Origin of the sequence: Oceanobacillus sp. FSL K6-0127 (assembly GCF_037983385.1) — a bacterium.
In the GTDB taxonomy this organism is placed as follows: domain Bacteria; phylum Bacillota; class Bacilli; order Bacillales; family Amphibacillaceae; genus Oceanobacillus; species Oceanobacillus profundus.
Map to the genome: position 1 here is coordinate 1 of NZ_CP150287.1, position 57,671 is coordinate 57,671.

54 protein-coding genes and 2 riboswitches are annotated in these 57,671 nt (G+C 38.1%); of the genes, 24 read left to right on the forward strand and 30 right to left on the reverse strand.

Annotated features, from left to right (window positions below; genetic code table 11):
- Nucleotides 1-351: 351 nt before the first annotated feature.
- The gene (gene megL, locus MHH64_RS00005) at nucleotides 352-1,542 is read right to left on the reverse strand and encodes a methionine gamma-lyase (protein ID WP_251660209.1); all 1,191 of its coding nucleotides are present in this window, start codon (nucleotides 1,540-1,542) and stop codon (nucleotides 352-354) included.
- Nucleotides 1,543-1,725: 183 nt separating this feature from the next.
- Here megL and rarD point away from each other — a divergent pair, with 183 nt between their 5' ends.
- The 4 genes from rarD (at nucleotide 1,726) to MHH64_RS00025 (ending at nucleotide 7,074) form a co-directional block, all read left to right on the forward strand.
- Entirely contained in the window at nucleotides 1,726-2,631 is a 906-nt protein-coding gene (gene rarD, locus MHH64_RS00010; RefSeq protein WP_303448382.1) for an EamA family transporter RarD, read from the forward strand.
- Nucleotides 2,632-2,762: 131 nt separating this feature from the next.
- A riboswitch (SAM riboswitch) is annotated at nucleotides 2,763-2,875 on the forward strand.
- A gap of 406 nt (nucleotides 2,876-3,281) precedes the next feature.
- Nucleotides 3,282-4,979 carry an O-acetylhomoserine aminocarboxypropyltransferase/cysteine synthase family protein gene (locus MHH64_RS00015; protein ID WP_340002434.1) on the forward strand — a complete coding sequence of 566 codons (1,698 nt, stop codon included), beginning with the start codon at nucleotides 3,282-3,284 and terminating at the stop codon, nucleotides 4,977-4,979.
- Between the two features lie 551 nt (nucleotides 4,980-5,530).
- Entirely contained in the window at nucleotides 5,531-6,427 is an 897-nt protein-coding gene (locus tag MHH64_RS00020) for an SGNH/GDSL hydrolase family protein (RefSeq protein WP_340002436.1), read from the forward strand.
- A gap of 11 nt (nucleotides 6,428-6,438) precedes the next feature.
- Nucleotides 6,439-7,074 (forward strand): YpmS family protein, encoded by a 636-nt coding sequence (locus tag MHH64_RS00025; RefSeq protein ID WP_251660206.1) that lies wholly within the window; start codon nucleotides 6,439-6,441, stop codon nucleotides 7,072-7,074.
- Nucleotides 7,075-7,229: 155 nt separating this feature from the next.
- Here MHH64_RS00025 and MHH64_RS00030 read toward each other — a convergent pair whose 3' ends face one another.
- Nucleotides 7,230-7,850, reverse strand: coding sequence for a hypothetical protein (locus tag MHH64_RS00030; protein ID WP_303448383.1), 621 nt, complete (start codon nucleotides 7,848-7,850; stop codon nucleotides 7,230-7,232).
- A 489-nt stretch (nucleotides 7,851-8,339) separates the two neighbouring features.
- Between MHH64_RS00030 and MHH64_RS00035 the strand changes: the two genes are divergently transcribed.
- A complete protein-coding gene (locus MHH64_RS00035; protein WP_095307721.1) occupies nucleotides 8,340-9,959 on the forward strand; it encodes an ATP-binding cassette domain-containing protein in 1,620 nt (539 codons plus the stop codon).
- Between the two features lie 76 nt (nucleotides 9,960-10,035).
- On the opposite strand, the gene MHH64_RS00040 is transcribed toward MHH64_RS00035, so the two are convergent.
- Both MHH64_RS00040 and MHH64_RS00045 read right to left on the reverse strand, forming a co-directional pair.
- The gene (locus MHH64_RS00040) at nucleotides 10,036-10,983 is read right to left on the reverse strand and encodes an NAD-dependent epimerase/dehydratase family protein (RefSeq protein WP_095307720.1); all 948 of its coding nucleotides are present in this window, start codon (nucleotides 10,981-10,983) and stop codon (nucleotides 10,036-10,038) included.
- A gap of 27 nt (nucleotides 10,984-11,010) precedes the next feature.
- A complete protein-coding gene (locus MHH64_RS00045; protein WP_303448384.1) occupies nucleotides 11,011-12,201 on the reverse strand; it encodes a glycine C-acetyltransferase in 1,191 nt (396 codons plus the stop codon).
- 200 nt (nucleotides 12,202-12,401) lie between these two features.
- Between MHH64_RS00045 and MHH64_RS00050 the strand changes: the two genes are divergently transcribed.
- Entirely contained in the window at nucleotides 12,402-12,533 is a 132-nt protein-coding gene (locus MHH64_RS00050; protein ID WP_262366376.1) for a hypothetical protein, read from the forward strand.
- Nucleotides 12,534-12,672: 139 nt separating this feature from the next.
- Here MHH64_RS00050 and MHH64_RS00055 read toward each other — a convergent pair whose 3' ends face one another.
- Nucleotides 12,673-13,476 carry a 3D domain-containing protein gene (locus MHH64_RS00055; RefSeq protein WP_118888476.1) on the reverse strand — a complete coding sequence of 268 codons (804 nt, stop codon included), beginning with the start codon at nucleotides 13,474-13,476 and terminating at the stop codon, nucleotides 12,673-12,675.
- 252 nt (nucleotides 13,477-13,728) lie between these two features.
- Complete coding sequence (locus tag MHH64_RS00060; RefSeq protein WP_118888475.1) at nucleotides 13,729-14,616, reverse strand: DUF1002 domain-containing protein; 888 nt, start codon at nucleotides 14,614-14,616, stop codon at nucleotides 13,729-13,731.
- A 140-nt stretch (nucleotides 14,617-14,756) separates the two neighbouring features.
- Between MHH64_RS00060 and MHH64_RS00065 the strand changes: the two genes are divergently transcribed.
- The 3 genes from MHH64_RS00065 (at nucleotide 14,757) to MHH64_RS00075 (ending at nucleotide 16,527) form a co-directional block, all read left to right on the forward strand.
- Nucleotides 14,757-14,924, forward strand: a complete 168-nt coding sequence (locus MHH64_RS00065) for a hypothetical protein (protein WP_187393116.1) — start codon at nucleotides 14,757-14,759, stop codon at nucleotides 14,922-14,924.
- Between the two features lie 35 nt (nucleotides 14,925-14,959).
- Entirely contained in the window at nucleotides 14,960-16,159 is a 1,200-nt protein-coding gene (locus MHH64_RS00070) for an MFS transporter (protein ID WP_095307727.1), read from the forward strand.
- A gap of 122 nt (nucleotides 16,160-16,281) precedes the next feature.
- Nucleotides 16,282-16,527, forward strand: a complete 246-nt coding sequence (locus tag MHH64_RS00075; protein ID WP_095307715.1) for a DUF1450 domain-containing protein — start codon at nucleotides 16,282-16,284, stop codon at nucleotides 16,525-16,527.
- A gap of 57 nt (nucleotides 16,528-16,584) precedes the next feature.
- On the opposite strand, the gene MHH64_RS00080 is transcribed toward MHH64_RS00075, so the two are convergent.
- From MHH64_RS00080 to MHH64_RS00120, 9 genes are all read right to left on the reverse strand, one after another.
- Nucleotides 16,585-17,760, reverse strand: coding sequence for an iron-containing alcohol dehydrogenase (locus MHH64_RS00080; RefSeq protein ID WP_095307714.1), 1,176 nt, complete (start codon nucleotides 17,758-17,760; stop codon nucleotides 16,585-16,587).
- A 17-nt stretch (nucleotides 17,761-17,777) separates the two neighbouring features.
- Complete coding sequence (locus MHH64_RS00085; RefSeq protein WP_095307713.1) at nucleotides 17,778-18,155, reverse strand: RidA family protein; 378 nt, start codon at nucleotides 18,153-18,155, stop codon at nucleotides 17,778-17,780.
- A 75-nt stretch (nucleotides 18,156-18,230) separates the two neighbouring features.
- The gene (locus tag MHH64_RS00090; RefSeq protein ID WP_095307711.1) at nucleotides 18,231-18,857 is read right to left on the reverse strand and encodes a lysozyme family protein; all 627 of its coding nucleotides are present in this window, start codon (nucleotides 18,855-18,857) and stop codon (nucleotides 18,231-18,233) included.
- Between the two features lie 3 nt (nucleotides 18,858-18,860).
- Nucleotides 18,861-19,295, reverse strand: coding sequence for a hypothetical protein (locus MHH64_RS00095; protein ID WP_095307710.1), 435 nt, complete (start codon nucleotides 19,293-19,295; stop codon nucleotides 18,861-18,863).
- Between the two features lie 14 nt (nucleotides 19,296-19,309).
- Nucleotides 19,310-20,650, reverse strand: coding sequence for an MATE family efflux transporter (locus MHH64_RS00100; protein ID WP_340002439.1), 1,341 nt, complete (start codon nucleotides 20,648-20,650; stop codon nucleotides 19,310-19,312).
- Between the two features lie 114 nt (nucleotides 20,651-20,764).
- Entirely contained in the window at nucleotides 20,765-22,780 is a 2,016-nt protein-coding gene (locus MHH64_RS00105) for a TRAP transporter permease (RefSeq protein WP_095307708.1), read from the reverse strand.
- A complete protein-coding gene (locus tag MHH64_RS00110) occupies nucleotides 22,773-23,306 on the reverse strand; it encodes a DUF1850 domain-containing protein (protein ID WP_095307707.1) in 534 nt (177 codons plus the stop codon). Before MHH64_RS00110 ends, MHH64_RS00105 begins: the two co-directional genes overlap by 8 nt.
- A 138-nt stretch (nucleotides 23,307-23,444) precedes the next feature.
- The gene (locus MHH64_RS00115; RefSeq protein WP_340002441.1) at nucleotides 23,445-24,392 is read right to left on the reverse strand and encodes a TAXI family TRAP transporter solute-binding subunit; all 948 of its coding nucleotides are present in this window, start codon (nucleotides 24,390-24,392) and stop codon (nucleotides 23,445-23,447) included.
- 218 nt (nucleotides 24,393-24,610) lie between these two features.
- Entirely contained in the window at nucleotides 24,611-25,669 is a 1,059-nt protein-coding gene (locus MHH64_RS00120; RefSeq protein ID WP_095307705.1) for a nitronate monooxygenase family protein, read from the reverse strand.
- Nucleotides 25,670-26,134: 465 nt separating this feature from the next.
- Here MHH64_RS00120 and nikC point away from each other — a divergent pair, with 465 nt between their 5' ends.
- The 4 genes from nikC (at nucleotide 26,135) to MHH64_RS00140 (ending at nucleotide 30,110) form a co-directional block, all read left to right on the forward strand.
- On the forward strand, nucleotides 26,135-27,037 hold the full coding sequence (nikC, locus tag MHH64_RS00125) for a nickel transporter permease (RefSeq protein WP_095307703.1): 903 nt from the start codon (nucleotides 26,135-26,137) through the stop codon (nucleotides 27,035-27,037).
- 16 nt (nucleotides 27,038-27,053) lie between these two features.
- Nucleotides 27,054-28,010 (forward strand): ABC transporter permease, encoded by a 957-nt coding sequence (locus MHH64_RS00130; protein ID WP_095307702.1) that lies wholly within the window; start codon nucleotides 27,054-27,056, stop codon nucleotides 28,008-28,010.
- 62 nt (nucleotides 28,011-28,072) lie between these two features.
- Nucleotides 28,073-29,125, forward strand: a complete 1,053-nt coding sequence (locus MHH64_RS00135) for an ABC transporter ATP-binding protein (RefSeq protein ID WP_095307701.1) — start codon at nucleotides 28,073-28,075, stop codon at nucleotides 29,123-29,125.
- Entirely contained in the window at nucleotides 29,091-30,110 is a 1,020-nt protein-coding gene (locus MHH64_RS00140; RefSeq protein ID WP_095307700.1) for a dipeptide ABC transporter ATP-binding protein, read from the forward strand. Before MHH64_RS00135 ends, MHH64_RS00140 begins: the two co-directional genes overlap by 35 nt.
- Nucleotides 30,111-30,289: 179 nt before the next feature.
- Here the strand turns inward: MHH64_RS00140 and MHH64_RS00145 are convergent, their stop codons facing one another.
- Complete coding sequence (locus tag MHH64_RS00145) at nucleotides 30,290-31,903, reverse strand: glutathione ABC transporter substrate-binding protein (protein ID WP_095307699.1); 1,614 nt, start codon at nucleotides 31,901-31,903, stop codon at nucleotides 30,290-30,292.
- 406 nt (nucleotides 31,904-32,309) lie between these two features.
- On the opposite strand from MHH64_RS00145, the gene MHH64_RS00150 reads away from it, so the two are divergent.
- Nucleotides 32,310-33,119 (forward strand): serine hydrolase, encoded by an 810-nt coding sequence (locus tag MHH64_RS00150; protein ID WP_095307698.1) that lies wholly within the window; start codon nucleotides 32,310-32,312, stop codon nucleotides 33,117-33,119.
- Nucleotides 33,120-33,136: 17 nt separating this feature from the next.
- Complete coding sequence (locus MHH64_RS00155; protein ID WP_095307696.1) at nucleotides 33,137-34,417, forward strand: hypothetical protein; 1,281 nt, start codon at nucleotides 33,137-33,139, stop codon at nucleotides 34,415-34,417.
- Nucleotides 34,418-34,458: 41 nt separating this feature from the next.
- Here the strand turns inward: MHH64_RS00155 and MHH64_RS00160 are convergent, their stop codons facing one another.
- The 7 genes from MHH64_RS00160 to MHH64_RS00190 all read right to left on the reverse strand — a co-directional run bounded on the left by MHH64_RS00160 (nucleotide 34,459) and on the right by MHH64_RS00190 (nucleotide 42,182).
- Nucleotides 34,459-34,773, reverse strand: coding sequence for a hypothetical protein (locus MHH64_RS00160; RefSeq protein ID WP_095307695.1), 315 nt, complete (start codon nucleotides 34,771-34,773; stop codon nucleotides 34,459-34,461).
- 135 nt (nucleotides 34,774-34,908) lie between these two features.
- A complete protein-coding gene (locus tag MHH64_RS00165) occupies nucleotides 34,909-38,088 on the reverse strand; it encodes a DEAD/DEAH box helicase (protein WP_303448389.1) in 3,180 nt (1,059 codons plus the stop codon).
- Nucleotides 38,089-38,279: 191 nt separating this feature from the next.
- Nucleotides 38,280-39,467: an MFS transporter gene (locus MHH64_RS00170; RefSeq protein WP_095307693.1), complete on the reverse strand. Its 1,188-nt coding sequence runs from the start codon at nucleotides 39,465-39,467 to the stop codon at nucleotides 38,280-38,282.
- 316 nt (nucleotides 39,468-39,783) lie between these two features.
- Nucleotides 39,784-40,098 (reverse strand): multidrug efflux SMR transporter, encoded by a 315-nt coding sequence (locus tag MHH64_RS00175; RefSeq protein WP_095307692.1) that lies wholly within the window; start codon nucleotides 40,096-40,098, stop codon nucleotides 39,784-39,786.
- Nucleotides 40,098-40,439: a multidrug efflux SMR transporter gene (locus MHH64_RS00180; protein WP_095307726.1), complete on the reverse strand. Its 342-nt coding sequence runs from the start codon at nucleotides 40,437-40,439 to the stop codon at nucleotides 40,098-40,100. The genes MHH64_RS00175 and MHH64_RS00180 overlap by 1 nt, the downstream gene beginning before the upstream one ends.
- 134 nt (nucleotides 40,440-40,573) lie before the next feature.
- A riboswitch (guanidine-I (ykkC/yxkD leader) is annotated at nucleotides 40,574-40,671 on the reverse strand.
- 54 nt (nucleotides 40,672-40,725) lie between these two features.
- The gene (locus MHH64_RS00185) at nucleotides 40,726-41,340 is read right to left on the reverse strand and encodes a superoxide dismutase family protein (RefSeq protein ID WP_095307691.1); all 615 of its coding nucleotides are present in this window, start codon (nucleotides 41,338-41,340) and stop codon (nucleotides 40,726-40,728) included.
- Between the two features lie 323 nt (nucleotides 41,341-41,663).
- Nucleotides 41,664-42,182, reverse strand: a complete 519-nt coding sequence (locus tag MHH64_RS00190; RefSeq protein ID WP_095307690.1) for a DoxX family protein — start codon at nucleotides 42,180-42,182, stop codon at nucleotides 41,664-41,666.
- Between the two features lie 350 nt (nucleotides 42,183-42,532).
- Here MHH64_RS00190 and MHH64_RS00195 point away from each other — a divergent pair, with 350 nt between their 5' ends.
- From MHH64_RS00195 to MHH64_RS00235, 9 genes are all read left to right on the forward strand, one after another.
- On the forward strand, nucleotides 42,533-43,252 hold the full coding sequence (locus tag MHH64_RS00195; protein ID WP_340002443.1) for a hypothetical protein: 720 nt from the start codon (nucleotides 42,533-42,535) through the stop codon (nucleotides 43,250-43,252).
- Nucleotides 43,253-43,282: 30 nt separating this feature from the next.
- Complete coding sequence (locus MHH64_RS00200; protein WP_095307687.1) at nucleotides 43,283-43,675, forward strand: GntR family transcriptional regulator; 393 nt, start codon at nucleotides 43,283-43,285, stop codon at nucleotides 43,673-43,675.
- Nucleotides 43,676-43,678: 3 nt separating this feature from the next.
- A complete protein-coding gene (locus MHH64_RS00205) occupies nucleotides 43,679-44,536 on the forward strand; it encodes an ABC transporter ATP-binding protein (RefSeq protein ID WP_095307686.1) in 858 nt (285 codons plus the stop codon).
- A gap of 15 nt (nucleotides 44,537-44,551) precedes the next feature.
- The gene (locus MHH64_RS00210; RefSeq protein WP_340002446.1) at nucleotides 44,552-45,394 is read left to right on the forward strand and encodes a M23 family metallopeptidase; all 843 of its coding nucleotides are present in this window, start codon (nucleotides 44,552-44,554) and stop codon (nucleotides 45,392-45,394) included.
- A 76-nt stretch (nucleotides 45,395-45,470) separates the two neighbouring features.
- Nucleotides 45,471-46,403, forward strand: coding sequence for an ATP-binding cassette domain-containing protein (locus MHH64_RS00215; RefSeq protein WP_303448392.1), 933 nt, complete (start codon nucleotides 45,471-45,473; stop codon nucleotides 46,401-46,403).
- Nucleotides 46,396-47,643 carry an ABC transporter permease gene (locus MHH64_RS00220; RefSeq protein ID WP_303448393.1) on the forward strand — a complete coding sequence of 416 codons (1,248 nt, stop codon included), beginning with the start codon at nucleotides 46,396-46,398 and terminating at the stop codon, nucleotides 47,641-47,643. The genes MHH64_RS00215 and MHH64_RS00220 overlap by 8 nt, the downstream gene beginning before the upstream one ends.
- Before the next feature lie 134 nt (nucleotides 47,644-47,777).
- Nucleotides 47,778-48,665 (forward strand): DMT family transporter, encoded by an 888-nt coding sequence (locus MHH64_RS00225; RefSeq protein WP_095307681.1) that lies wholly within the window; start codon nucleotides 47,778-47,780, stop codon nucleotides 48,663-48,665.
- 442 nt (nucleotides 48,666-49,107) lie between these two features.
- On the forward strand, nucleotides 49,108-49,650 hold the full coding sequence (locus MHH64_RS00230) for a flavodoxin family protein (protein ID WP_303448395.1): 543 nt from the start codon (nucleotides 49,108-49,110) through the stop codon (nucleotides 49,648-49,650).
- A gap of 265 nt (nucleotides 49,651-49,915) precedes the next feature.
- A complete protein-coding gene (locus MHH64_RS00235; RefSeq protein ID WP_095307679.1) occupies nucleotides 49,916-51,037 on the forward strand; it encodes an N-acetylmuramoyl-L-alanine amidase in 1,122 nt (373 codons plus the stop codon).
- Nucleotides 51,038-51,145: 108 nt separating this feature from the next.
- Here MHH64_RS00235 and MHH64_RS00240 read toward each other — a convergent pair whose 3' ends face one another.
- The 7 genes from MHH64_RS00240 to MHH64_RS00270 form a co-directional block, all read right to left on the reverse strand.
- Complete coding sequence (locus MHH64_RS00240) at nucleotides 51,146-51,295, reverse strand: hypothetical protein (protein WP_251660192.1); 150 nt, start codon at nucleotides 51,293-51,295, stop codon at nucleotides 51,146-51,148.
- 5 nt (nucleotides 51,296-51,300) lie between these two features.
- Nucleotides 51,301-52,569, reverse strand: coding sequence for a helix-turn-helix transcriptional regulator (locus MHH64_RS00245; protein ID WP_340002448.1), 1,269 nt, complete (start codon nucleotides 52,567-52,569; stop codon nucleotides 51,301-51,303).
- Between the two features lie 261 nt (nucleotides 52,570-52,830).
- Nucleotides 52,831-53,739, reverse strand: a complete 909-nt coding sequence (locus MHH64_RS00250; protein WP_340002449.1) for a PhzF family phenazine biosynthesis isomerase — start codon at nucleotides 53,737-53,739, stop codon at nucleotides 52,831-52,833.
- Between the two features lie 66 nt (nucleotides 53,740-53,805).
- Nucleotides 53,806-55,605, reverse strand: a complete 1,800-nt coding sequence (locus MHH64_RS00255; protein WP_340002450.1) for a M3 family oligoendopeptidase — start codon at nucleotides 55,603-55,605, stop codon at nucleotides 53,806-53,808.
- Between the two features lie 98 nt (nucleotides 55,606-55,703).
- The gene (locus MHH64_RS00260) at nucleotides 55,704-55,958 is read right to left on the reverse strand and encodes a hypothetical protein (RefSeq protein ID WP_340002451.1); all 255 of its coding nucleotides are present in this window, start codon (nucleotides 55,956-55,958) and stop codon (nucleotides 55,704-55,706) included.
- Nucleotides 55,959-56,158: 200 nt separating this feature from the next.
- Entirely contained in the window at nucleotides 56,159-56,707 is a 549-nt protein-coding gene (locus MHH64_RS00265) for a short-chain dehydrogenase (RefSeq protein WP_340002452.1), read from the reverse strand.
- 27 nt (nucleotides 56,708-56,734) lie between these two features.
- Nucleotides 56,735-57,238 carry a GNAT family N-acetyltransferase gene (locus tag MHH64_RS00270; RefSeq protein ID WP_340002453.1) on the reverse strand — a complete coding sequence of 168 codons (504 nt, stop codon included), beginning with the start codon at nucleotides 57,236-57,238 and terminating at the stop codon, nucleotides 56,735-56,737.
- Nucleotides 57,239-57,671: the final 433 nt, after the last annotated feature.

A 57,671-nucleotide genomic window follows, 5' to 3' on the forward strand; every position in this document is an offset into this window, starting at 1 on the left:
ACTCACCTGGACTGGTAGCGCATCGATATCGTTTTTATTAATTCCACAAGTAATAACTGGTGAGCATATACTAATATACTTAGACTCCTGTGGGAAGAAGAGCATCGGTGAGACTACGCAGTGCGACAGCACAAGGAGGCTCAACAGCTCCCCTTTGGATGCGCGAATTATATTTCCGGAGCGGGTAGACGCACAATCCATTTAAATACACTAATCCACATTTTATATAAACTTCAAGTTAAAATATCCCTCCTACCTATCCAATTCTATTATTAAATTACAAATAAAATACACGTCCATGCTAGAAAATAATTAGCATTAGACGTGCATGTAAAATGAGTGCTGCTTTTCTTATAATTGATCTAAAGCCTGCTCTAAATCAGACCAAATATCTTCCCACGCTTCCAGTCCGACTGAAAGTCGAATGAGCTGGTCTGTGATACCCATTTGTTGCCGAACTTCATATGGTATGCTTGCATGTGTCATTGTAGCAGGATGCTCAATTAACGTTTCGGCATCGCCTAAACTTACTGCAATTTTTAAGAAACCCAATTGATTCAACAACTGCTGCGCTTGCTGTTTATTCCCTTTCACATCAAAGGAAATGATTCCCCCTCCACGTTTCATTTGTCCTTCCATTATCGCAAGATCCGGATTGTCGTCATCTTCTGGATAATATACGTTAGCGACTTGCCGGTGCATCTTCAGCTGTGCCACAATTTTTCGGGCATTGTCACAGTGACGGTCCAAACGAACCGCCAATGTTTTTAAACCACGCAGTAAAAGCCATGCATCAAATGGAGATATAACCCCGCCGATATCTTTTTGTGTTGTATTGGAAAGCATATCAATAAAGGATTTTTTGCCAACGACTAAACCTGCAATTACATCTCCATGTCCGCCGATATATTTCGTTGCACTATGAAGGACAATGTCGCACCCTAATTCCAATGGTTGCTGTAAATAAGGAGAAGAAAATGTATTGTCCACTACAACCGGAATACCGTATTCCTTTGCAACCTCTGCCACCTGCTGTAAATCGATTAAGCGCATCGTTGGATTAATCGGTGTCTCTACATAAATGACGGTCGTTTCTGGCCGAATAAGACTGCGAAGCTCTTCCTTTGATTTCATCTCCGAAAAATCAGTAGTTATATTATACTTTTCTCGCATCATCGTTAGAAATCCAAACGTACATCCATATAAACCCGATGAACATATAATGTGATCATTTGCTTTGGTGAGTGCAATGAGAACAGCTGACACTGCCGCCATTCCCGATCCAAATGCAAGACCAGCTTCTCCCTTTTCTAAAGTCGCAATACGCTCTTCAAGCACACGGACGGTTGGGTTCCCCAGGCGAGAATAAATATAGCCCGACTCCTCACCGGCAAAGCGACGTTCCCCCTGCTCCGCAGTTTCAAATGTATAGGTAGATGTTTGAAAAATGGGTGTGGAAAGACTCCCAAGCATTTCTTTAGTATCATAGCCTTCATGGATGACAGCCGTTTCAATACGTTTTTGATTTTGTTTTTGTGTCATCGTCAAACCCCCTCTTAATAGATGTCTCTTACGCTCACATCTATCATATCGAATACAACTCAATTATGAAAGCGTTTTCTAAAACTTAAGCTAAGCTAAGTGATTGCTAAATTGGTAAATTCCATCTACTATTATAGAAATGTTAAAGGTTGTTCAAAAAATCCGCTTAGGAGGGAAAATATAATGGATAATCGGCATACGAAAACCGGCATCATCTATACATTCAGTGCCTACCTCTTATGGGGGATTATTACAATGTACTGGAAACAAATTGATTATGTTCCAGCTGGGGAAATTCTAGCACATCGAATAGCATGGTCAGCAGTATTTATGCTGCTTCTTGTCATTTTTCTTGGTAAATGGAATAACTTCATACAGGAATGCCGACAAATTATGAAAAAGAAAAAGCAATTACTTGGGATCACAGCTGCCGCGATTGTGATTACATTAAACTGGTTTCTATTTATTTGGGCAGTTGTTCAAGGACATATCCTGCAAGCAAGTCTTGGATACTATATCAACCCGCTTATTAGTATTTTACTAGGAATTATCATTTTGAAAGAACCTGTAACGAAAGGTCAATTACTTTCCTTTATTTTAGCAGCAATTGGTGTGCTTTACTTAACATTCAGTTACGGTGTATTTCCATGGATTTCACTGCTGCTAGCAACCACATTTGCATTATACGGGTTACTGAAAAAAACAGTGAATGTCAGCGCAATCTCCGGGCTGACAATTGAAACATTGCTTATTACACCAGTCGCACTTATTTACTTATGGATTATTCCAAGCGGTTCATTTACTTTTACACCATTTATAACAGTTACGAACCTATTTTTAATTGGAGCGGGTATTGCTACCGCTGTTCCACTATTGTTATTTTCCAGTGGTGCAAAGCAGATTCCTCTAGCCATGGTAGGTTTCCTGCAATATATCACACCTACCATGATGCTTGTAATTGGTGTGTTTTTCTATAAAGAGCCCTTCTCACAAGCACATCTAGTTACGTTTGCTTTTATTTGGACTGCTTTATTTATATATATGGCGTCTATTTATAAAAATTCGCAGCGTCGTTTGAGAACACATTAAAATGAATCTCTGGCTTTAGGTAAATCCTGCAACATGCAATTACATTCAACCTAATTTAAACTTTTCAGAAAACATCATTGACAGATAATAGAATTCATTGTATACTCACACTAACTTAAATAATGCAACATCTCTTATCAAGAGCGGCGGAGGGAATAGGCCCTATGAAGCCCGGCAACCTTAAAGCATTAACCTGCTTGTAACGGTGCTAAATCCTACAGGGTAAAAACCTGGAAGATGAGAGGAGGAACGGTTCGTACATACGCCCTCTTCTTAGGAAGAGGGCTTTTTCATTTTCCCTCTTCAAACACAAAAGCGTAAGCGCCCGGTTAGCGACGTACGGACTGAGCCACAGGAGATAAAGGAAACACGCCCCTTTAGGGGTATGCCGATGTTAGGCGTAGCCTGGTTTAGTCGGCCATCCTTTTACCTAGAGTCAATGTTGACTTTCACCACAAGGGTATAAGTGCGACTAGGCCACATGTCTTAGCCAGTCGGCAAGTCTTCTTTATCGTACGGAGGCGAGGGAAGTCTCGCTACAGCTTTAGCGCTGGAGCTGGACGTGGCTGTTTCGGTAGCCAAGTGATCCACGGTATTAAAGTTTATAGTTTTCTAGTGAAAAACATAACATTTCAAGGAGGAATTTTATTATGTCACAATTTCAGCCAGAAACGGTATTACTTCATGGTGGTCAACAGCCGGACCCAACTTCAGGTGCGCGTGCTGTTCCAATCTATCAAACAACTTCTTATGTTTTCCGTGATACAGAACATGCACAAAACTTATTTGGTTTAGCAGAATCAGGTAATATATATTCTCGTATTATGAATCCAACGGTTGATGCATTTGAACAGCGTGTTGCTCAGCTGGAGGATGGGGTTGGTGCTGTTGCAACATCATCCGGAATGGCTGCTATTACGCTAGCAATTTTGAATATCGCGGAAGCTGGGGATGAAATTATTGCGGACAGCAACCTATATGGCGGTACGTACAATCTCTTTGCAGCGACCCTTCCACGCTATGGGATTACAGTAAAATTTGTTGATGGTACAAAACCGGAGGAATTTGAAGCTGCGATTACCGATAAAACAAAAGCTATATTTGGTGAAATCATCACAAATCCAAGTCTTTACGTATTTGATGTAGAAGCTGTTGCTGATATTGCACATGCTCATGATATTCCATTAATTATTGATAATACTTTTGCCCCTTATATCGCAAAACCGCTCACTTGGGGCGCAGATATTGTTATTCATTCCGCAACAAAATGGATCGGCGGTCACGGAACGACAATTGGCGGGGTCGTTGTTGATGGTGGAAGATTTGACTGGAATAACGATCGATTCCCTGGCTTCACCGAGCCTGACGAAACATATCACGGCTTAAAATATAAAGATCTTGGTCCAACAGCATTTATTACAAAACTTCGTGTTCAATTATTACGTGATATCGGGGCATGCTTAAGCCCCCAAAGTGCATTTTTATTTTTACAAGGACTAGAAACGCTACATTTACGAATTGAAAGACACGCACAGAACGCAGAAAAAGTTGCTGCCTATTTACAAAAACATGAAGCAGTAGAATGGGTCAGCTTCCCTGGTTTAAAGGAACATCCATCACATGGGCTTGCTAAGAAATATTTCAAGAGCGGCTATGGATCGATTATTACATTCGGTATCAAAGGGGGACGCGATGCAGGTAGAAAGCTAATCGACAATGTGAAGCTATGGTCACATGTAGCAAATGTTGGAGACGCTAAATCCTTAATCATCCATCCTGCTTCAACGACACATCAGCAGCTAAATGCTGAAGATTTGAAGAAAAGCGGTGTAACTGAAGAGCTTGTCCGCTTGTCGATTGGACTAGAAGCTGTAGAAGATATTCTGGCAGACTTAGAGCAAGCAATTGATCAAGCAACTGGAGTTAATCAAGCTGCACAACAATCGAATGACGCTGTAATTAAAAGCTTGCTTTCCTCTCCATTTAATCGTCAGGAAGGTATTCGCAAAAAAGTTATTGCTAGCATCGGGATTGATCAAAGCGAAACGAAATCCTTAGAAAAACTTGGTTTTGAAATCATTTCTGTAGAAGATGATCCAGCTAATGAATTATCTGTAATTTCATCTCCTGTTGATGCATTATGGGTTAAGGATAAAGAACTTCCAGCTGCAGTTATTGAACAATTGGTAAATAAAGAAATAAAATTTATTTTTGCCGAAGGAGCAGCAAGCACAAATCAAACATTGCAGCATGCAAATGCGACGGGAATTATTGTTACAGAGGTAAATCCAGCTGCATTAGCACTTCAGCTTCGAAGCAATAATACGCAAGCAACTGTTACAGTTTAAACACTATATATAATCAGGTTTACATCTCCATCAAACCGGGAATATCCCCAAAGAGTGGACCTAAAATTTAAATCGCCTTCTTTAACAGAGGGCGATTTTTTAATTAAGCATTATATTTCGTTATGTTCGTATTTAAAGGAAAGTGTGAACTCATGTGTAAATAAGGATTGTGCGTATACTGACTTCCTATTATTAGTAGAATCTGCTGGAACAATTTCGCTCCTGTCCCAGTAGTTCACCGCTATATTTATGATGCAACAAACAATCGATATTTAAGATCAACTTCAAGTTTAACTTTTTATATTATTGATTAAACTTATAATGGATGTTCTGAATAAACGATTAAGATATAGACACTACGGATCTTCCTTGAAATAATGGATAACAAGCAATACATATATAGCCAAACACCATGATTTCTTTAAGCATAATTTTACAGGAGTGCTTGAAAGGGTATATAATTTATAAATCCATTTCGAATAGTTATAAAGCGGACAAATTAACCTTTTTTCCATATTATATTAAGAGATAACTGCATAGGTGTGATTAACTTGAAAAAGTATGTTTATATAACCTTTTCCCTTCTGATTATCGGAGCTTTCATTATTTTTTTTATGCAACCGTCAAATGAAATGAGTAAGGAGCCAGCCACTCAGCCCGAGCAAGATATGCAACAAGAATTTGAAGATCATGAAGTGAATGATGAGTCGGATACAAGTAAAGAAAACCAAAAACAAGAAGAAGATACTGATCAAACGGGATTTCCACCAAATATATCTGGTGCACTACAGAATACAATTAGTTTCTTCAGTAATCAAGAAACCAAGATTGTGGCAATCGGTGATTCACTTACCCAAGGTGTTGGTGATGAAACGGATCAAGGTGGTTATATTGGAATATTAGACCGAACAATCAATGATGGATTGCAATCTGTAGAGATTGTTAACTTTGGGAAGCGCGGGAATCGTACAGATCAATTGCTCAAGCGTCTGGAACAGGAAAAGATCGCCAGAGAAATAGCGGATTCCGATTTAGTACTGATTACAATTGGTGCAAATGATATTATGAAAATCGCCAGGGAAAACATTATGCACCTTGTTATCGATGACTTTGTTGCCGAAATGGATGGCTATGAATCCCGAATTCGGCAAATATTTGAGACCATTATTGCATTAAATCCAGACACTCATATATATCTTGTCGGCTTTTATAACCCTTTCCAACAATATTTCAAGGATATTAAAGAGCTCGATTTAATTGTTGGAGCCTGGAACACTGCAAGCAGCAACATTGCTAGTGAATACGAAAATATTACATTTATACCAACCGAAGATTTATTTACAGTGAAAGCCACGAACTTATTTGCTGAAGATAATTTCCACCCAAATTATGAGGGGTATTATCTAATAGCTGAACGAGTACTTGACTATATTACAAATAGAAGATAAGGATGAACGCTATGTCAGATAGAAAACAGCGTTTGAAACGTAACAAATGGAAAAAAGCTTTCTATAGCTTGCTAATCTTTAATGGCATTGTTTTTGTTGTGCTTCTCGCACTCTTATTTGGACCTGTTCCGGAAAATAAAGCTCCAGTCCGCCATGAACGAGGCGATCAAGAAAGCTCTGAGTTTATTATACGAACATCAAAACAGAATTTGAATAATCTCGTCAATGCATACATTGAACAATTACTTGGAGATTCAGATCATTACTATCGTATATCACTTGATGAAGATGTCCATTTAATTGGAGAGCTGCCTGTGTTCTCAACAACGGTCCCACTTTCTGTTCATTTCGAACCATTAGTGCAGGATAATGGCGACCTTATTTTAAAACAAAAGTCCATATCGGTTGGCTTATTAGAACTCCCAAACAAAAAAATCATGGAATATATGGCTGACTTACTTCCAATGCCAGAATGGGTTACGGTCAATCCGCAAGAACAGGAAATTTATGTGGCAGTTACAGATATGGATATTCGCAGTAATTTTCATGTTGCAGTGGAAACGATAGACCTCGAGGCAAACAATCTAGCCTTTCGGTTAAAGATTCCATATGAAACACTAGGTCTGGAGATGTTAGGCCCATGGTAACCGGCCGGGAACACGGCATTCCTTTTTATCATCGGTTTGAGCTTTAGCGCTGCATGGACGTGGCTGTATTGATAGCTAAGTATCCATAGCATTCCATATTTAAAGCTTCCTGACCATAAAAAAAGAACCATTTACAATGTAGATGGTTCTTTTGCTTATTTTAAACCCAAGCGTTTAAATCGAGAAGATAATAGAAAAATAAATGATTGCTTTGGTATGGCTTGGTCTTGTATTCTTTCTTCAAGTGGTTTCTGCTTCTGATAATCTCCAAGAATTCCCTTATATATCAGCTGCATCCCTGGGTAACTACGAATATCTGCGGGTGTAATAAAGCTAATCGGTTTGCCAAATTGAAACCTCTTCATATCTCGCAGTACTGTTGCAACAAACTCGGAGCAAAATAGGGCATATTTTCGATTAATCTCTATTTCCATCATTACACCGAATAAACCAATAAAATTATATTTATAAAGCTGTTTTTTTGCTTCAATTTCTTTTATATTATGAATGATACCTTCATATTCTTCTTCCGTAACTGTAAAACTGTATAGCTCACAGGTTGAACGCTTTAAAAATTCACTTTGAATATCTTCCCTAATAAATCCACCGATAAATGGATTTCTCGGCTGCTTTCTTCCAAAGCTGTACAGTTCGTTTAATTGCGGATCAAAACCGATAGAGACATGATTTAATGACTTTTTCGTGTAGTAATTTATTGCTTTCGATAAATAACTGCCTGTATCGGTAAAAAGGAAATAAATGATCCTTTCACCCATGCCCTTCCCCCCTTTCCGTTATGGGCAATAAAACAATTGATTCTATAAAGCAGGAAAGCATATAGCTTTCCTAATTGCATAAGTGTATCTAAGACAGGTACCTATAAGCTTGGCATTTCTAATAGCCTTTTGTACTACTATTACAAAAAATAGGCAAATATACAAGTTATTTTTTGTGCTTACACTTTTCACTGATTAAACTGACATATATTTCATGAACAAATAAGAGCTTCCATCGACTAAGATTATTAGAATCAAGACGAGTAGACTATTAAAACGTTTTATAATTATGTCTAGATCTATAAAGTAAATAGCCGATAAATAATAATTACTTCCTATTTAATATAACATATTACAATACAGCGAAATAGGAAACCTATAAAACATTACCAATTTTGTAAAACATGCTATGGGGTTCTTGCAAAGTTGCGTCAAATAACGTAAGCTTACCATGATTACTATTTATTTTATTGGAGGAAAAGACCCAGAATGATAACTGTTACTAATGTTAGTTTACGATATGGTGATAAAAAGCTGTTTGAGGACGTAAATCTTAAGTTTACTCCTGGAAACTGCTATGGCGTTATTGGTGCAAATGGTGCAGGAAAATCAACTTTCCTGAAAGTATTGTCTGGTGAAGTTGAGGCACAGTCGGGAAATGTTTCCATGTCTCCTGGTGAACGACTTGCTGTCTTAAAGCAAGACCACTTCGCTTATGAGGAAAACGAAGTAATTGATACGGTTTTAATGGGACACGAAAAGCTGTATAAAGTAAAGCAAGAAAAAGATGCAATTTATATGAAAGCTGATTTTTCAGAAGAAGATGGTATGCGTGCTGCAGAGCTAGAAGGCGAATTTGCTGAGATGAACGGTTGGGAAGCTGAATCGGATGCAGCTGTATTGCTAAAAGGTCTTGGTATCGAAGAATCGCTTCATACGATGAAGATGGCTGAGCTTACTGCCGATCAAAAAGTAAAAGTTTTGCTTGCTCAAGCCCTTTTCGGCAGCCCAGATATTCTATTACTCGATGAGCCAACTAACGGACTTGATATTCAAGCAATCCAGTGGCTGGAAGAATTCTTAATTAACTTTGAAAACACGGTTATCGTAGTTTCTCACGACAGACACTTCTTAAATAAAGTATGTACACATATTGCAGATGTTGACTACGGGAAAATCCAAATTTATATTGGAAACTATGATTTCTGGTATGAATCCAGTCAGCTCGCTACGCAAATGGCACAGGATGCGAACAAAAAGAAAGAAGAAAAGATTAAAGAGCTACAAGCCTTTATCGCTCGATTTAGTGCAAATGCGTCGAAATCGAAGCAGGCAACATCTCGTAAGAAAATGCTCGATAATATTACATTAGATGATATTAGACCTTCTTCCCGTAAGTATCCATACATTGCTTTTACTCCTGAACGCGAAATCGGAAACGATTTATTACGCGTCGAAGGGCTAAGTAAAACAATCGAAGGCGTAAAAATCTTAGATAATGTTAGCTTTACGATGAATAAGGATGATAAAGTTGCTCTTGTTGGAAAGAACGATATTGCCAAAACGACTTTATTAAAAATCTTAGCAGGTGAAATGGAACCTGATGAAGGAACATATCATTGGGGTGTCACAACATCTCAATCGTACTTCCCTAAAGATAACGCGAAATTCTTTGAAAACGGGAATTTAACACTAGTTGACTGGCTTCGTCAATATTCTCCAGAAGATGAGACAGAAACGTTTTTACGCGGATTTTTAGGAAGAATGCTGTTTTCTGGTGAGGAAGCATTGAAAAAGGCGAATGTGCTATCTGGTGGTGAAAAAGTACGTTGTATGCTGTCAAAAATGATGCTTTCACATGCAAACGTACTAATGCTTGATGAACCGACAAACCATCTAGATTTAGAATCTATTCAATCATTGAACAATGGGTTAATTAAATTTAAAGGATCCATTCTGTTTACATCACATGACCACCAATTCATTAACAGTATCGCAAATCGTTTAATCGAAATTACACCAAAAGGTATTATCGATAAAGAGATGAGCTATGATGAATACGTACAAGATCGCAAGCTGCAAAAACAAATTGCAGAAATGTATGCATAAAAACACGAAGTGAAGGCGCCTTTATTAGGCACCTTCACTTATTTTTTCACGAATGCCGAATGCATCCCCTATTTTATTAAACTGCTACTTTCTTTCTAATTTTATCAAGCATATCAACCGTCATACGATCGAGATCATATTCAGCCTTAAATCCCCATTCCTCCATTGCTGCTTGAGAACTGATTGAATTCGGCCAGCTATCAGCGATTTGTTGTCTAACCGGATCTACTTTATATGAAAGCTTAAAATCCGGCAGCTGTTTTTGAATCGATTTGGCAAAATCTTCTGGTTGTGCAGACATTGCCGAAATATTAAAGGCATTGCGATGAATTAACTTTTCCGGATTTGCTTCCATTAAGTGAACAATCGCATTTAATGCATCTGGCATATACATCATGTCCATATAGGTGTCTGCAGCAATATACGATTCATATGCGTTGTGTTTCACCGCTTCATAATAGATTTCAACTGCATAATCTGTTGTTCCACCACCTGGGGGAGCAACATACGAAATTAAGCCTGGAAAACGAACACCCCTTGTATCCACCCCATAGCGCTGGTAATAATAATCACATAAAAGCTCACCAGCAACCTTATTGATGCCATACATCGTGGTTGGACGTTGTAATGTATTTTGCGGCGTATTATCCCTTGGTGTCGTTGGACCAAATGCACCAATTGAGCTTGGTGTAAAAATTTGCAAATGGAATTCCTTTGCAACCTCTAATGTATTGAGCAAACCACCCATATTTATATCCCAAGCAACCTTCGGAAATGCCTCCGCTTTTGCTGATAAAAGTGCTGCAAGATGCATAACCGTATCTACTTCATGCTTTTTAACAACATGCAAGACTTGTTCTATATCTGTAACATCCATCACTTCAAATGGCCCTTGTTCTTCAATCCCATCAATCTTCCGTATATCGGTCCCAATAACTTGATCGGTTCCATAAATACCCCGCAACTTGCCTGTAAGTTCGGATCCAATTTGTCCGAGAGCACCCGTAACTAGAATTTTTTTCATCTCCAAAACCCCTCTATGCAATCGAAATTAAATTAAGCCCATTTCTTTCCCTACTTTTTCATACACAGCAATCGATTTATCTAGCATTTCCTTTGTATGAGCAGCTGTCGGCATATTACGGACACGCCCCGTTCCACGTGGGACAGTTGGAAACACAATTGATTTCGCATAAATCCCTTCTTCAACCAAACGCTTGCTAAACTGCTGCGCTACCTTCTCATCTCCAATAATGCATGGCGTTATCGGCGTCTCACTAGCACCTATTGTAAAACCTAATGCTTTCAAGCCCTGTTTTAAATAGTCTCCGTTTTCCCAGAGTTTTTCATTTAATTCCGTGCTTTCCATAAGTAATTCAATTGCCTTTGTACTAGCAATCGCATCTGCCGGTGAAACAGCTGTAGAAAATAGGAATGGACGTGATCGCACCTTCAGCCAGTCAATCAGGTTGGACTTGCCCGCTACGTAACCACCAACTACTCCAATAGCCTTCGAAAGCGTTCCCATTTGAAAATCTATTCTATCCTGTAAACCAAAATGTTTAACTGTACCGGCGCCTTTTCCAGTAACTCCCGAGCCATGTGCATCATCAACATACGTAATTAAATCATATGCTTCTGCAATTTCAACTATTTCTGGAAGCTTTGCAATATCCCCGTCCATTGAGAAGACACCATCAGTGATAACCATTATTTTATTAAAATTGCCAGTTGATCTTGCTTCCTCAGCCTTCCGACGTAAATCATCCATATCCGAATGCTCAAATCGAATTATCTTTGCTTTTGAAAGCCTACAGCCATCAATGATTGACGCATGATTGAGAGAGTCTGACAAAATCGCATCATTTTTATCCATAACCGCTGATATCGCAGCCATATTACAATTGAAGCCAGATTGATAGGAAATTGCCGCCTCCGTTCCTTTAAAGGCTGCAATTCTCTCCTCTAACGCAATATGGAGATCAGAAGTACCATTAATTGTACGTACTGCTCCTGACCCAACACCATACGAACCTATTGCTTCACTTGCTGCTTGTTTCAAACGTTCATCTGTTGCAAGTCCAAGATAATTATTAGATGAAAGGTTAATTAACTCTTTTCCCTGAATCCGTATAACTGGACCATTCGCTCCCTCTACTGTATCAATTTCATTGAATAGCCCACGTTGTTTTAAATCTAAAATACTACCATTTAAAAAATTGTCTAATGTCTTACTAGTCATACGGTAAAACTCCTCCTTAAACACAGAAATACTTCCATATTTAAGTTTAACATAAAACGCTTACATTTGATTTGTGTATATACAATTTGATTAAAAAATTTCGTTAATAATTTTTAAGTTTACTGTATTTTCCTATAGTAGTTTTACTCTATTTCTACTATACTAGTTTATAGACATTTTACATCTTGGAGGAAGCATGCATGAGAAGGATATTATTGGGATTATTCGTTATTATTATTCTTACGATTGGAATAGTTGGGTATACAGAATTAAACAATAAGCCAAATGAAGTCATTGAAGAATCGAATCACTCCACAGAGATACAATTATAATTGTTTATAAGCGGGTGCAAGATTTTATTATATTGGAAGACATATGCAGATAGAGAAATTCCATGTTTTTTTAGCCGCAAAAAAAGGAAAGCACATTATAACAGTGCTTTCCTTTTTGTTAATGCTTCGGGCTAAAAAATTATTTAATAACCGTTACGTTAACTTGCTGAGCACCCCAATTTACTGCTTCTTCTTTCGTTGGGACATGAAGGTCGATTTTATTACCTTTAATCGCACCACCAACATCTGCTGCTGTTGCGTAACCATAACCTTCAACGTAGACCTCTGAACCTAAAGGTATTACATTCGGGTCTACAGCAATTACTTTTGCATTGGGATTAGCGTTTAAATCTACCCCTGTAGATGTTACTCCAGAACAGCCATCACATTTAGCTGTATAGGCAGTTGCCGTTACAGTGATTGTTTCCCCTTCAGGGCTCTGTTCTGAACTGTCTTCTGAACTCTCTTCTGAACTCTCTTCTACTTTCTCTGTTTTAACGGAAGCTTTCTTTTCATCAGCTTGTTTTTCCGTTTCATTTTCTTGTTTTGGCGCTTCTTCAATCTCAGCTGGCTCTGAATCTTCTTGACTAACATTTACACCATTTATTTTTAGATCTTGTCCGATAACAATGATATCGTTTTTAAGATCATTCCATTCCTTCAATTCATCTACTGTTATGTCATATTCTTTTCCAATACTGATCAATGTATCCCCTTGCTTTACTGAATACATGTTGTTAATAAACAGTAATTGCTTTGGGTGAATGACAGTAGATTTTAAATCATTTATTTCAGTTAAATCCTCAACGGTTGTATCGTATTTATCTGCAATCTCCCAGAGACTTTCTCCCTTTTGTACTTCGTGTTCTTCAGCTGAAACTGTTGTTGTAGCCGCGCCAGCAATAAAAATACCTGCAGCGAGTGCTGCTACTAGTTTTTTCATCTGATGTACCTCCTTGAATTTCTGACAATGATTATCGTACCACAGGCAAACTGCAAATACAGTTACAAGACGTTTAAGAGTCTATTACAAGGATTACTATTTTCATATTTTTGTTACATTGCGTAATATTCTTGATACAAAAGACTCAATTTATCATTTTTTCCTATTACAAAACAGGAAATTAGACACAAAAAAGAGAAGTAGCTTCTTTTCCACAAGACTACTTCTCTTCTCTATTAAAACGTATCTACTTTAATTAAATAAACCGCCTAGGAAATCGCCAATTGATTTAAATAGCTCGCTGAAGAAATTAGCAACCTTTTCCCAGAAACTTGCATCAAGACCTAATTCATCTGCTTTATCTGCAATTGAATTAGCAATATCCTCGAGCTGATTTTTCACTGCTCCAAAATCAATGTTTAGATCTCGCATTTTATCAAAAAGATTTACAAGCATTTGCCGATCTTCATCACTTAAACGAATCTCTAATTTATCCAATTGCTCGCTGACAATTCGTTCTACATCTTCTTTTGTTGCCGGATTTTGCTCCGCAATCATCTGTTTAATTTCGGTAAGCAATGTACTTACTTCATCTTGCGTAATATCTTCATTTTCAGCAAGATCTGTAGCTACATTCAGCTCTTCATTGGCTAATTCCATCCGTTCTTTGTCTAGTTCTTCGCCTTCTACGTCGTATGCCTTATAAATACCCGTTAATGCTGAATGTCCACTAACTTTGATTGGTGATACAACGTCCACTGTTGCATTTTCTGCACCAGCAGTAAGTAACGCATTTTCATACATCGATGCTGTAACTTGTGTTATATTTTCCGGAGTAACAATATTAACTGTTATCCCTTCTCCTTCATTTTCCAGAAGAATTCTTGCTGAAGAGTACATATTGGCATTTGGATTTCCATTAATAAAATTTGCATAATCCTGTCCACTGACGTCGTGTGCTTCAAATGTATCCGTATCTTCAATATTTAACGCTTCTCGAACTTGGGCTCGCTGTGAATCATTTAACTTCTCTCCATAAATTAGTATCGTATTGGACGCCGCTGATACCGGCATAGCAAACGCGATAAATAACGTTAGAACCAACAGTGACAATCGAATAATCTTTCCATTAAATTTCATGTTATATGTCTCCTTTTTATTCTCACTAAAAAATCAAATTTAACCTCCGAATTAACGTAATAGCATTAATTGCTGTTTCTCTTCAAGCGTTTTAAAGCCATACTCTTGAAGGACTAACATTCAGCGGGGGAAAGCCCCTAATGAATGTAGTTTTACTTTTATCTATTATAACGCTTGGATATAATTTTGAACATCTTTTTCACGAATCAATTCCGTATGATGAGCAGATAACTTTCAATTTATTTCGTATTGGTGTATATTTAGAGTACCGAAATAAATTGAAAGAAAGAAGGTTTTTGGAATCATAGATACTGACCAAGCGGCTAAACGTAATTTGGCTATTATGTGGTTCGCCAATTTTTTTGTTAGTGGTAGTATGACAATGGTAATTCCATTTATCTCCTTATATATTAATTCAATGGGGAATTTCTCCGACTCCTATGTACAAACCTGGTCGGGGTTAACGTTTGCAGTAACATTCATTGCTGCATTTATCTTTTCTCCAATATGGGGAAGAATAGGAGATAAATATGGCAGAAAGAATATTTTAATTATCTCTGCATTTGGGATTGGACTATCTGTATTTTTAATGGGGTTTGCCACATCAGTATGGCAGCTTTTTTTATTGCGATTGTTTATGGGAATCGTAACCGGATTTATCCCAATGTCACAAGCATTTATATCTGTACAAACACCGAAAGAAGTCGCAGGGAAAGTACTCGGGACGCTGCAAACCGGGAGCATAACTGGAGCGCTAATGGGACCAATGCTCGGTGGTGCATTAGCAGATATATTTGGGTATTCAAGCACATTTAAATGGGTTTCCATTACAATATTCATTTCAGGATTCCTTGTCATGTTTGGAATCAAGGAGCTGCAAATCAATATATCTAATGATAAAAATGATTTTAAATCGTATAGCAGTAAAGAAGTATTGCAGCATATTCTGAGTAGACCAGTATTACTTGTCGTGATGTTGCTCTCAACATTGGTACAGATTGCACATTTTAGCATTCAGCCAATACTTTCTTTATTTGTAGCTGAAATTCACGGCCCCGTTAATATTGCATTCTTTGCCGGGCTAGCTTTTTCAGCAGCCGGGTTAGGGAATCTTCTCATGTCCCGAAGATGGGGCAAGATTGGAGACCGTATTGGTTATATAAAGATATTAATCATCCTCTTATTTATGGCCGGTATTGTCTATTTCCCTGGAGCATTTGTAACGAACATTTGGCAGCTCGTCGTACTGAGATTCCTACTTGGTGTTTCAATTGGCGGTATTGTTCCACTACGGATTGCATATATTCGTCAGGAAGCACCGTTATCAATGCAAGGTGAAGTGCTTGGCTATAACACAAGCCTGCGCTTCCTGGGAAATATTATCGGCCCAGCACTTGGCGGTATAATTGCTGCTACTTGGGGATTCTCTTCTGTATTCCTTATCACAAGTTTATTGCTTATTGCTAGTGGTGTAATTATGCTTGTAGCTTGGTATAAAAGCGAGAATTCACCAAAGCAAGCTCATTCCTTTTCATCAAGATAGCAGGCTTAAAGCGGGTGGATGTTTTGCTTACGTGGCTAGACCGAAACAGAATGATTGATTTCTAGACCCAAATATGCTAAAACTAACTAAGTCTTAATTATTAAGGAAAGAAAGTGATAGCAATGGGTATAGTCGTTGTTGAAGTTTGTGACGGTAATGCAATCACTACTTTAAATATAGAAGAAATTATCGAAGCAGAATTTCCGGAAGTAGCCGTGCTAATGAATGAATGTTTATCATTTTGCGGATTATGTCGAGTACGACCGTATGCACTTGTAAACAACAAACGCGTTTTCGGTAAGACTCCGGAAGAATGTTTGGAAAAAATACGTGAGGAAATAAAAAAAGAACTGGCTATCTATCAATGATATGCCAGTTCTTTTTCTACTTTATTTGACAAAATATTTCCTGGGAAATAGTCGAAATTATTCGGTTAAGCTCGCTGTGAAAATTGCAATCGAATCCTGTTTGTTTAACCGCTTGAAGTTACCATATTCCGGGCTAGCACTAACCGTTTTTTCACCCATTAATTCAACCGTGCTTTCATCGATAGCATAGTCGGCTAATGTCGCTGGAGCTCCAATAGAATTCCAAAACACTCGGAGTTTATCAATTCCTTCATAGGCAATTTCCTGATCTGATTTACCTGTCGTACTTACACCAAATACACGAACTGCTAATTGTTTGAAGCGTGGTGCATTATTTTCATCCAAAACATGCTTCATCCAATTCGGAAAAAGAATTGCTAATCCTCCGCCATGTGGAATATCATGCACTGCTGATACGGCATGCTCTAAGTTATGGGTCGCCCAATCTCCACGATAACCCATGTTCAGCATATTATTTAATGCTAACGTACCACTAAGCATGATTGTTGCCCGGTGATCATAATTCTCAGGGTCATCAAGCAATTTCGGTGCAGTTTCCATTACAGTTAATAATATCGATTCACAAAAACGATCTTGCACCAATGTGTTTGGCGTTTCGTGGAAATAATGCTCAAGCACATGGGACATAATATCGACAATACCGTATACTGTCTGGGCGCGTGGTACTGTGAATGTATGTGCTGGGTCTAAAATAGAAAATGCAGGATACGTATACGGCGTTCCCCAGCCATGCTTCTCATTTTTCTCCCAGTTTGTGATTACCGATCCACTATTCATTTCTGAGCCTGTTGCAGCCAAAGTTAGAACAGTTCCAAATGGTAACGCTCCGTTTGCACGCTCTTTCTTTGTCACAATATCCCACATATCCACATCTGTTTTTGCACCGACAGCAATTGCCTTCGTACAATCAATAGTACTTCCACCACCAACTGCAAGCAGGAAATCAATTTGCTGCTCTTTACAGATGGCTACGCCTTTACGGACGGTTGAAATACGTGGATTAGGCTCTACGCCAGGCAATTCAAACACATCTGCTCCAAGCCTATCGAGCTCTCTTTTCACATCATCATAAATGCCATTCTGTTTAATGCTTCCCCCACCATAGACAACTAAAACACGATTGCCATACGGTCTTATTTCATCAGCGAGCTTCTCCAGCTGCCCTTTACCGAAAATTAATTTCGTCGGATTCTGATACGTAAAATTTTCCAAATTAGATTCCTCCAATATTATTTGGTATATGCTACGACATCCATTTCAACTAAAACATCCTTGGGTAGTCGGCTTACCTCAACAGTTGCTCTAGCCGGATATGGCTCTGTTAGAAAGCTGCCATAAATTTCATTTACCTCAGCAAAATGATCCATTGAAGATAAATAAATCGTAAATTTAACAACTTGAGAAAAATCGCTTTCCGCTTCTGCCAAAATTGCTTTTAAATTTTCAAGTACTTGTTTGGTTTGATTTGCAATACCATCAACAATTTCACCTGATGCTGGATCTATCGGAATCTGTCCTGACACATAGACAAAATCTCCTGCCTGAATTGCTTGTGAATACGGTCCAATTGCTGCTGGTGCTTTTTCTGTTTGAATTACTTTCACCATTTGAATTCCTCCCATTGTATTTGTTTTGTCTAAAATCTTTCTTTTCTATAATCATACCAGTTTCTTCGCTATTCTTCATTCAGGAGCTAATACATCTTTATACTGCATAACAGATCTGACATAGTATATATCTCCGTAGCAGGCGTCGTATTGCTTTGCTTCTTCCCGCAGACATGTATAGATGGTTGGATCAGAAGCGTTCTCATACATTTCTTTAGAAAATGCAATTGCAATATCCTGTGAGTAGCGTCCAGTTTCTGCATGTACATAATCAATAAATCCTCGGCCGAAATTATACGATTGGATGGCAAGTTCTAGGTCATCATCTGCATCCGCCAATGTTTTCGAAAAATAATAGACCCCTTGTTTAATAGAAAGCTCAGGATCCTTAATACACCCAATTTCTCCACAATAGCTTTCCGACGATTGCATCGGATCATTGCCTCTCCCACCTGATTCCTGCATCATCATTGCTTGCAGAACATCGACATAATCTTCAACACCATATTCCTTCGCGTACGTTTCAATTAAAGGCTTATAGCTCCGAACTTCTTCACTGATTAAGGGAGATGATCTTTCAGGACGGAATTCCTCTTGTTTTTCAAAAGTCAAAAACGACACTAGTAAAAATACACCAATTAAAATAAACACTACACTGAAGGTTTGCTTTGTTATCTTTTGTATCTTCCGTTTTAGCTTCATATCCTATCTTTCCTTTTCCCTCAACAATAACTGTATCAACAGCCAGACAACAACCCCATAGATGAGATGTCCAACAGCCCAAAACAAAAATGCAGTCCTATCCATCAAATCTGGAGTGCGCTCTGATAATTGCGTTGTAAAATAGAGGATACATCCAATCAGAACATTTACGATTATGTATGGCAGCATTTGATTTTGAAGCTTCCACCTTTCAAGCAAAAAGTAGATACATAGTACAAGTATAATAGAAACAATCAAATGCAAGCCAAATTCAATAGCCTCATGCATGTTCCATTCTTTTATAACAGGAATATAATCTACATTTAATAACAGAACATAAACCGCTTTCCCTGTAAAAAGTTCCACCATCTTCAAAAATATACCCAGTACTAAACCGGAAATGATGCCACTACTTATAAGATTACATAATCGTTTCATTAAATTGCTCCAATTTATTTACTTTTTTTAAACAATTCTTTCTCTCGCCATTTACCGAATCGATAGTATCCAATAGCAATCACACTGCTAATCACAAAGCTTGCTCCCATTCCGATTGCTATTCCAATCTCACCAAATAACATCGCAAATAAGGCTGTTAGCGGATACCGCAATACCCAAAATGAAATAATATTAAGTACAAGCACTTGATACATTGCACCTGCCGCACGAACGATTCCATTTAAGATAAAATTAATTCCTAAAAACGGATAGCACAAAGCAATAATTTGTAAGTACGTCTTACCAAACTCCACTGCTGATTCATCCCGGATAAACAGTTTGACACCATATTCAGCCAAAAATACAACAACAATACCGATTGCTAGCATAATAGAGAAGTTGTAGAGCACCCCATACTTCGCGATCCCTTTTACACGAGACCAATTTTTTACGCCAATGTTCTGCCCTGCCATACTACTAACAGCAGTACTAAGTGCATGTGCAGGCAGCATTAGTAAACTATCCAAACGCTGAGCTGCACTAAATCCAGCAACAACGCCACCACCAAATCCTGTAACAACACTCATAATTGCTGCTGATCCTGCTGAAATAACAGACATTTGTAAACCTGAAGGAATCCCAAGGTTCAAAATCAATCCAACTTCAGCTTTAGCTGGTAATGTTGGCATACTAAACGGAGCAAGCTTTTTAGATAAAATATAAATCAAACCATATAGAAAAGCGACTCCTTGCGATAGTACAGTTGCATATGCCGCACCTTCTACTCCCCAATTAAACACACTTATAAATATTGGATCGAGCACCGTATTTAGCGCCACAGCAATCATAACAAAGCGTACCGGCGTTTTACTATCACCCAAAGCCCGAAGAACCGTGCTAATAAAATTATAACCAAACAGGAATAAAATCCCAATAAAGTTAATTTGTAAATAAGCATTTGCTTGTTCCATCATAACTTCCGGTGTACCAAGCATACTTAGAAACTGTTCTGAAAAAAAGTATCCTATGGCACCTAACACAATCGCTATCGTTGTTAGAATTACGACAAATGCATTTAAGTATCGTTTTAATCCTGTTTCATTATCCTTTCCTTTTTGCTGTGACAGAATGGTAAGTGCTGCATTATTCAAACCAATTATAAATGAAAGTACCGTAAACAAAATGGTTCCCGATACTGCTACTGCTCCCAATGCAGTGGCACCAAGCAAGTTTCCGACCCACAAACTATCGATCAGCTGGTAGGACGTTTGCAATAAATTTGTAAACATAATTGGCCAAGAAAACCGAATTAGCTGCTTGAATATATTCCCTTCTGTAAAATCATATTGCTTCATGATGTTAATCCTCTTTCTTCTATTATATAAATCTTATGTTTAAGCATAGCGCATTAACATAAGAAATCAAAGAAAGGTGATCAGATAAGATCCTGATCACCTTCATATTAAATTTTATCCTGCAGACCCTGCTTTTTCCAGATTCCCACGCTGATTATTTTGGCCTTTATCTTTTGTCATAAACTGAATAGCCACTAATATAACAAAAGCAATAAAGCCAATTGTATCGGAATAGCCTTCTGGATACATTAACAGCAATCCAGTAACTACTGAAATAATCCTTTCAAACCAGTTAATTTTCCGATACCAAAATCCAATGAGACCTGCACCAACCGCAACCATTCCAATCATGGCCGTAATGAGTGACCAGCCAATATCGAGAAAGTTTCCTTCTATCATCAATAGTGTCGGGTTAAGAACAAACATATACGGTATGATAAAAGCAGCAATCGCTAGCTTCGATGCATTTAGTCCCGTACGGATCGGATCTCCTCCAGATATTCCACTCGCTGCAAAAGCCGCGAGTGCCACTGGCGGTGTAATATCCGCAACAATACCAAAGTAGAACACAAACATATGTGCAGCTAAAACAGGAATTGCTACATCCAGTTCTCCATTTAATGCAATGATTGCCGGTAAAGCAATAGTCGATGTAATAATGTAATTTGCTGTTGTCGGAGATCCCATTCCAATAATGATCGACGTAATCATTGTGAAGAACAAGGTTAACATCAACTGAATTTCTGGTGAACCTGCAATGGTTCCTGCAATGCTAACAAGACCATTTCCTAATTTTAGCCCTAAACCTGTTTTTGTAACGACCCCTACAATAATTCCGGCACAGGCCGTGGCTGCTGCAACCCCTAACGCTGTTCGCGCACCTGACTCCAATGCAACAATAAACTTACTCGGTGTAATTCGTGTATCCTTTCGAAACAAACTTACAATAATGGTGGCTATAATCCCATAGATTGCTGCACGTTCAACACTTATACCAATAAATAAAAAGTAAACAATTGCCAGTATTGGCAGTAATAAATGGATTTTCTTCAGTACAGATATTTTACTTGGGATTTCTTCCTTCGGTAATCCAAGAAGGCCCATTCGCTTCGCTTCAAAATGCGTCATAATCCAAATACCGGAGAAATACAGAATAGCTGGGATTGTTGCTGCTTTCGCTATATTCCAATAGCTTTCTCCCGCAAACTCAATCATTAGAAATGCTGCCGCTCCCATAATTGGCGGCATAATTTGCCCGCCGGTGGATGCTGCCGCTTCTACCGCCCCCGCAAAATCTTTCTTATATCCAAGCTTTTTCATCATTGGAATCGTATACGCACCCGTTGTAACCGTATTCGCTACAGAGCTTCCAGAAATTGTTCCGTTCAGCGCACTAGAAAATATCGCAACTTTTGCGGGTCCTCCAATCCGGCGACCAGCAATCGAAATCGCCAAGTCATTAAAATAGTTTCCAACTCCTGTTTGAACTAAAAAAGCGCCAAATAATAAGAATAAGAAAATATACGTAGATGATACTTGTAATGGAGTACCAAGGATACCCTCTGTTGTAAAAAACATAGATTGAATTAATTGCTGGAAGCTTAACCCCCGATGTGCAAGCATTCCTGGCATAAACGGACCAAAAATAGCATACACAAGAAATAATCCAGCAATTATTGTTATTGGCATGCCAACGGCTCTTCTGGCAGCTTCTAAAACTAATAGTACTGCAACCCCACCTATGATTACTTGCGTGCCATCAATGCCCCCTACTTGTTGAACTAAGGACTCATAGAATACCGGCCAATATCCACATACAACAATGGATAATGATGCAAGAGCATAGTCATACCAAGGTATTGTCTGCCTTTTTGTTTTTCTTCGGGCAGGAAATAATAGAAAGATCAGTGTCAATGCAAAGCCTAAATGGACTGTTCGTTGAATGTAAGCTGTTTGTTGACCGAATACTCCTGTATAAATTTGGAAAAGAGAGAAAGCAATTAATACAAAAAAGATTACTTTAGCAATAAAGCCACCAACATTTCGTGTATTTGATTCAGCATCATATTTTTGCATAAGTTCCTGTTGCTCTTCGAATGTTAATTGCTTTGTTTCTTTGTTTTTACTCATGGATCTCTACTCCTCTCACATATTTCCATAATGTGATTTTTTCTACCTTCACTGTAAACCAATCACCAGGATCAAAATAATCATTAAACCAGACCATATGCTCCTGTCCCGAATTTGACTCCCATAAGAATCGATTTTCTGAAACAGTTTTTCCGTTGCGAATTTTCATCGAAGCAAAGTAATTTTCTAAGTCTCTCACATGATATTTTCCATCCTCATAGACAAATGTTTCTCCTTCTCCCGCATTAGCAGGCATGCCAATACCAAATTCCTCATAGACAATTTCGTATTGCTGTATATCAAGGTTTTCCGTAACGATATATTTTTCTGCAACATCTGTTAAGTGAATGGAATGTGTAAAGATGATCTGAAATTTGTCACCTATTTCTATTGGTTTAAACGCTGCCAGTTCATTTGTGTTTTTTTCATAGAAAACAAGAGCAGTACCGACTGGAGCAAATAGAAAAATGCCTAATAAACTTGCTATGATAAAAATAATAATGATAATCTTTTTTTTATGTAACATAACGTTTCACCTAGATCATGCTTTCATTATTCAATGATTAGTCATATAACTGCCTATCTATTTGGCAAAAATAGCCGACAGCCATTTCCTTATAAAAGGACGGACAGCCGGCTATAGCAACCTATAAATAGAAACAGTCTATTCTACACTTATACCTTCTTCCTCATAATACTTTTGCGCTCCTGGATGTACATCAATTCCGATACCATCTAACGCAGTTTCCAACTTAATAAATTGAGCCTTATCATGCGCCATGCTATCTGCATTTTCGTAAATAGCTTTCGTGATGTCATAAACTGTATCTTCTGAAACGCTATCTACGACCGCAAGCATTGCTAACACCGCAACCGTGTTTACGTCTTCATCTAAACCATATGTTCCTGCTGAAATCGTGTCAGCAGCATAATACGGATATTGTTCAATCATTTCATCAATTTTATCCTGAGCAATTGGAACGACCGAAACGTCTACTGTAGCAGACAGCCCTTCAACAGCACCTGTTGGCGTACCTGCTGTAATAAAAGCAGCATCGATAGTACCGTCTTGGATTCCTCCAGTAGATTCACCGAAGTCAAGGTTTTGCGGGTCGATATCATCCATAGTCATTCCATGAATTTCAAGAATTTGCTCTGCATTCACATATGTTCCCGATCCTGGTGCACCAACTGAAACAGATTTCCCTGCCAAATCTTCTACAGATGCAATACCAGATTCTGCAGTTGTAACAATTTGAATTGTTTCTGGATAAAGTGCTCCAATTGCAAGTACATTATCAATCGGATTACCTTCGAAAGAGTTTATTCCATCAATCGCATTTGACATAACGTCCGTTTGTACAAACGCTAACTCAGCATCTCCCTCACTTAAAGCGATTACATTATCAGCCGAAGCATTCGATGAAACTGCATCTGTCTGAATACCTGTAGCTTCTGTTATATTAGTAGCCATTTCACCACCAAGCGGGTAATAAGTACCACTAGTTCCCCCTGTTAGCATTTGGAGAAATTCATCCTCACTACATGCTGCTAGAAATAATACAAACCCCATCAATAATACTGTCGATAAAAACAATTTTATCTTTCTCATTAAAACACCCCTTTTGTTTTACTATTCTAATAAATAATATAGTAACGGAACGATAATTTGATGTCAAATAATTCTAAAGCATCATTTTTTTGGTTATTTAATCATAATTCCTCATTTACTGTAATTTATTGTTATATTCATTCTATTAAACAAGCGAATAAAGACAGCCAAGAAATTAAGTTAATCTAGGTTCTTGGCTGTTTATTAATATGATCAGGTTATATCGTTTTAACTTCTGTGTTCCCCACAAAAAATCCGATAATATCTTTCACGCTTTCTTCTTTATGTAATGCCCCTACTCCTTGACCAGCCCAAAGTGATTGTAAATCAGCAATGGCAAATTCAGCTCCAGCTGCTCTTAGATCTTTCGTTAGTTCATTTTGAATTGGAAAAGGTAAAATATCTAGCCCACTTGATTCTACTTCATCGATGAAACTGTTTTTAATTGCTCTTGCGGGTCTACCTGAGAACACTTTTGTTATCACCGTATCTTCATAACTGGCTTTCATTAATGCTCTCCGATAAGTTTTATTTGTTCCAGCCTCTTTAGCCAGTAAGAATCTTGTCCCCATCTGTACACCACTTGCTCCCATTAATAGCAGCGCATCCAGTTGTTTCTTCGTATAAATCCCTCCTGCAGCAGCAACTGGTAAAGAGGTATTTTCTAAAATTGACTGGATTAGTGTAATCAAACCAATATTACTCCCACTCGGGTACTTTTCAATATCAAACGTGCCACGATGACCACCAGCTTCAACACCTTGGGCAACGACCATGTCATACCCCATATCTTCTAGGTGCTTTGCCTCACCAACATTTGTTGCCATTCCAATAAGGATTATGTGATTCTCTTTTAACCGTTTTATTAATACAGAAGAAAGTGCACCAAAAGCTGTACTGACAATAGGAACCTTTTCTTTTATAAGCAGATACACTTTCTCTTGTAAATAGTCCTTCACTTTTACTAGATTCTCCTTAGTATCTATACCTACTTCATCTCTTTGTTTGTTCAATAGTGCTTGCATCTCATCTACATCCGTTGAGAAGGCTTCGAGATTTGCAGCAAACAGGTTTACCGCAAAAGGTTTGTCAGTTAATTGTTTCACACGGTGAATCGTATCTTTTAATGTATGTGTACTCATGTAGCCTGCACCAATTGTTCCAAGCGCACCAGCATTCGACACAGCGGCTACAAGTTCAGGCGTCGTGATCCCACCAGCCATACCAGCTTGAATGATCGGAATTGTAATTTTTAATCTTTCTAATATGTCTGCCATCCTTTCTCACTCCTTTTTAAAAGCATTTTTGTAAAGTGGGTTTACTGTCTAGATGAGCCACTTAATTGTTATATGTGTATGCTCGTTCTGTTATTAGCATACCATAGACGAAATAATTAGACGACTTAATTACTGAAAAATACCAATTTACATATTTTTATTGCGAATTGTTGATTTACCAGTATGTTTCTTTTTTCGACAATAGTCCCACTTTTTAATCAAATTGTAAATTCAATTTTTCGTGTTATAATCGAAAAATGGTGGGTAAAAATATGCAATTTAGGTGCGTGTTCAAAAAGCAGATGAAAAATACATAGTAGTTTTGGACGATGGTTATATGATTAAGCTCACACCTCTGTCCTGCAGAAAGCGTTGAGCATTGTCAACCTCTCGTCTAAATGTGTCCTTTTCACCGGGCTTTTTGAACTACCTTTTAATCTACTTATGAAAGGAAGTTAGCAATCTATGAGTCAGTCGACAGAACATATCGAAAACACTAGAACCGCGATCAAACCTCCTAACCCGCGATTCAAAAATTGGAGATTAGTATATCGAAAGCTAAAAAAGAATAAATCAGCTATGGTTGGCGGTTTTCTAATTTTATTCCTTATAATTGTCGCAATAATCGGTCCATACTTCACACCATATCAACCCGATACACAAGATATGCTGAATAAGCTCCAACCCCCATCAGGAGATAATTGGCTGGGAACGGATAACTTTGGTCGTGATATTTTTAGCCGTATTATTCACGGAACAAACCTAACATTAATTGTCGGATTTTTCTCTGTTCTACTCGGTGGTGCAGTCGGAGTCCTTATTGGAATTTTCGCTGGATATTATGGTGGAAGAACGGACAGCATCCTTATGAGATTAATGGACATCTTACTTGCTTTTCCTAGTATTTTACTTGCACTTGCAATCGTAACCGTGCTTGGAGGAAGCCTGCAAAATGTTATTATCGCGGTTGCTATCTCATCTGTACCTGTATTCGCCAGGATTGTTCGTGGTTCTACTTTATCTGTTAAGAAGCTCGAATATATTGATGCGATGAGAGCTTTAGGAGCTAGTGATGCTCGGATTATTTTTAAACACATTTTTCCAAATATTACTTCACCAATTATCGTGCAAGCTACTCTTAATATAGCTACTGCTATTTTATCTGCTAGTGGATTGTCTTTCTTGGGACTTGGTGCTCAGCCACCTACACCTGAATGGGGAGCTATGCTAAGTGACGGGCGTAACTATTTATACAATGCTCCACATGTTGCTCTTTTCCCTGGGCTTGCCATTGTGCTTGTAGTTCTGGCATTCAATATGCTTGGTGATGGTTTAAGAGACGCATTCGATCCGAAGACAAAAGAGTAGAAAGAGGTGAAAGATCTTGTTTAAGTTTATTATCCGAAGAATTATTCAAACTATTCCCGTTTTAATCGGGGTTTCAATTCTAGTATTTAGTATGATGCACTTAGTACCAGGGGATCCTGCTCAAATTATGGCAGGTGAAAGCGCACCAAAGGAACAGGTTGAAAATATTAGAGAAAGATTGGGTCTAAATGATCCATTACCGGTTCAGTATTTTAATTATGTAAAGGATGCTGTTCAAGGTGATCTTGGAAACTCCATGCGTAGTGGACGAGATGTAACAGCTGAAATTGGAGCACGATTTTGGGTTACGGTAGAACTTGCGATTTACAGTACAGTTGTTGCCGTATTTATCGGGCTTATCGTCGGTGTCATATCAGCTACGAAGCGATACTCTCTAGCTGATACATCTCTTATGATTCTTGCACTTTTTGGACTATCCATGCCGAACTTCTGGCTCGGACTTATGCTTATCCAATGGTTTGCCATCGGTATTGATCTTCCTAGCTGGGTTCCATTCTTTAGTGACACTAGTTGGTTTAAGCCATCTGGTTGGGGAAGCTTCGCACAGGTCGTACTACCAGTTCTAACTCTGGGTACGGGTAGCGCAGCCATTATTGCAAGAATGACACGTTCGAGTATGCTCGATGTAATTGACCAAGACTATATTCGTACTGCAAGAGCAAAAGGTGTTAAGGAACGAGTTGTTATTTATCGCCATGCACTTAAAAATGCATTGATACCTGTTGTTACCGTAGTTGGTCTTCAATTCGGAGGTCTGTTAGGTGGAGCTGTACTTACAGAGAGTGTATTTGCCGTAAACGGTATGGGAAAACTAATCATCGATTCTATTCGAGCACGTGACTTCCCAGTAGTCCAAGGAACCATCTTAGTCGTTGCTCTATTATTCATCTTCGTTAACTTAGCAGTTGACATTACGTATCGATATTTAAATAAACGAATTGATCTAGACTGATTGCTATCATTTGTTCAAATAGAACATTTTGAACATTCTATTGTCAGAAAGGAGCTTCTTATATGACAAGTGCACCAAATTCCTATGAGAATATATTGGAAATCAAAGATTTACAGACTTCCTTCTTCACTAAAGATTTAGAGGTTAAAGCAGTTGACGGTGTTTCTTTTGCAATCCCAAAAGGGAAGATTCTCGGTGTCGTTGGGGAGTCAGGATCAGGTAAAAGTATCACCTCCCTTTCCATTCTTCGCCTGCTTAAAGAGCCTGGAAAAATAGTTGGTGGTGAAATCAAGTTTAAAGGAGAAAACTTACTTGATAAAAGCGAAGCTAATATGCGCAAAATACGCGGTAATGAAATATCAATGATATTCCAGGAGCCAATGACTTCGTTAAATCCAACGTTTACAGTTGGCCAACAGATTAGTGAAGCTTATAAAATCCATCAAGGTTTAAATAAAAAACAAGCAAAACAGCGTTCCGTTGAAATGCTGAAATTAGTTGGAATTCCTTCCCCGGAAAAGCGTGTCAATCAGTATCCACACGAGCTTTCAGGGGGAATGAGACAGCGTGTTATGATTGCAATGGCGCTTGCCTGTAATCCAGAACTACTCATCGCTGATGAACCAACAACAGCACTTGATGTAACGATCCAAGCGCAAATTCTTGATTTAATTAAAGACTTGCAAGAACGACTCGGTATGGGTGTACTATTAATTACACATGACCTTGGTGTCGTAGCAGAAACATGTGATTATGTTGCTGTTATGTATTGCGGAAAGGTTGTTGAGTATACCGATACAAAAACATTATTCAAGGCTCCTAAGCATCCGTATACAGTTGGCTTAATGAAATCTATTCCACAGCATGACCAAGATATTGAAGGTGATTTAGCTGTAATAAGAGGATCTGTACCTAGCCCTGCGGAGATGCCTAAAGGCTGCCGTTTTGCTCCACGCTGTCCATTCGCGACAGAAATGTGCAGAGAAAAATTACCTGACCTCGTCACAGATGAGGAAGGGAACCAAATTCGTTGCTGGATCTATTCAGATGAATGGGATGGCGATCCGGAGGTGAATGTTCATGCAGAAACAGAAAGAACTACTGAAAGTTACTGATTTAAAACAATATTTCCCAATTAAAGGCGGGATTTTAGGACGTACCGTAAATCATGTAAAAGCTGTAGACGGTGTATCCTTTACAGTTTATGAAGGAGAAACATTAAGTATCGTAGGAGAATCAGGCTGCGGGAAATCTACAACAGGAAGAGCCATTTTACGCCTTGATGAACCAACATCTGGTGAAGTTGAATTCGATGGGAAAAATCTGCTTGCATACAACAAACGAGAAATGAATAAAAATCGTAAAAATATGCAGATCATTTTCCAAGATCCATACGCATCGATTAACCCGCGTCATACGGTACGCCAAATTCTGACAGAAGCGATGGAGATTCAAAACTCCGTACCAAAAAACGAACGGAATGATCGTGTAATTGAATTGATGGAAACGGTTGGTCTAGGACCACACCAAGCAGATAGACTCCCTCATGAATTCAGTGGTGGTCAACGTCAGCGGATCGGAATTGCTCGGGCTCTCTCCGTTAATCCACAGCTAATCATCGCAGATGAAGCTGTATCAGCGTTAGATGTTTCTATCCAAGCACAGGTTATTAATCTATTGAAAAAGCTGCAACGTGAATTCAAATTAACGTATCTATTTATCTCACATGATTTAGGGGTTGTACGACATATCTCAGATCGAATTATCGTAATGTACCTAGGGAAAATCGTTGAGATTGCTGATAAAAAATCACTATTTGATAATACAATGCATCCATATACTACGGCTTTGCTCTCTGCAATCCCTAGTACAGATATGGATAAGAAAAAAGAACGGATCATCTTAAAAGGTGATGTACCTTCACCAATTGATCCACCAAAAGGTTGCAGATTCCATACTCGTTGTCCATTTGCAACTGACCTATGTCGAACCGAAACACCAGAGCTTCGTAAAGCAGACGGAATGTTAGACGGACATATGGCAGCATGTCACTATATGGAAGACATTAAATCCGGGAAGCACCAACCTACTACAGTTTAATCAGTATCAAAAAAAGCGCTCATTATTGTAATGAGCGCTTTTTTTGATACCACTGTAACAGGTCACAGCTTCCAAATCCCTATCCTCTTCTAAGCCAAAGCGAAAAGCCCCTAAGATACTTAGCGGGCTTTTCGAATCGCTTATCAAACTCGGATAACTCCGTGAATGCAAAGCGTTTATTATTCTTGAATAGATACCTCATGTAATTGCAAGATTCCAGTTGGTAACTGTGTTAATCCTTGAACCTTATCACTAACACCTAACAAGAATTCTTGGTGATGAATATAAAGCATTGGTGCAAGATCAGTTAACTTTGTTTGAATTTCACTGTATAACTCAAGACGAGCGTCAGGCTCTGCCTCTTGACGAGCTTCTTCTAACAATGCATCTAACTCATCATCTTTTAAGAATGTACGGTTTCCAGGTTCTCCAACATTGTCAGAGTGGAACAATGGATATAATCCATAGTCTGCATCCCCTGTTACTGTTGACCAGCCAAGGATGAACATATCATGCTCGCCTTGTGCAGTCTGCTCAAGATATGCGCCCCACTCAAGGACTTCAATTTCTACTTTAATACCAAAATCAGCAAGCTGTGCTTGTAGGTTTGTTGCTGTATCCATACGTTCTGGACTATCATTTGTCCAAAGTGTTGTAGAGAATCCATCTTCATAGCCTGCTTCAGCTAAGAGTTCTCTAGCGCGATCTGGGTCATATTCAAGTCCTGGAGCATTTTCATCATATCCAAGTACTCCTGGTGCTAATGGCCCAACTGCTGGTACACCATTTCCATCATAAATACCTGTAATGATTTGCTCTTTATCAACAGCCAAGTTGATTGCTTGACGAACTAACGGATCATTAAATGGCTCTTTTTCCATATTAAATCCAATGTAAGATAAGCTCACACTTGCTTGTTTTGCTGGACTTGCACCGTCCATCCCTTCAATCTGAGCAACATCGTTCGGACTGATTGGGTCAGCAATATGTGATGTACCTGTTTCTAATTCAGCAACACGAGTTAAGCCTTCTCCAACAACTTTAAATGTTACAGAGTCAAGCAAAGCTTGCTCTCCCCAATAATCATCATTCTTAACGAGTGTAATTTGTGTTCCTGGTTGCCATTCTTCAAATTTAAAGAATCCTGTACCATATGGTTTTTCGTTAATAACACTTCCTGGATCCTCTCCAGCTTCTATAGCAGCGTAGTCTTCTTCAATGACAGCTGGTGAAATGATACCTCCACCGTTATGTGCTAAGTGAGCTGGCAGTGGTGAGAATGGGTATTCTGTTGTAAAGCGAATTGTATAGTCATCTACTACTTCAATATCTGTAATCATTTCATATAGAAATAGACGTGGCGATGCAACTTCTGGATCTAATATACGTTCAATACTTGCCTTAACTGCTTCTGCGTTAAAGTCTGTACCATCGTGGAATTTTACACCTTCACGTAATTTAAATTCCCATACTGTATCTTCAACTTGTTCCCAGCTTTCAGCTAGGCTTGGTTGTACTTCCATATTTTCGTCCTGTTTTGTTAATGATTCAAAGATATTCGCTTGAACGTTACTTGAAGGAGTATCGTTTGAACCAGCTGGATCTAAGGATACAGCATCCGATAGAGTTGCAATCATTAGATCTTGTTCTCCTGCAGGAGCAGCATCTTCTGTACCTTCATCTGTTCCTTCATTAGCGGAATCATTTTCATCTGGCTCACTTGCACATGCTACTAGAACACTAAGCAGCAGTCCAAAAACCAACAATAATAATGACTTTTTAGACAATTTCATGTATTTAACCCCCTGTTTCTTTGTAATAGCTTTGTAAATATATGTAAATATATTTTAACATAAAGCTATCTTCCAATATATTACCCTATTATTCTAAAATTTACAATGATATATGAAAAAATTTCATTATAATTTGATAATTTTTATAGTTACTACGTTCTAGTTACATATACACGTTAAGTTTTATACATCTATCAATTGTTAACGTTTTCAGTAGGACGTTAGTATAGTTTTCGTCCAGAATACATGTTTAAAAAGTATGGAGAAAACAGACGAACAATTAAAGCTCTTGTCACATATCTTGTCTTCTTGCAAATTAACGAGTCTTCTTGACAATATTATGAAAATTCAATATGATATAACTTAAACTAATACTGCTGTAATTATAGTAAGGTGGAAGAAAGTAATGAATTTATTCGAATTAAAAAAAGCTTTACTTTCTATATCTCCTATCAACCTTGATAAAATATCAATTGTTGTTCACAGCGCAGAAGGTACTATTCAATTTAATGCAAATACGCCAAGAAAAGCTGCGAGTGTTGTTAAGCTATTTATTCTTGCTGAGGTATTGCAGCAGATTGAAGCTGGTCGCATCCAAAGGGAACAACTCATTTCTATTAAACCTGAGGCGATGGTAGAAGGTGCAGGTGTCATTAACTATTTAACAAAACACAACACGTATAGTTACCAGAATCTATTGGAGCTTATGATTATCGTTTCCGATAACACTGCTTCCAACATATTACTTGATATGATCGGTATCGACCGTATCAATCATTCTATTAAAAAGCTCGGCTGTCAGGATACAATAATTAAACGTAAATTTATGGATCAAGAAGCACAAGCAAGCGGCAACGAGAATATTACTACTGCAGCAGATATCGTTCACTTACTTAAGCTTTTTTCCAGCGATAACGGTCCCTATAGCAAAAATTTGCGGCAAGAAGTTCGAAGGTTACTTAAAAATCAGCAATTCAACAATAAATTAGCAGCATATCAAATGAATAATTGTAAGCTGAATATTTATCATAAAACCGGAGAATTGCCTGGAGTAGAGCATGATGTAGCGATTATGGAATCAACTGGAAGGAAGTTAGAGGTTGCTGTATTAACAGAGGGATGGGAAAATAATGGTATAGCACAACATTTCATAGCAGAAGTCGGTAGGTATTTAATGAACTATGTAACGAATGGGTCATTATCTAAAAAACAGTAAGGAACGGAGTGTACGACATGAAAGTTAAAATTGCAGTTTTTGGAATTGAAGAAACGATAAAGCGTGTACATACACTAGCAAAACATGATGAAAATTTGGATATCCTTCCGTTTATATACACACATTCAAGTGAAACCCCCGAATTAATTGAAAGGGCTTTCATGTGTGATATTTATTTATTTACGGAAGCAACATCCTATTTGTATGCCAGAGAAAAAATAAAAAAGAAACGATTGCCAGCTGTACAGGTTGCTTTTGATGAGTATATGATACTCACCTCTTTCTATCGTTTAAGAAACGATTACAATCAAGAACTCGATCGTATTTCCATCGATGTACTTAACGGACAGCATGTTGAGGAGGTCGCAAAAGAACTTAGCTTTGATAATAAACAGATTTATCATTATAGCTATGGGGCAGATGAATCCACTGATATTCAACAAATTACAAGATTTCATCAAAAACTCTGGGATGAAGGTAAAATTGATTATGTACTTACATCAAGCAAAGAAGTAGAGGTACAACTAAGAGAAGCTGATATTCCAGGCAGTTGCATGATTATACCAGAGATAAATTTATTACATGCCATTCAATCTGCAAAATCCCTTACCGAACTGAACCAACACAAGAGTGCTCTTCTCGTAGCTGGATATATCCGCATGAAAAATCAAGATCAACATGAGGAACAAGAATTGAAAGCGTTAACTACCAAAATGCAAAGTCTTTTGGTTCGATTTGCTGAACGAACCGATTCACTGCTCACGATAAAAGACGATCATCAATTTGTGGTAGTAGGAACCAAAAAGTTGATTGATCATTTACAAAATCATTATCGAGATTTCCCTCTTCTTCGTGAGTTTGAAGCAGAGTTGAATATCCCAATCGACATTGGATTTGGTCTCGGTCTATCAGCAAGTGAAGCTGAAGCGCATGCACGTTTAGCATTAGAAAAATGTAAAAATGAAAATCATAGCCTCTGTTATATTGTCAATGAAAGAAAGGATACAATTGGTCCGATTGGCATTCGCAGAGATATCGATACATCTCAATTATTTCATGCCTTGATTCATAAAGCTCGATTGAACAATGAACTTTCCTATAATTTCATTGATTTTATAACGGATAGAAATAATGAACCTTTCTCTTCAAACGACATTGCTGCGTATTATAAAGTTACAAAACGCAGTGCTGAAAGAACTGTCAATAAGCTGCTATCTGGTAATGTCATAAAAGTATCTGGAGAAGAACGTCCTTATTTAAAAGGAAGGCCACGAAAATTATTTTCACTTAATAATTAATGATTGCAGCAGGGTTAGCATTGTTAAGCTCTGCTGCAGCTTTATCCCTCTATTTCGTACCCATTATTATCCATTAGATATTGCATTGCCTTTTCGAAATCCTCCTCTTCTACTTGGGCCTCAAGTAAATGTGTTACTTGCCCTTCATTCTCTTCACTATTATGATTTTTTAAGCCAATTGTGCCAATCGCTCCCTGAGATTGTCCTGTCGGAGTAAATGGTATATAAGTTACTTTTTCATCCGTATCTGGAAGCTTATCCACGATAACATGACGAACTTTCAGCGTTTGGAGGGTTGCTTTTGCCGATTCTGCATCATTCTCTGAGTCGAAATATGCGAGAATTTTTCGTGACATAGACTTGTACATCCTTTCGTAAGTTTATCTATATCGTTCCCTGATTTACAACAAAGCAAACATATTCCGAGACCTCGCCCAAACAAAATAAGGCAGTAGGGAAAGTTATGTGATTTCCCCACTGCCACCAATCACCTATAAGCTTAACAACTGGCGAATATCATCCTCACTCAAGCTAGAAAGCATTGTTTCTCCAGGCTGAATAACTTGGTCAATCAGCTCACGCTTTTTCTGCTGCAAATCATAAATTTTTTCCTCGATCGTTCCTTCTGTTACAAGACGAATGACTTGCACGACATTTTTTTGACCAAATCGGTGTGCACGTCCGGTTGCTTGATCCTCTACAGCAGGATTCCACCATAAGTCGTATAAAATGACCGTATCAGCTCCAGTCAAGTTTAACCCTGTCCCACCAGCTTTCAGAGAAATAAGGAAAATACTATTCTCGCCATTATTAAATCGTTCACTCATCTCAACGCGATCTTTTGCAGGGGTTTGCCCATGAAGATAAAAATAGCCAAACCCTTCTTTTTCTAGTCGTTCTTTAATAATCTCATGCATGCTTGTAAATTGGGAAAAAATCAGCATACGTTTTCCACTTTCAATCGCTGTTTTCACGGTATCCATCAATTGTTCCAGCTTCCCAGAGTAGCCTTCATAATTTTCAATGAATAACGAAGGGTGACAGCAAAGCTGACGAAGACGGGTTAATCCAGCAAGAATTTTCATCCTGTTTTGTTGGAAAGCACTTTCCTTCATTGATTGTGCTGCTTCCTGCTGTACCTGTCTTAGATAACCGACATATAAATCCTTTTGTTCCTTTGTCAGCTCCGAGACATGAACAGATTCAATCTTATCTGGCAGCTCTTTCAGCACATCCTTTTTCAGTCTTCGCAATATAAATGGCCGTGTAATCATTGCAATTTTTTCGTTCGATAACTGCTTAAAACTCCGTTGATTTGGCATAAGTCCTGGCAAAACAACTTGGAAAATAGCCCATAGCTCATCGATTGAATTCTCAATCGGTGTTCCACTTAACGCAAATCGACGTGCAGCTTTTATTTCCCGAATGGCTTGTGAGGTTTTCGTTGCATAGTTTTTAATATATTGCGCTTCATCCAAGATCATGGATTGAAATGAAAATTCCCGATAAATTTCAATGTCTTGCCTTAACGTTGCATAGGAAGTAATCCAAACATCGGTACCTGTTGAAGCCTCAATCAATTGTTGTCGTTCCTCAGGGCTTCCTGTAAGTACAACGACAGACAAATGTGGAGCAAATTTCTCAAATTCATTCTTCCAGTTATAAACGACCGAGGAAGGAGCTATAATCAGATTTGGTTCAGCACCTTTCTGCTCTTTCTCTGACGCGATATACGCAATGCTTTGTAAGGTTTTTCCAAGTCCCATATCGTCTGCTAAGATTCCACCGAGGTGATAGTTGCTCAAGGACTTAAACCACCTGAAACCAGTCATCTGATAATTTCTTAAAGACGCTTGCAGCTGTTCTGGCAGCTCGTATACTTGTTCTTCTGGAGACTTCAACTGATGCAGCAAATGTCGAAAGGATGGATCGTAGTTCTTTTTCGTATCGATTAGCTCATCTAGCTGTGTTCCTCGGTATACCGGCATCTGGACGTGCCCATTCAGCAAGTCATTTTTATGAATTTGCATCTCGTCAAATAAACGTTTTATAGAAGTAAATTCTTCTCCTTCTAGTGACAGTAATTCACCACTTCCTAAACGATAATAGCGTTTTTTCTCGATTACTGCATTTAAAATTTGGTTGATTTCGGAATCATTAACCCCATTAATATCAAAGCCAATTTCTAATAGGTTCGATGTACCTTCTAGACGTACACTCGTACTCGGACTGAGTTCGTTTTCAATAATCATTCCTCGAATTTCTGATGTAAAAAACAGTTCCACTTCTTTATCTAATCGTGGCAGGATATAATACAGAAAGTCATACAGCTCTTCCTCATCCGCTTCAATATAGAGCTCTTTCCCATTATAATGGAAGTTAGCTTGCTCAATCAGCTGCATAATTTGCTGTTCCTTTTCCACCTCACGAATAATAAGTCGATCATTATCCTTTCGCCCATTAAATGGATCAATCAACTGATCACCATAATGGTATTCCAACTTTCCAATAATCCAATCGCCTTTTACTTCCAAATACAATTTTGCACGTAAAGGTACTTGAATTATCTCTTCTGTAATTGACTCTGATACCTCTACCCCACCAATCTTTTTTAATGATGGAAGTACTTCTGATAAAAAGACGTCAGCTTGTTCCTTTGGAATCGGTAATTGTAATTCGTCCATGCCGAACTTTGTAACTTCTTCAAGAACCTGTACCTGGTCTTTCGTCGGATAATAAAAGACCCCTTCATGGAATATCATTTCATAATAAGGAAAATACATTGCATCTGTTGCGTCTGACATCTTCATTAGCAGGTCATTTTGATTACTTTTCGTTAGTGAAAAGCGAAACGGCAGCGTATCCTTCTCCACTCCGATATGCTGAAAGCTTTTCTGCTGTGTTTCTACTGTGAAATCTCTTTCCGAAAGCTTTTCAAGCAGCTCCTTTGCTGTAAGTGGGGGAATTGCAATATAGCGTTTATCACCACTATTACCTTCGTAATGAAATCTGCTATATCCCTGATACATTTCCTCATTCCGTTTAATCGCAAAGAGCATTTCAAATAGCTCCAAATCCTTTTGCAGAAAATAATGCGTATCAGGATGGAAGATGAATTTTTTTGTAAAGTAGTATTCGTTTCCTTGTAATATGTTAACGAGAAATTGGTAAGCATCTTTAACAACATAGCAATGTTTCTCGCCTGTCCGTAATTCGATTTGTAATTGTTGGTCGAATCCCCAGCTGCAATGGTATTCTACATGCATCGGTAGTTTATTTGGTAAAATCTCTGGCTGTGCATTTTGCTGTGGCAGCGTACGTAATGCCTGTATAAACTTATTTGTCAGCTGATAGTTTGGCTTGGATGGAGCATTTGGAATAGCCTGCTCCTTATTCGCAATTTGCATTAAGGTAGCTGCAATATGTTTACACGTGCCAAAGGTTTCAAAAGCAGGACAATCGCAATACGTATCAATCGATCCATTTGTATAATCCTTCATATTGATTTCTACAAAGTAATCCTCTGAACCATGAACTGTGGCCGTCCAAACTTGGTAATTGATATCATATAAAAGATCGCTCACTTTATTTTGTTTATAATAATCTTTTCCGCGCTTATAAATGGTTGACGGAAATAATTTTTGGATATTAATATCACTTATTTTTTTCAAAATATGAGTAACCTACCTTCTATAGGATGTTCAAAAAATCCAGTATAAAATTTCTTTAGGTTTATTGTAAACGAGGGAGCTGTAATTGTGAAATTATCCTAATCAATCCACGCAGAACCTGGCATTCAACAGACCTCAAAGTAAATATTACGCATAGAAGTACTCTATGGCGTACAATCGGGCGTGTTTTCTTAAACCCGTCTTTTTGCTTTCATATATAAGTAAATGTATAACAGCATGGACAGCAGTACCGATACAGCTGAAGCAATGTAAATGGATCCATAACCTAAGAAATATGCAAACTGACCAAAGGCAATGGCTCCAATCCCGATTCCTAAATCAAAAAAAGAATAGAAGGTTGCATTCGCCATTCCTTTTCGGTGATTAGGAGCCTTTTCAACTGACCAGGCTTGCAATGCTGGCTGCACACTGCCAAATCCTAGACCATATAATCCAGCAGCAATCAGTAAAGCGGTCGTACTAGGGAGCCATGCTAACAAGAGCATTGCTATAAATATAAGTATTGTCCCTGGTAAAAATACATATAGATGCCCTTTTCGATCATAGATTTGTCCTGAAAACGTCCGAGATATCATTAAAAAGATAGCATAGACAAGGAAATAAAGTTGAATTCCCTCTACGTTTTGTTCAATCGCATAAATTGGAAGAAATGTCGCGATTCCCCCAAATGTCGCGGTAATAAAAAATAATAAGACGGATGGCTGTAGTGCTGTTTTTTCAAAAATATCAAACGCAACTGTAGCGGTTTTATGCTCAGATTGGTCAACTTTTTTATAATGTATACGGGAAGCAATAATAAACGCGATGAATCCAAGTGCAGCGCAAATAAGAAAAAGCTCTGAAAAGGAGATAATCCCTACTAACGTTAATCCGAGAGCTGGACCGAATGCAAGTGCCAGGTTACCGGATAATCCAAAATAACCCATCCCTTCCCCTCGACGATCAGGTGGGATTATATCGGTCGCAATCGTTCCTCCGGCCGTTGTTGATAGTCCCCAGCCAATTCCTTGTACGACTCGGATGACAAACAGCAGCACAATACTGGCAATAAAAGCATAAGCACCAACAGATAGAACGAAGATTGCTAATCCAATCATGTAGACAAATCCTCTTCCTTTTGATTCGAGGGCATGACCTGCATACGGGCGAAAAATCAATGCAGAAAATGTAAAAATCCCTACAACTATTCCGACTAACTGATCACTGCCACCTAACTCTTTTACAAATAACGGGAGCGTTGGAAGTGTCATTTGAAAGCCTAAAAACACAAAAAAGTTCGCTGCACAAATAAACACAAAATCACGTGTCCATATTCTCTCACGAGTTTCTGCTGATTTTATATTAAATTTCGGACGCATAAACGCCTTCCTTTCTTCTTTGCTAACATTCTATTATACAGGAGTCCATATAAAATTAACATGTAAACAATTCGAGTTACGAAGTTTTTCATGAGACAAGATCCTTGTGCTTGATAGCTAAAAGACTTTAATGGCCTGCATTCATATAAAACCAGGGAAATACCTGTTTATATATGGATGTTGAAATAAAACCAGAGTAAGCTAAAAAGTAAAATGGCCCCAGCCATCAACTGCAGATGATTGGAACCATTTTTTTCACTTATCATGGTCAGTTACAACCCGACCTCTTTCATTTCTAATATCTATCCCTAACGCATTAAGAGACTAATTTCAAGCCAACTGCTGCTCCTAGAACCATTGCTATAAATAATATTCGTCTCCAGTCTTTTGACTCCCCGTACAAGATCATGCCAAGTATTGCACCGCCCGAAGCACCGATTCCTGTCCATACGGCATAGGCAGTCCCCATCGGCAATGTTTCCATTGCATAAGAAAGGAATATAAAACTTGCCCCAAATCCGCCAAATAATAAGGCAAGGGCTTGCCAACTTCGGTCTTGATGTAATTTATTAATCATTGCGACCCCAAACATTTCAAATAATCCTGCTAAAACTAAAGCTCCCCATGCCATTAAGAAGCCTCCCCTTCCTGAACCTTTTCATCCGTGACTAATTTCAAGCCAATCACACCTGCTAATAAGAGTAAAATTAGAAGTATTTTGCTCCATTCAAACGGTTCTCCAAAGAATAGTATTTCAGAGAACACGGTACCGGCCGTCCCGAGTCCAACAAATACGGCATAAACCGTTCCAACGGGCAGCTTTCGTCCAGCCATTATCATTAAATAAAAACTAACAAAAATAGCAATTGCTGTACCGACCCATGTCCAAAAATCATATGCATGCTTCAACCCAATCACCCAAAACACTTCAAAGAAAGCTGCAATAAAAACCTTCACCCAGTTCGAATTCATTAAAACAGCACCTCCACCTTTATTTTTGCTAAGAAAACCGCCCTTCATCAAAAATGGCAACCACTGCGGTTAACATGTACGCTTATTCTGTCCAAAAAAAACAAAAGAAGCCTAAGAGCGACTGTTAATACAGTTTCTCCCAGGCTTTTATCCTTCCGTGACACAGTTTACTACTGTGGGTTTTCTCTCGGACCAGACTAGCGGTTGCTACGGAACCCTAGAAAACCTTTTTCCTATGCAATTACTTTCGATTATACACAAAATCGGACCAAATTCAAGGGTTTACTTACTCACCAATCACGCCACATGCGATACGATCTCCCGCATCACCAGCAGGTTGGGACGTGTAGTCATCTGCTTCAGAGTGAATGACCAATGCTGTTCCTTCCTCTGTGTATAATGTATTTTCACCATCTTTGTCCAATGTAAGCATATCAGCCGTTACTTCAGCTGTTACTGTACCATCATCAGCCACTTCAATATTTTCTAAATCACCTGCATGCGGACCATCTGTATGGTCAAATCCATGCTCAGCATCTGCCGGATTATAATGGGAACCAGCAGATTCGAAATCCGGGGGCTCACATTGTCCAACCTCATGAATATGGAAGCCCTTTGTTCCGGGTGGTAAGTTTTCCCCTTCTAATTTGATGTCTACTCCCGTATCCGCAGGAGTTAGCGTTGCTGTTCCAACTACCTCACCTTCTGCGTTTTTTAAGGAAACCAAGACCTCTTCCTCCGCCGTTGCATTTGGATCTTCTGCACCATTTTCATTGGTCGCATCGTCCTCAGCAGGTGCATCATTTTCATTTCCTGTATCTGTCTCATCCTCCGTATTTCCACAAGCCGTTAGTACTGCAGCTAAGATTAATGCGAAAGCGATTATTGCCCAACGTTTCATTATGTCCTCTCCTTTTTTAAGGTTATATTACTAATGTTTCACAATCTGAGAGGTAGTTAAACATATTTGGGCAAGAATCCTATATTTGTACTAGCTAAGTTTAGATACGAAAATCGAAAGTCCTATTGTTGAGATTGGTATGAGTTTCGTAAAGGGATTCTATTTTGAAATAGCGATTGTTTGTTAGTGGAAGTGGATTGGGTTTGACCTGATGGTTCAAGTTCAATATGATGGTTATTTTCTGAGATGGCTGGATTTATTTCAATTATAAAAAATAAAACGCCTTACAAGGGTGGCTCCCTTGTAAGGCGTTTTATTCACTTTTAAGATGCAACAGCAACTTCTTTGTCTACTTTATGCTTTTTGCTTTGGATTGTTTGTTTCAAGTATGGTAGAATCCATCTATCTAAACCATATCTGCCTGCATTATAACCAGCAGCCAGAAGGAATACAGTGATTACTACCATTTGTGCATTGGTGCTTACTGTTCCACTGAAAAGGAACGCAAAGTTCATTGTAATTCCCATTAAAGCTGCAAAGTTTGTAAAAATTCCTAGGATAAGTGCGATACCTACTAACAGCTCTCCCCACATAACCGCGTACGTAAACAATTCAGCCTGTGGCAATGCGACAGCTTCAAGAAATGTTCCCCACCACGCTTGAACAGTTGCTCCTTCACCAGTAGAGTTTGCAATTGCTCCTTGAATAAATCCACTTGCATCAAACTGTCCACCAGTAATTTTTCCATAACCTGCTGTCATCCATTGGTAACCAATATAAATTCTTAAGAAAGTCCAAATACCTGCAGCTACTTTACTGTTACGAATAAAATTCATAATCATTCCATCCATCTCCTTTTATATTCTTATTTTGATTTGTTTGCTTGTTCATCATTTCACAATATATTGTAAAGTTGTTTCCTTACTACACTTATATCATAACAGAATTTTTCAAGATGAAAACAAGTTTGTGAATATGTTCACAATTCAGAAACAAAGTTGTGACTAAAATGTGAACGAGGTTGGTTTCTATAGCTATTCAGATTGAAGAAATCCAGATATCCCCATACTAATGCTTTAGCCAGGCTATTCCCACCTTCTCTTTTAACTAGAATTATTATTGACAGAAATGTTTCTAGGTCATATACTGTTCATATAGATATACACAGTATAACAGTTAGGAGGTATTTGTTATGAAAGAATGGAAACAAGCTTTCTGGTTAGCTGGGACGGAATGGAAGAACTTTTCAAAGCACGCTGTCTTTACCTATACACTTTGTTTGCTATATATCGTAATCGTATTTGCATTCCTCCCTGTCTTTGAAGGGGGTACAACAATTGTAGGGGATATTTTGTTCATCGTTATCTTTCTTCTTTTCCCGGCTTGGATAAAACCAAAAGAATCCCATGTACAGAAAATTAGCGGAGAGATCTGGGCATCTCCTTCCTTTATTATGCTTCAACAGCTGCCAATCAGAAAAAATGTCATTGTGAAGAGCCGGTTTATCTTTCACTCTTTTTATTCTTTTCCGTTTCAGCTCACCTTACTACTATGCTTGTACATACTGACACCGGAAGTCCGAAACATGGGGTTTAGTGCCTATCTTGCTTTCGTTATTATATGGCTAGCAATTAGTATATATATTGGATTCGTCTTACCTACAAGTGATGGAGGAGATATTATCAATTGGAAAACATTATTAGGATCTAGTCTCTTTTTTATACTTCTTGGAGCAGCAATCTTAACGCTATTTCATGCAGTGTTAGATGTAGGTTTTGTGGAATGGACGATTCGAATTGCGCAAGAACTTCCGCTCCTATCAGCTATTGTATCCATCCTCCTTGCTGCATGTGGTTTCTTTTATTGGCCACGTTCATTGAAAAAAACGATGGAAAAGCTTGATTATCTTTAAGCTAATGTCTTTTAGAAAGGGGTGTGTGCTTTGCAGCTGCCGATTCATCTTTCCAACGAATCACGTGAACCTATATACCATCAGATCGAACATCAGTTAAAGGCATTAATCGCTAGTGGGCATATTCAAGCAGGTACAGCACTTCCATCTATTCGGGGACTTGCAAAGGATCTTGAAATAAGTGTGATTACGATTCGACGTGCCTATCAAAATTTAGAATATCAAGGATTTATTGAAACGAAGCAAGGAAAAGGGACATTTGTATGTGACATTGAGGACGCCTTGAAACAGCAAGTCAAGATAAACTCTGTCTATGAAACAATTGAAAGATCTATAGAAACAGCAATGAGTTATAACTATACGATTGAGCAGATTGAAGAAATCTTCCATAACATTCTCATGAGCTATAAGAAGGGAGAGTAAACGTTGAAACCTTTTGTAGAGATAACCCAGGTAAAAAAGAAAATAGATAATTTTCATCTTGGACCAATCAATTTAACAATTGAACCCGGAACAATTACATCACTTGTTGGCAATAATGGCTCTGGAAAAAGTACATTAATGAAGCTGATGATGAATCTAGCAAACACTGACAGTGGCAGTATTAATTTATTTAATCAAAATGTTTCTGGTGATGAAGAGCAATGGAAATCATTTGTTTCCTACCAATCACAAAAAATGATCGGATGGGACGCTTTTACTGGAGAGAATTTAAAATGTTTTATTGCCCCACTTTACGAACATTGGGATGAACAGCTTTTCCAAAGAATTGTTGAACATTTTGCTATTCCTTTGAATCAACGCTTTTCCAAACTTTCTCAAGGGTCACAGCAGAAACTCACACTTGCATTGACCATCCCAAGGAATACTCCTTTATTACTTTTGGATGAACCGACAGCATACCTTGATATTCCAGCGAAAACTCATCTTATGGACATTTTAGTAGAATGGATGGACCAAGGTGAACGCTCCATTATAATTGCAAGTCATCAAATTGAAGATATTAAGAAACTTTCTGACTATCTATTCGTATTACGTAATGGGGAGATGATAGGGAACTTTGAAAAAGAAGCACTTACAGAGCGCTACAAGCGTTATTGGTTACGCAGCGAACTAACTGAATCATCTATTCCTGGTGAAGTTTTTCGGGACCGTGTTCAAGTGGTATCCAATCATCCAAAAGAAACGGAACACTATTTACAAGAAAAAGGTTTACAATGGACGAACCAATCTTCACTTGATTTGGAAGAGATTATTACGTTGCTACTGTCACCCACTAGATAAAGGAAGGTGTAATCGATGACTTTAGCTATTATCCAAGTATTTGTCATACAGGTTATCCTACCCGTCGCTTTTATTTTATCTTTATGGAAAACAAAATATCCAACCCGCCTTGATTGGATCATCCAGTTACTATTTACCGTTGTATTTATTACATGGCTATTTCTTTCAGGGCGATGGGATTGGGTAGGAATATACCTGAAGTTTGTATGGGTGCTTTTATTAATTCCTGCTATTTATCTGTCTTGGAAAAATACCAAATCACTTCCGTTTCGTACGAAGCTTAACAGGAGCCAAAAATTTTCAAGAGGATTTAATATCGTATTATTACTTATTTTTGGTCTATATACGACTTCTAGTGTGAGTGGTTATTCCACAGAGGATGAACCCATCGAGCTTGCTTTTCCATTAAAGGACGGGTCTTATTATATTGCACATGGTGGCAGCGCGACACAGATAAACTATCACAATGCTTATGAGCCCCAACAGTATGCGCTTGATATTGTGAAGTTAAATCAATTTCGTACAAGAGCAAACGGAATCTATCCTAAAGAACTTGATAAATACGAAATTTTCGGTGATATAGTTTACAGTGCTTGCAGTGGAAGCGTAGTAGAAACGAGAAATAATTCACCAGATTTAATACCACCAGAATCAAACCCTGATCAACCAGAAGGAAATTATGTTGCCATTGCATGTGATGGGACTGATGCTATATTGTATATCGTCCATCTACTTGAAGGCAGTATCACAGTGGAAGCAGGTGAACAACTTACAGTAGGTAATCCAATCGGGCAAATTGGTAATTCCGGCAATACATCTGAACCGCATCTCCACATCCATGCTGAAAAGATGGGATAGGTGTTCCACTTCAATTTGACGAGGAGTTTTTAGTCCGAAATGATGTAGTTAAAAAAGAAAGGGTGAATAAATAACAATGGAAACAATGTTATCAGTAAAGAACTTAGGAAAGGCTTTTAAAGACAAGCAAATTATTAAAGATATTAGTTTCGATGTTCGTAAAGGTGAAATCATGGCAATTCTTGGACCAAACGGAGCTGGGAAGTCAACTACAATCCGCAATATTATGGGGATTATGTATCCAGATGCTGGGACGATTGACTTTCAGAATAGCAATGGGAAAGATATTCCTCGCAATAAAATCGGCTATTTACCAGAGGAACGCGGGCTTTATAAAAATGTCAACGTGATGGATATTCTGCTTTATTTAGCTGAGCTAAAAGACTACCCATTAGACAAGGCAAAAGAGCGCGCACTGAGCTATTTGAAAAAATTTGACCTAGAAGGTAAGGATAAGGTTTCTGTTGAAGAACTTTCCAAAGGGATGGGGCAAAAGGTGCAGTTTATCGCATCTGTTATTCATGAACCAGAGCTGCTCATATTGGATGAACCATTTTCCGGACTCGATCCTGTAAGTCAAGAGTTGTTCAAGCAGGAAATTCGCAGCCTGGCGGAAAAAGGAACTGCAATCTTACTATCATCCCATCAAATGAATCTTGTAGAAGAAATGGCGGATCGTCTCTTTATGATTCACCGAGGACAGAAGGTGATTTATGGAACAATGGATGACGTAAAAACCCAATATGCCAATTTTAAATGTACCATTCACGGGAAAAATGCTTACGATGACTTAATCCGTATACTTGGTGTGCAGCGTGTTGAGCAAGAGGATGACAAATCAATTCTCTATTTAGCAAGTGACATCCACCCTGCCAGCTGGCTGAAGCAGTTACCAGAACAGCTCGTCATACAAGAACTAACAATCGACCGGATATCGCTTCATGAAATATTTATTGATATCGCAACAGATAAAAATCTATTACAGGAAGCAGGTGAACTTCATGCGTAATACGATGAAAGTAGCGAAGTGGGAAATTAAACGAAATATGAAAAATAAGACCTTTCTAATCGGGCTATTCTTAACGCCAATCCTGATTCTTGCCTTTGGATTTATCGGAAGCTTGTTTGGTGGATCAGATGATGCGGAACCTAGTTCTACAACGGTATATGTTCATGACCAAACAGGTATTTATCCAGCATTAGAGGAAACGATCAATCAAAGTGACTTGAATTGGGAAATGGAGCAAACAGATATTGATGAAGCAGATGTGGAATCAATCTTAGAAGCTAGCGAAAATACAGCATTCCTATTTATTAATGATCAAGCAATCGAAACGGGTGTCGTTCCTGTTTATACAAGTGATGAGATTGACCAGTTCTTTATCAATCAAGTACAAGTATTAACAACACCGCTGCAAGCATTAAAAATTGAACAGTTTGGTTTAACAGAAGAAGAAACAGCAAGTCTGCTGCAAGGAATCACTTTTGAAGAAATAACAATGGAAGATGCAGCGGCAAGTGAAGAGGATGCAGAAGAAGCAGAAGCTGGACTTGGCGCTGATCCGATGGAGCGTATGGTGCCTGGTATATTTGCTGGTATTATTATGTTTTCTGTTATTATGACGGGTATGGCAACCTTCCAAAGTGCATCACAGGAGAAGAAGGATAAAATTGCTGAAATCATTCTATCTTCTCTAACGCCATCTGATCTAATGCAAGGGAAAATCGTCGGCTATTTTGTTTTGGGCATCATTCAAGTAGTAGTTTTCTTCGTTGTTCTATTGCCATTCGCAGTTTGGAAATTAGATATTCCAATTATCGAATATTTACTCGTTCCGGAAACCCTTCTACTTGTTTTCATTGCTATTTTAAGCTATTTGATGTTTGCATCCATCTTTGTTGGAATCGGTGCGACGATGTCTGATATTTCAACTGCCGGGAACTTCCAGGGCTTCGTAATGATGCTGCCATTCGCACCACTTGTTATTATGGGACCTGTTCTGAGTGATCCAAGTGGTATCGTTGCGCAAGTTGGTACGTACATTCCGTTTACTGCACCAGGCGTGCTGGTTATGCGTCTATCTACACTTGAACAATGGCCATGGATTGAGATTATTATCTCCCTCATTGTCATTATGGCAAGTGTCTGGATCTTTATGAAGCTTGCTGGAAAAATCTTTAAAGTAGGTATTTTAATGTATGGAAAAAATGCTACGCCAGGTGAGATTTTGAAATGGCTTCGTGCTTAATTTTCTTGGAGGCAGCCATGCAAGTGGCTGCCTCTTCCAATACTTCCCGATTAATATGCTAAAGCTAAAACATTCCTCCCATGTTATAATAGTAAAGCATTTATAACGTTTTAACGAAGGAGTGCGAGTAAGAATTGCAAGAAGAAGTAAAATCAAATAAAAAAATCGGTATACCATTAGTCGTATCGATTATAGCCATATCCTTTTCTGCCATTTTTGTAAAATGGTCTGATGCACCCGCTACGATTTCAAGTATGTATCGTATGTGGTTTGCATCTATTTTATTGCTTCCATTTGTATGGAAAAGAAGAAAAGAGTTTCTGCTTATTTCCAAACGAGACATTTTTCTATTAATGTTTTCAGGACTGTTTTTAGCATTACATTTTGCTCTATGGTTTGGATCGTTACAGCTTACCACTGTGGCAAGCTCTACTATTATCCTTACCTTGCAGCCGATTGTTGCTTTGATTGGTGGATTCCTTATTTACAAAGAACGAACCTCCATCCCCGCATTACTAACAGTAGGAATTGCTGTGATTGGTGCAGTCATGGTTGGCTGGGGTGATTTTGGCTTAAGCAGGGAAGCAGTGCTTGGAGATATCCTGTCATTCTTAAGTGTCATTGCTGTGGTTGGTTATCTATTAATCGGGCAAAATGTAGTTAGAAAGCTTTCACATTGGATTTATAGTTTTTGTGTATTCCTTTTTGCTTCGATTACACTGACAATCTATAATCTCATTGCTGGAATTTCGCTTAGTGGGTATGAGTCACGTGAATGGGGGATTTTTCTATTGCTAGCTGTTATCCCTACTATTTCACATGTTATCAACAACTGGCTGCTAAACTTTGTTAATACAACAACCATTTCCATGAGTATTCTAGGTGAACCTGTTGGAGCCACTGCATTAGCTGTCCTGTTATTGGGCGAACGTGTTAACGGCATGCAAGTTGCTGGAGGCGCAGTTGTATTAATCGGTGTATTTTTCTTTTTAATCCAACAGAAAAAACGTATTCCTGTATAAAACAGCCCCTCTCTTCCTATCGTTCAGAAATATGTCGTTCTTTTTAAATGTAAAATATACTATAATAGACTTAACAGAATGTAGTATTTTTCTTATGAATAAAGGGGGCATTATTCATGTTAATCGCAATTATCGCTTTTTGTGTAAGTCTTTCCGTAAGCCTTATTATCGCAAGTGAGGTTTGGGACTGATTATTATATCAAGTCAGATGAATGTTTTTTTGCTTAAAAGTTATGTAGCGAGCTTCGTGGTGAAGCTCGCTTTTTTCATTGCCAAGATGTTTCCGGATATCTTCTGTAAAACTAACATCTTATTAACAGTTGACTCATATACTTTGAATGACGTTAGAAAACTCGGCATTCACTTAAGGGTTCATTGAAATCCTTATCCATTGGAATGTTGCACTTATGCAGATAGCTTTTACCTTCAAGGAGGATGTGTAATGGAGATAATCGTCTTTCACGGTTCAACCCGTGTTCATGGAAATACAGAATTCTTGGCATACCAAGCTGTCCCAAAGGAAAAAGGAACCCATATTTATTTACGTGATTATACAGTCAATTCTATTATCGATCAACGCCATGATGCCAAAGGCTTTGACCCAAACACGGATAATCATCAGTGGCTCATTGACCAGATGCTAGCTCATGAAATTATCGTGTTCGCTACCCCAATATACTGGTATAGTATGTCCGGGCCGATGAAAACGTTTATTGACCGCTGGTCGCAAATATTAAGAGATCCTGCATACCCACATTTTCGAGAAGCGTTATCAAAGAAAAAGGTTTACCTTATTGCGGTTGGCGGCGACACACCGACAATAAAAGGACTTCCACTTGTCCAGCAATTTAATTACATTTGTCAGTTTTATAAAATGTCATTTGAAGGTTATGTAATCGGAAAGGCAAGTAAGCCCGGAGAAATTCTCCAGGATAAACCCGCATTAAAGGCAGCATCATTACTTATAAAAGAGGAAGCACGTTGAACAGTTTCAACGTGCTTTTTTATTTGGCAATACGTATATTTTCTAGTAATTATGGTCAGGCTAATTATTAATTCTACGTACCTAGTAATCAATTAAAGATTAGGTAGTTACTCTCCCTTTACACAAAATCTAGTAAGATATATTTTCGAATTCTAGTTATTTAGCATGGTTTTTGCTGAAAAATGTTTAAATTTCCCTTGTTAAGGAAAGTATTAACTATTATTATTAATCTATGGAAAATTATTTTCGACAAAAGGAGGAGCAAATGAAGTATTTACGACAATTATTCATCGGCATTGGCTTTCTGTTATTGGGATCACTTCTTGTCCCCAGTTTAACACATGCTAATGAAGGTCAATCCTATGAGGTTTACTCTTCGGTATTAAATGTTCGAGGTGAACCTACTTCTGATGGCGAAATCATTGGCGTGTTAAGTAAAGGGAATAAAGTAATGGCGTTTCAGGAGAAATACGGTTGGGTACAAACCTATTACGGTGGACATGTAGCTTGGGTTGCAAAGCACCATCTTATTCCAGTTTCCAATACTAGCCAAAGCAGTTCAGCTAATACACAATCGGTAACAACAACGGATTCGATCACTGTAACAGCAAATAGTGTTCGTTTACGTTCAGGTCCTGGTACGGATTACAATGTTATAGGCTCGTCATCAGCAGGAGATACATACAACATAGTTGAAACAAACGGCGATTGGCATCAAATTAAATTTTCAAATGGTTCCACAGGATGGATTGCCGCATGGTTAACGAACACTTCGTCAACTAGCGAACAATCATCCGAACCGATCAATACAAGCAATAACACGAATAATAACACACCTCAATCAGATTCATTAGAAGGCTATACTATCGTACTGGATCCTGGTCACGGTGGAAAAGATCCTGGAGCAATTGCGCTTAATGGGATTTATGAAAAGGATCTTGTTTCCGATACAGCAGTTAGAGTAGCAGATGAACTCCGTAATGCTGGGGCAACTGTTATTGTTACTCGTAATGGTGATTACTTCGTTTCACTCGATAATCGTGCAAGTATTAGTAATTCCTATCAAACAGATGCGTTTGTCAGCCTACATTATGATTCTTTCCCTACAATTGGGGTAAATGGGGTAACTACGTATTTTGGCAATGGTTCTGACCGGGGCTTGGCGCAAAATATCCAATCTTCGCTAGCGTCTACTGTAAGCTTAGATAATCGCGGTATCATGCAACGTGATTTCAGTGTACTTCGTGGTACAACAGCTCCATCTGTTTTAATTGAGCTTGGATTCATTTCAAATCCAAATGATCTAGCAATCGTTCAAACAGCAGCTTACCAGAATCAAGTTGCCACAGCGATTACAGATGGTTTAGTAGATTATTTCCATAGATAATGTATCCGTGCAAACTATTTTTTTAAACGATGGGAGCTGTTCTAGCAATAGGACAGCTCCCTTATGTAACAGATAGAACATTTAAATACGATATATTCGCTTTATGTATTATTCACCACTCTTTGGTTTAGGCTCTTTATCGTTTAACGGAGGTACTCCCTCTTCAATTGCCATCTCGATTGATGCAGGTTGTTGCCATAGGTCTGAAGCAAAAGAAAAAATTAATGCTAAGGAAAGCAATAAAAATACTTTCTTCAACATCATCACCCCCTTTCTTTGTAAACTCCACTCAGTACACTGTTAGCATAATTATAATAGCTTGCAGCCAATTTATATTTTCGATTATCAAAATAGTAATCTGCTAAAACCTTTAAATACTTATATTTCTCATAAGGTATCTCATCAAAGAAAGGAAGTACTTTTTTTGTAATCAAATTTACAAATTCTTTATCTTCGATTCCATGAATCAAGTGCCTGTACACTTTAAATTCATAAACATAAATGGAATCTATCGGTGTTAAGCTCTCCGATAAACGAAGCCCTTCTTGCAACCATCTTTCAGCGTTTGCACGTTCTCCTTTTTGGTAGTATTCCTTCATCAAGCTCGATACAGGAACAATTTGATCACTTATGGATTCAACAGCATGTAGTTCATAGCTTTTCAAATAGTATTCAATTGCTTCCTCCGATTTGTTTAACAGAGAATATACCTTTCCTAAATTTTGATTACAAAGTGCAAATAAAGAATGTTCCTGAGCAAGCTCCGCAATCGTAGCTGCTAATTGATAGCTTTCCTTTGCCTTATCCAGTTCAGATGTCCTGCGATAAGAAATACCTAAAAGAATATGACATTCCGCACATCTTTTTAGATTATAAATCTTTTGATAATAGTCTAACGCTTTAGTGGCATAGGAAAATGTATGATGTGTCTGTCGCAGTTTACTAGCCGACAATGCAATTAAATAGTACAGATCATTCTCTTCATCCTTCAATGAATAAATCGGATATTTCAAATAATCTTCTGTATGCTGATAAAAGGATAATGCTTTTTTATAGGATAGTAAGGAAAAATGGTAATCACCTGAAAATTTATACCAATAATAGGTTTCTAGTTCTGTGAAGCTATGCGATATAGTTTGTAAGTATTTATACTGTTTTTCTTTTCCAGCTTTATTGTTAATAAGTATGTAATAGCTTAATTTATGGAGATTGATTAAATTTCGATAGGAGGTATCCGAAATATCTAAATTCTCTTTCATGTATTGATACCCTTTGACTGCTTCCGCACGGTTTCCAACCAATAAATGACGAAACCAGGCTTTATAAAATTCAACCCCATTATGTTCATCGGTTTCTATTTCCATTTTTAGCTTTTTTGATAACAAGCTGACAACTTCCTGACGAGGCTCTACTTCTCCATTTTCTATTTTTGATAAGTAGGAAACGGAAATAACTCCATTTGACAATTCTGTTTGTGTCATCCTCGACTTTAGTCGATGATATTTGATTCGATGCCCAATCTTCTTATTCATATGTCCTCACCTCTATCATAATTATACAATAGAACAGGCACTTACTACTGCTCAGATTAGACTATTCAAGCAGAAAACTTGTGCTTAGAAAATTTTTACTGTAATAGTCGTTATACTCTATAAAAAATGGTGATAATGTGTTTGATTGGAAGGGAAGGAGAAAAAATGCATGTTGATTCGCATACAAATAACGCCCAAGCTAAACTGCAGAGCGAAATGGAGAATTGATTTTTAATTATAGTTCCTTCCAATACTTATTATTCACTTTTTCACACTCTTTATTTCGATATCGAAATCCTTCACGTATACTGCATTTCCAGTAATTTTAATAGTATAGGGCTGACTATTCCTATCCACCTGTACTTCTACTCGGCCATCTTTATCTATTTCATGCCCCTGTTCAACTACAAGCCTCAGCGACTCTTTAAAATATCTGTTTATGTATTCAGCATAATATGCACCCATTACCCCAGAAGCAGTACCTGTTACCGCGTCTTCAATCGTACCTGAGTATGGGGAAGAAAAGTGTCTGGCATGCATGTCAGCGTCAGCATGATTCGTTTCTGTACAAAAGGGGTGAACAGATGACTTAGGCATCTCCTTTAGAATGGTAGGAAAAGCAACATTTTTCGGTTTCATTTTCTTAAAAGCACGTAAACTTTTTATTGGGATTAATAATGTCCATGCACCTGTACTGCCATATACAATTGGTAACTTATCATCGATATCGTTGATTTCCAATCCGATCGATTTGGCTAAAGCTTCTTTTGATCCTTTGAAACTTTTGAATTTTGGTGGTGCCTGGTTCATTGTTATCACAATTTCCTTCTTAGCAGTCGATTCAATCATAACAGGTAAAATTCCTGCCTTTGTTTCAATGGTTAGTTCCGTTTTTCCACCTAGTAATCCTTTCGCCTTTAATGCATAGACTGTTGCCATGGTTGCATGACCGCACAAAGTCATTTCATGTCCCGGTGTAAAAAAACGTATCTTAAAATCCGCTACCTCTGATTGAACGGGAAATGCGGTTTCATTAAATCCCACTTTAAAAGCAATCTCTTGCATTTCTGCATCTGTTAATACATCTCCATTTAATACCACACCCGCGGGATTCCCCTTATTCGGCTCTTCACAAAACGCATCATAATGATAAACCTTCACAGACTTCACAACACATTCCTCCCATTGTAAACAACAGTTATTAACTTTCAATCCTAAAGAACTGACTTGAAAAGATCATCTTTTAATCTTTTCCGTTAATCGAATAAATTCCCTCACATCTTCTATACATAATGCAAGCCCCTTTTCCCAGAAGACCTCTGATTTAATGTCTTCCTCAAGATGCTTCATCACCAAATCCTCCGTGGACATTCTCCCAGAATCACGTAGTAATGCAAGATATTCCTGTTCAAATGTTTTCCCCTTCTCCTTTGCCTTTGCAAAGATACTTAGGGCAAATAAATATCCAAAGGTGTAAGGGAAGTTATAAAAGAGAGATTTCGTAATATAGTAATGTGGTGTCCAGATCCATGAATGTACCGATGCATTCTCAAGGGAACTATGATATGCCTCTTCCATAGCTTCCTTCATTAAAGCATTTAAACGGGATGGTGAAACAAACCCTTGTTTTCTTTCCTCATTCAAATTTTTCTCGAACAAAAACCTGGAATGCATATTCATAAAGTTCATTACACTGCGTTTTAACTTCTCATCCACTAAAAAAAGCTTCTCTTGATCAGATGTTGTCTCTTTTATTGCTGCCTCTAATACAATCATTTCTGAGAAGGTTGAAGCTGTTTCTGCTAAACTTAATGGATATTTTTTGCTCAAACCATCCACAGATTTCATCGCATAATTGTGGAATGCATGTCCCAGCTCATGAGCAAGCGCTAATACATCTTTTATCGTTCCACCAAATGTCATGAAAACTCTAGACTCTCCAGTTAGCGGGAAGCCTGCACAAAATGCAGCAACTGATTTAGCTGAACGGTTTTCCGATTCAACCCACCCCTGTTCAAACGCATTCAGCGTAAAGGCTTCTAATTCAGGTCCAAATTGGCCACAGTGCTTCGTTATAAAATCAACAGCTTCTTTATACTCCAGCTGTTGCGTGCTTTCTGTAATAGGAGCCCAAAAATTATACGCATTCAATTTTGGTTCTCCAAGAAGTTCGGCTTTTTTATTGAGATAATCGACAAATGGCTTTTTCTGTTTATTAACAGCTCTCCACATTGCATTCAATGTATCTTCTTCTATTCGATTATCAATTAAAGGTTCTTCTAATACATTTTCAATTCCTCTTTTTTTATACACCTGTTGCCGAAAACCAACAATATGATTCAAAATTCTAGCAAACAAATCTTCTTTCTCTATCCATGTATTTTCTAATACTTCATGTGATTTTCTCCGTACTTTTTCATCAGTGTGCGATCTTAGATTGATTGCCTGACCTACCGATAATTCATTTCTATTACCGTTGATCGAAATGTTAACCTTTATATCACTTATCAGCGCATGATAAAATTGCCCCCAAGCATGATATCCATCAATCATTAATTCAGACACGAATTCATTGTCATTTAGCTGCCGTGCTCCTTTTGTTCGCAATTCATTTAGTATGAATGCATGGTTTTGCAATAAACTTGTATCTAACATACTTTGCCATAAATTTTCCTCTATACCTTGGAGAATTTTTTGCGTTTTTTGAACAGATGAATCAAAACTCGCACGAATATCACCGATTTTACTCTGAAGTGATGTAGCTGTTTGATCCTTTGGATTCTGTGCTAATAAGCATGTAATAAAGGAATTAGCTTGTGATACATGAATTTGAATGGTACTCATGTGTTCCAATAACGCTGCAATCTTTATCGAATCAGCAACTTCCTGTGATGGCTGAAAATAACTTACATGGTTTGCAAATGTATAAACTTTACCTTCTAATTCCTTTATATGTTTTAGTAATTGACTGGATTCACTACCACCCGGGAATAAGGAATCTAATTCCCATACTTCTCGATACTTCGTGGTTTCCATTTTTTCTCCTCCACATTTGGTTCATTGTATTTACGTTACTCTCTTCATTTTGTTTCCCTAACATGAATTTAAGAATCTGTTTGAATAACAATCACATCCTACTTTGCATCTGCCTTCCTAAATTTATTGGCGAAAAAATATGCAATTGATGCAGCAAGTAAGGCAATCACGAGCGATATTAAAAATGATGATGAACTCCTTCCAATAATCGTTTCCTGGGCTAGCGTACCACTCTCATTCCAAGCTCCTGTAATGTTTGGCGTATAGGTGAATATGAGCAGCATTCCAGACAAAATTTGCAGCAATGTATACGCACAGAGAAAACTAACAGCAAAAATAATATACTTTTTCACAATTTACACCTCCTCGTTTTTTGGCACGGATTCACCTTTTTCTCCCTCCTTGACGTCATCATCCTTCTGGCTCTCTTAATCTCGAATACTACTTATACGAAATTTTCCAATAAAAGGTTCCATTTTAGTTAGCGTTGATTTAGAAAGCTGCAAACACTTTTTATGTCTCTTCGCAGGACATAAGATTTTGTTCTACCATTTTATGGTCGTTTTTCCCAAGGCTCAATTATACCAATTGTTCGTATTGAGTCTTTTTGCTTTAAGGCGTCAATTACGCCACTTGAAATTTCTTTGTTTGTCAGCCATCTAGAATACTCGTCTTTCAGTACAAATCCCAGACGGATTTGATAATAAAAACAGCCTTGGGGGACACTCACTTCTCGCTTGATCTTATCTACGTCCGTGCTGCTTCCTAACACATGGAATAATTGCCAATCAACTGTATGCGTTGAAATTTCCCTCGTGATGATTTTAAGTGCAGCTGGAGCATTCAAATGTATCCAAGCTATAACCAGCTCGATATCACCATTTTGTTCAATTGCTGTATGTACTTTGCTCTGTAATTCATGATCACTTCTATAATCAACAATAATTGGTGTGATTTTTTCTTTAAAGTCTGCTCGTTCCATAAGCTGCTGCATACGTCCGGAATTTCTCGCAATAACCGATACATGATACCCTTGGTCCATCAGCCAAAGAGACACGTCTGCTAACATACCAGTTCCACCGACTACTAATGCGTGCTTCATTTATTATTTCCCCTTGCGATGTCATTTTTAGATTCCACGTACATATCTTAATGAAAGGTAATCTTCATCCCCCGTATTCGAATATGCCAGCTGTTCGGATACTTTACAAAACCCTCTTCTCTCGTAAAATGGAATACCTTTCCTATTTCCTTTTTGTACAGAAACCCATTGCTTCTTAGCACCTTTCTCACGCTGAATATTTGTTAAAAAATCTAAAAGCTTTGTCCCTATCCCTTCCCCACGTCTATTCGGGTCCAAATACAATACATACACTTCACTTTCTTCATTATGTAGCATTCCTCCACCAATTGCTCCGACAACTGCGTTATGGTCAAGAGCTACAATATAGCCATCCCATCCAGGGCTTTCACCTATTTCCTTCGATATACGTTCATGATTATAAAAACGTTGATTATTTCTTTCTATGTTTGCAATACTTCTAATGCCCTTGTATGTCTCGATACATCCCTCACAACAAACACGGGCTATTCCATCAACATGTACCATTTCTGCTCGTTTAATCGTGACCATTTTTGTCGGGCTCCTTTCCAGATTTATATCTTTATTATTAAGAATGGGGTAATCCGTAATTCCCTCCGAATAAGTCTAATGGTGTCTTATTTTTGATTTTGGTGCGTTAGCGTACGGGAATGGTGTCTTATTTTTGATTTTCGTGCGTTAGCGGACAGGAATAGTGTCTTATTTTGACAATATATGTTTTACCACTTCTCGAAAATCTGTACCTTAATAATATGTTTCTGTGCAGATTTTAATAAAGTCGACCGTTGCTCCTAGGATTAAGATTTTCCTCACAGATTTTAATAGTTTTTCCAACACAACCGCCACTTTTAGTCTACCACAGAACACGCTATCTACTCAGAATATTTTTATCAAATCAAATTGTTCATTATTTTTAAATACTAAACTTTAAAACAGCTTTTATTTTGTTCTATCCACGAAAAAG

What these genes read in the sequence shown, in the direction of transcription:
- MHH64_RS00115 (WP_340002441.1), bottom strand. Translation starts at nt 24,392, where the DNA reads ATGAGAAAGATAAAATTGTTTTTATCGACAGTATTATTGATGGGGTTT.
- MHH64_RS00015 (WP_340002434.1), top strand. Translation starts at nt 3,282, where the DNA reads ATGTCACAATTTCAGCCAGAAACGGTATTACTTCATGGTGGTCAACAG.
- MHH64_RS00050 (WP_262366376.1), top strand. Translation starts at nt 12,402, where the DNA reads ATGAGAAGGATATTATTGGGATTATTCGTTATTATTATTCTTACGATT.
- rarD (WP_303448382.1), top strand. Translation starts at nt 1,726, where the DNA reads ATGGATAATCGGCATACGAAAACCGGCATCATCTATACATTCAGTGCC.
- MHH64_RS00190 (WP_095307690.1), bottom strand. Translation starts at nt 42,182, where the DNA reads ATGATTATGAATTTTATTCGTAACAGTAAAGTAGCTGCAGGTATTTGG.
- MHH64_RS00040 (WP_095307720.1), bottom strand. Translation starts at nt 10,983, where the DNA reads ATGAAAAAAATTCTAGTTACGGGTGCTCTCGGACAAATTGGATCCGAA.
- MHH64_RS00170 (WP_095307693.1), bottom strand. Translation starts at nt 39,467, where the DNA reads ATGCGTCCGAAATTTAATATAAAATCAGCAGAAACTCGTGAGAGAATA.
- MHH64_RS00110 (WP_095307707.1), bottom strand. Translation starts at nt 23,306, where the DNA reads ATGTTACATAAAAAAAAGATTATCATTATTATTTTTATCATAGCAAGT.
- MHH64_RS00230 (WP_303448395.1), top strand. Translation starts at nt 49,108, where the DNA reads ATGGAGATAATCGTCTTTCACGGTTCAACCCGTGTTCATGGAAATACA.
- MHH64_RS00160 (WP_095307695.1), bottom strand. Translation starts at nt 34,773, where the DNA reads ATGTCACGAAAAATTCTCGCATATTTCGACTCAGAGAATGATGCAGAA.
- MHH64_RS00195 (WP_340002443.1), top strand. Translation starts at nt 42,533, where the DNA reads ATGAAAGAATGGAAACAAGCTTTCTGGTTAGCTGGGACGGAATGGAAG.
- MHH64_RS00060 (WP_118888475.1), bottom strand. Translation starts at nt 14,616, where the DNA reads ATGAAATTTAATGGAAAGATTATTCGATTGTCACTGTTGGTTCTAACG.
- MHH64_RS00025 (WP_251660206.1), top strand. Translation starts at nt 6,439, where the DNA reads ATGTCAGATAGAAAACAGCGTTTGAAACGTAACAAATGGAAAAAAGCT.
- MHH64_RS00175 (WP_095307692.1), bottom strand. Translation starts at nt 40,098, where the DNA reads ATGGCATGGGGAGCTTTAGTTTTAGCAGGATTATTTGAAATGTTTGGG.
- MHH64_RS00085 (WP_095307713.1), bottom strand. Translation starts at nt 18,155, where the DNA reads ATGGTGAAAGTAATTCAAACAGAAAAAGCACCAGCAGCAATTGGACCG.
- MHH64_RS00105 (WP_095307708.1), bottom strand. Translation starts at nt 22,780, where the DNA reads ATGAGTAAAAACAAAGAAACAAAGCAATTAACATTCGAAGAGCAACAG.
- MHH64_RS00070 (WP_095307727.1), top strand. Translation starts at nt 14,960, where the DNA reads ATGTGGTTCGCCAATTTTTTTGTTAGTGGTAGTATGACAATGGTAATT.
- MHH64_RS00045 (WP_303448384.1), bottom strand. Translation starts at nt 12,201, where the DNA reads ATGACTAGTAAGACATTAGACAATTTTTTAAATGGTAGTATTTTAGAT.
- MHH64_RS00100 (WP_340002439.1), bottom strand. Translation starts at nt 20,650, where the DNA reads ATGAAGCAATATGATTTTACAGAAGGGAATATATTCAAGCAGCTAATT.
- MHH64_RS00265 (WP_340002452.1), bottom strand. Translation starts at nt 56,707, where the DNA reads ATGAAGCACGCATTAGTAGTCGGTGGAACTGGTATGTTAGCAGACGTG.
- megL (WP_251660209.1), bottom strand. Translation starts at nt 1,542, where the DNA reads ATGACACAAAAACAAAATCAAAAACGTATTGAAACGGCTGTCATCCAT.
- MHH64_RS00030 (WP_303448383.1), bottom strand. Translation starts at nt 7,850, where the DNA reads ATGGGTGAAAGGATCATTTATTTCCTTTTTACCGATACAGGCAGTTAT.
- MHH64_RS00255 (WP_340002450.1), bottom strand. Translation starts at nt 55,605, where the DNA reads ATGGAAACCACGAAGTATCGAGAAGTATGGGAATTAGATTCCTTATTC.
- MHH64_RS00245 (WP_340002448.1), bottom strand. Translation starts at nt 52,569, where the DNA reads ATGAATAAGAAGATTGGGCATCGAATCAAATATCATCGACTAAAGTCG.
- MHH64_RS00090 (WP_095307711.1), bottom strand. Translation starts at nt 18,857, where the DNA reads ATGAAGCTAAAACGGAAGATACAAAAGATAACAAAGCAAACCTTCAGT.
- MHH64_RS00055 (WP_118888476.1), bottom strand. Translation starts at nt 13,476, where the DNA reads ATGAAAAAACTAGTAGCAGCACTCGCTGCAGGTATTTTTATTGCTGGC.
- MHH64_RS00155 (WP_095307696.1), top strand. Translation starts at nt 33,137, where the DNA reads ATGAAAGTTAAAATTGCAGTTTTTGGAATTGAAGAAACGATAAAGCGT.
- MHH64_RS00150 (WP_095307698.1), top strand. Translation starts at nt 32,310, where the DNA reads ATGAATTTATTCGAATTAAAAAAAGCTTTACTTTCTATATCTCCTATC.
- MHH64_RS00145 (WP_095307699.1), bottom strand. Translation starts at nt 31,903, where the DNA reads ATGAAATTGTCTAAAAAGTCATTATTATTGTTGGTTTTTGGACTGCTG.
- MHH64_RS00135 (WP_095307701.1), top strand. Translation starts at nt 28,073, where the DNA reads ATGACAAGTGCACCAAATTCCTATGAGAATATATTGGAAATCAAAGAT.
- MHH64_RS00065 (WP_187393116.1), top strand. Translation starts at nt 14,757, where the DNA reads ATGAATGTAGTTTTACTTTTATCTATTATAACGCTTGGATATAATTTT.
- MHH64_RS00215 (WP_303448392.1), top strand. Translation starts at nt 45,471, where the DNA reads ATGGAAACAATGTTATCAGTAAAGAACTTAGGAAAGGCTTTTAAAGAC.
- MHH64_RS00035 (WP_095307721.1), top strand. Translation starts at nt 8,340, where the DNA reads ATGATAACTGTTACTAATGTTAGTTTACGATATGGTGATAAAAAGCTG.
- MHH64_RS00220 (WP_303448393.1), top strand. Translation starts at nt 46,396, where the DNA reads ATGCGTAATACGATGAAAGTAGCGAAGTGGGAAATTAAACGAAATATG.
- MHH64_RS00140 (WP_095307700.1), top strand. Translation starts at nt 29,091, where the DNA reads ATGCAGAAACAGAAAGAACTACTGAAAGTTACTGATTTAAAACAATAT.
- MHH64_RS00210 (WP_340002446.1), top strand. Translation starts at nt 44,552, where the DNA reads ATGACTTTAGCTATTATCCAAGTATTTGTCATACAGGTTATCCTACCC.
- MHH64_RS00185 (WP_095307691.1), bottom strand. Translation starts at nt 41,340, where the DNA reads ATGAAACGTTGGGCAATAATCGCTTTCGCATTAATCTTAGCTGCAGTA.
- MHH64_RS00180 (WP_095307726.1), bottom strand. Translation starts at nt 40,439, where the DNA reads ATGAATTCGAACTGGGTGAAGGTTTTTATTGCAGCTTTCTTTGAAGTG.
- MHH64_RS00235 (WP_095307679.1), top strand. Translation starts at nt 49,916, where the DNA reads ATGAAGTATTTACGACAATTATTCATCGGCATTGGCTTTCTGTTATTG.
- MHH64_RS00270 (WP_340002453.1), bottom strand. Translation starts at nt 57,238, where the DNA reads ATGGTCACGATTAAACGAGCAGAAATGGTACATGTTGATGGAATAGCC.
- MHH64_RS00095 (WP_095307710.1), bottom strand. Translation starts at nt 19,295, where the DNA reads ATGAAACGATTATGTAATCTTATAAGTAGTGGCATCATTTCCGGTTTA.
- MHH64_RS00075 (WP_095307715.1), top strand. Translation starts at nt 16,282, where the DNA reads ATGGGTATAGTCGTTGTTGAAGTTTGTGACGGTAATGCAATCACTACT.
- nikC (WP_095307703.1), top strand. Translation starts at nt 26,135, where the DNA reads ATGAGTCAGTCGACAGAACATATCGAAAACACTAGAACCGCGATCAAA.
- MHH64_RS00120 (WP_095307705.1), bottom strand. Translation starts at nt 25,669, where the DNA reads ATGGCAGACATATTAGAAAGATTAAAAATTACAATTCCGATCATTCAA.